The following is a 56,635-nucleotide window of genomic DNA, read 5'->3' as shown; positions in this document are numbered from 1 at the left end:
GTGCCATGGACTTTGGCAGGTCCTCGAACCGGCACTCACCGGTAATCAGCGCATCCAGGGCATCCTCACTGAGTAGTTCCAACGCCAGCGCCAGGCGCTTGCGATAGTCCCACCTGGGAACCCGGGAGGGCACAATCTGCCCGACCTGACTGGATTTCAGGGTCAGACGACGCGGATGAAATGCAGCACCCAATGGTGCGGAGACCAACTGATCCCCGTACCAGCTCATTTCAATCAGTGTCGCCTCCTGCCCCGCCAGCCCCAGAGCGGTTTCAAGGCCCGATGGGTGGCCGCTGGCATGTATCACAAGGTCGTGATCGTCGGCGGTAGGTTCGGCACTAAAGGTCAGCCCCAGTTGTTCGGCAACGGTCTGTCTCTCCGGGTTTGTGTCGATAGCGGTAACCCGGGTGCCCGGAATGCGACTGGCCAGCCAGGCGACAAGCAGACCAACCACTCCAAGACCAACCACCGCGATTCGATCGCCGACCGCTGGCGATCCATCCCAGAGACCGTTGACGGCGGTTTCCATATTGGCAGCAAGAATCGCTCGCTCGGCGGGCAGGTCTTTCGGTAAGGGTGTGACGGCCGACGCCGGCACCCGATAATAATCCTGGTGCGGGTACAGGCAAAACACCGTTTGACCGACCAGTTCCACGGGCCCTTCAATCACCTTTCCTACGTTGGCATAGCCGTACTTCACCGGCCAGGGGAATTCACCGGCCTGGAAGGGTGCCCGCATCGCGGTGTATTCGCTTCTGGGAACACGACCGTGAAAGACCAGTGATTCGGTGCCCCGACTTATCCCCGAATAGAGGGCCTGGACCGTGACAGTCTCTCCTGCCTCCCCATCACCCGCCGGCTCCAGAGGCGTTTCCAGAATTTCGCCCTTTCCAGCGCCGGTTACCCACCAGGCCCGGGCGACGGTCTCTGTATTGGAATTCTCTGGATCACGTTGCAAAGGGAGCTCCTTTCCTGGCGTTGTTTTGCGCGGCATTGGAAACGGCCTTTCCTGCCTGAACCATCAGGTCTGAACGCGGTCAATGCTCGTAAGCACACTCATACATATCAACTATAGTCAGTGTACAGTGCGCCCGGGGTGTTTGATGCCTGCAAACCTATACGCTGGAGTTCAGTGATGGATTCTAACGGCCGTTCAGCTTCACATTGGGTCGCCCTCCCGCTGGACCTCGCCTGGGGTTTTGTCCTTGTAACCCTCTTATGTCTCGCTACAGGCTGGCTAGCCGGGCCTCCCGTTCTTTTCTATCTGCTGGCAGTCGCACTCTACCTTTGCGTCTGCGGCCTGGTTTCCCGGGCCTGGCCCGAAAACCGCGACTTCGGCTGGGCGAACCGGGCAACCCTGTTGAGGGGTTGCCTCGTGATTGTCCTCTTCGCCTTGGCTCCCTTTGCCGAACATCTGACTGACAACCTCTGGTTGTATGGCTGGATGGCACTGTTGGCACTCATTCTGGATGGCGTGGACGGAAAAGTTGCCAGGGCAACCGGCTCCGAGAGCGACTTTGGCGCCAGATTCGATATGGAGCTGGATGCCCTGTTCATCCTCGGGCTCAGTATTGCCGTGCTGGCGTTGGGAAAGGCAGGCATCTGGGTGCTTGCCCTCGGCCTGATTCGCTACGCTTTCGTTGCCGCTGGCCACTTTGCGGATTGGCTGAATGCGCCACTGCCAGACAGTTTCCGACGGAAGACGGTTTGCGTTTGGCAGATCGTTACCCTGCTCGTGGCGGTACTTCCGCCAATCAATTCGCTGTTTGCCAGCACCACCCTGGCAACCGCCCTTGCTCTGCTGGTGTGGTCGTTTTTCGTGGATATTCACTGGCTTTATCAGAGGAGACATCACCATGATGTTCAATAACCGGAAAACCATTACCCGTTCTGCCCTTGCCTTGCCTGCGGTCCTCGCATTGAGCCCTGCAGCCTCGGCCGAGCCGCAAGATTTTATCGTCGACGACGAACACTTCTCTATGTTCTTCGAGATCATGCACATTGGTTACGCCCCGGTCATGGGCATGTTCCGAGAAGTGGAGGGCCAGTTCGTTTACGACGAGGAAACCATGGAGCTGAAGTCGGGCCAACTGGTATTCCAGAGCGACAGTGTGTTCACCAATCACAAGAAGCGTGATGAACACGTTCGCAACGAGGACTTTCTCGACTCTGACGAATACCCCGAGATCACTTTCACGGTTACCGACTTTGAAACAACCGGCGAAAACACTGGCAAAGTAACGGGAGATCTGGAGCTACTTGGCCAGACACGGCCCGTGGTACTGGATGTAACTCTGAACAAATCCGACGTTTACCCCTTTGGCCACGAGGAATACACGCTCGGGATCAGCGCTTCCACCACACTGAAACGCAGTGAATGGGGTATGACCTATGGCCTGGATGGTGAAATGGTCGGCGATGAAGTCAAATTGCACTTCGGTTTCGAGGCTATTCGTGAGTCCGGCATGTTCTGATTTGTCAGTGGCGATAATGTGATTCGCTGCACAACGCGGACACATTCTGTTACAGGATCGGGCCGGATTTTTGGGCTGCGGCGCAAATCCCGTTATGTTTAGAACTACAACAATAATCAAGGGACCTGCCGCATGCCCGGTAAGGTAATTGTTCTTCTCACAATCATAACCGCCGCTGTGGTTGGCACGGGGTATCTGCTTTCCGCCGACAACCACACCCGATTCAGTTGGTCCACGAATCCGGCCAGCGACATCGGGACCGATTCTTTTCAGAGCCCAATTGAAGCAGTCCAGCCGTCGCCCGATCCCGAGCAGCAACCCGAGCCACCAACGGATAACGCCCTTGGCTTTATGCTGGCCAGTGTTGCCGATCAGTACGCTGAAGCCACACGATATCCAGCCTGGTCGGTGCCTTTAAGCCCGGAACAGGCCCGCGCCTACCGTGGCAATCACTACGAGCCGGTCAGCCTGCCTCTGGAGGGTAACGGGCAATTCACAGTCACGCTTGAAAAATACCGGTTTACAGAAGGCGAACAAATTCTTGTTGCTGCGGCCATCCAAGGCCCTCAGGTAGTTGACCGCTCTCTTTCCGCAACCCTGGAGAGACCCGAAAGCCGTGATGCCGTCGCCAGCACCACACTGGAGCAAGCCGGTTCGCCGGGTTACTTCGAGGGCGTTCTGTCCGCCAATGAGTCACCGGGGGAATACCGCCTGATCGTCGAAGCCCGGCTCGACGGCAAACCGGTTCGCCACGCCTCAACGCTGACCATCGAGCCCTACCTGGGGGACTTTGAGGGGCTGGGCGATGCCCGCGTCAGTGGCAACAACCTGATTATCCCCGTTCGGTTCTCTCCGGAAGATCCCGGCTTTTATGCGCTCTCGGCCCAGCTTTACGTCGGCCAGCGTCCGGTTGCCCAGCTGCAGGTGGAGAAACGGCTGGACAGCACTTCGGACACCATCAACCTCAGGGCCCACGGCACGGTGTTGGCGAACCAGACCGTGGACGGTCAACTTCAGCTGAAGAACCTGCAGATTCGCCAGCTCCCAGCCAGGCCAGGTGACAGAACCAACTACGCTTTCGGCCCCGACGAGGGCTACTCATTCACACCGCCGGACCTCGAGAGCCTGACCGATACCCCGGCGGTGGACCCCGAATCGGAACAACGGGCGGCGCTGCTCAGGCAGCTTGCCGACAAGTTCTGATGGCAGAGCGTGAGCTTTGCGCCGGCTGACGCCGGGCTGTACCGCCACAGAGTGGCGGAGAAACGTCTTGTGACAACAATAACTCAGCAAAGACGGAGCAACTATGAAAACAACAAAGATCGGAAGTGCCTGTAAGGCCGCCCTGGCGGTCGCCATCACCGGCAGCCTCTTTGCCGGAACCGCCCAGGCCCAACTGGCCGGGCACAATGTGATCCTGGTGCACGGCTTCCAACAGGAAGACCTGGCCAACCCTCCCGCCAACCTTCAGGAAGTGAAGAGCGCCGGTGAGGACTACTGGCGCACCTTCTGGCTCTCCCGTGCGGAGGCCCGCATCGACTGGGGCAGTGACGGGCGCGTTGAAGGTGGCATTGCCCAGCAGGCCTATGAACAGATGCGGCAGATCAGTCAGCAAGGGCTGTGCAATGACTACTGCATTGTCGTTTCCCACTCCACCGGTGATCTGGTTACGCGCTATCTGCTGGAAAACCAGGCTCGCTGGCTTCAGTCTGAGGGCCTTCAACCGCTGAAAATCCTGGCGTCCCTCGACTACTCCGGCGCAGGCGGGGGCACAGAACTGGCCAACCTGGCCTTGAGCCTTGCCTACAACGACAGCTGGTACAATTGGCCCCTCAGGGCGGCGGTCGAAGCGTTCACAGGCATTGAGCCGGAACCAGGAAAACTGGGCGTGGTAAACGACCTTCAGACCAATGCAGCGCGCAACCTGGCGGTGAGCCCGAATTCGATCCCCAGGTTGCGCTTTGTGGCCGGTGGATCGTCCTACGGCGGAATCACCAAGCCGTTCATTGCTGGTACCGACGATGGCGTGGTCCCCACCCATTCTGCCTGCGGTGCAACCTCCGCATCGGGAATTGATTCCTGCTCCTCAAGTATCAGCCTCGCGGGGAAGGTAACCAGCCAGAATGGCCCAAGTGCTCTGTACTTCAATCACTACCCGGTACTGATGAACGAGGGTGTCACCCACAGCGGTGTGCTCGGTTCCGAGACAGGCAACATCTCCGTGCCGGTGGTCAACAACACCACCCTTGGCGGCCTGCAGGTTGATTTCGCCAGCCGCACCTATAACAAGCGTGCATGGTGGCAGTGGTGGGGTTCCGGTGACCGATACATCGAAGTGCCGGGTTCGGACCAGACGGATATGTCCAATCTGGTTTACACCACCCTGAACAACTGACTGCTCCTGGACAGATCAAACCAAAGGCTCAGGGAAGAGCCTTATCCCGCCTCGGTAATTCTACCCATCTTTCCTTTTTAGTTCGCAAACTATACATTGGTTCGCTTTCCCCGTTTGATTCACTCATTGCCGGCAAGCCATAACCGATGTCTGACACCCACAAATCCGATCTTCTTCTGGTTGTTGTCACCCTGTTTGCAGCCATTAGCTGGATGTTCTCCAAAGAAGCCGTGCTGCTCATGCCCCCGTTGATGTTCATGGCCGCCAGATTTCTGATTGCTGGCACGGTCCTGGCTTTTTTCGCCCGGCGCGCGCTAATGAAGCTGAGCCTGGATCAACTCCGACGAAGCGTGGGGGTCGGCCTTGTGTTTGGCACGGCCATGACCTGCTGGGTGATGGGACTGGTTCATATTACCAGCCTGGGCGAAGGAGCTTTTCTGACCAGTCTGGGGGTTGTCATTGTTCCCATCATCGCCCGTTTGGTGTTCAAGGAGGCCCAGCCTCCGAGTACCTGGCTGGCCATTCCTATTGCCGTTGCCGGGCTTGCATTTCTATCCCTCGAAAACGGATTTCGCCCCGAAGCGGGCCAGATCTTCTTTGTTATAGCCGCGACGATCTTCGCTCTGTATTTCAATCTCAATACCCGGGCGGCCAATCAGAGAACGGTTATCAACCGGCAGGGCAAGACTGTAGAGAAACATCGAGTGCCAGCCCTGCCCCTGACAGCCATTGCCCTGCTCACCGTAGGTATGCTGACGCTGATCGAATCCATGATTATGGAACCCTGGCGGCCTACCCTGAATAACCTCTCACCAATGCTGGTATGGTGGGTGGTGGCCAGTGCCGTGATTGGAACGGCCGGCCGCTTCCTGCTTCAGACACTGGCCCAGAGCCTGTCGGCAAACAGCCATGGCGTCGTGATTCTGGTGCTGGAACCAGTGTGGGTTGCCCTTTTCGCGGCAGGTTGGTTTGGCGAGACCATGACCAGCATTCAACTGGCCGGCTGTGGCCTGATCTTCGCCGCATTGATCGTCAACCGCTGGGCAGTTTTGAGCAAACTGATCAAAGAGAAACTACGGAATCGGAAAACCGCATAAAAGAGGTTGACCGGCATCGGCTGAATCAGTATATTTCGTCCCCGTTGCAGGACACAGGACCATAGCTCAGTTGGTTAGAGCGCTACCTTGACATGGTAGAGGTCCCCAGTTCGAATCTGGGTGGTCCTACCAATCCTGCGAAGAAAGTCAGCTACTTACATCTGCTGTAAGAACTGGCTTTTTTTGTGCCTGAAACAAAATTCGGCGCCAGAAACACCAGCTATTCGGTTGCACTCCTCAACCCTGAGAACATCACCCCCGTTCTCAAAAGCTCCCTGAATGTTGTTTCACCGCTCTCGACCTTCGCCATTCCATCATCCAGCATCATCTGTTGGCCCCGATCATTCAGGGCTTGACGCAGGCTATGCTCATCTTCGTGCTTGAGAATCCTTGCATAATCTTCCTCTGTCAGTTGCCAGACGTCGAATATGCCCATCCGCCCCTTGTAACCAAGGTTGTTACAGCTGGGGCACCCTGTGGGCAGCCAGGTGGCTTCGGGTACCTCACGGCCCGCATCCAAAAGCCATTGCTTGGTTATTTCGTCAGGCTGACCCTTGGTGCGGCATTCCTTGCAAAGCCTGCGAACAAGTCTCTGTGAAGCCACGATGCCGAGGTTGGCCGCAATCTCGTAGTCGTCGAGCCCGAGGTTCCGCAGTGAAGTGACAGTGCCAACGGCATCACGACTGTGCAGCGTGGCCATCATGGATCGGCCGCTGGTTGCAACGCTAATGGCGGCTTGGGCTGAGGGAACGTCGCGAATCTCACCTATCAAGACATAGTCCGGGTCGAGGCGAAGCATTGCCTGGGTGCCACGGGTAAAGTCGAGTTCGTGGGAGCTATCAACCTGCACCTGATTAATGCCCGGAACTTCGTATTCAACGGGGTCTTCCAACGTCACTACATGACTGTCGCTTAGTTTGAGTTCATGCAACAGGGCATAGAGCGTTGTGGTCTTGCCGCTTCCGGTTGGACCAGACACCAGGAACATGCCTCCTGTTGCATCCATCCAACGCTGGATCCATCCAATACCCTCGGACGGTATGCCAAGTTCCTGGATATTCTGGACTGAAGCTGGCGGCGTCAGTACCCTGATTGCCAGCTTGTCCCCCGACACACAAGGGATGGACGTGACCCTGAGATCAAGATCGATTTCATCGAGGGTGTAGACAAAGCTTCCCTCATTACAGCGGACGGAGGGAATAGGATCGAGGCTGGCCATAGCCTTGAACTGGTTGACCAGGCGACGCCCCTGATCGTATGACACTTCTACCGCGTCAACGATGATACCGTCGATACGCAGCCTCACCCTGTAGTGATCTGGAAAGGGATCGAGATGAAGGTCCGTTGCCCTCGCTGAGACAGCGTCCGAGAGAAGCGCATCGGCTTCCAGTGTTTCCGGAGCCTCGTCATCATCCGCTATCAATTGGCAGAACTCGACCAGGAGGTGGTCTCTGAGGTGACGCTCAAATCGACGGTGGGCACTGCTTTTTTCACTCATGGAGGGCTCCTTGGGAGGATTTGTTCCCTGAGTGTAGCAAACGGGTTTACAGGCCCTTATTGAGAGCGTGACTGGTCAACGAAAATCAACTCTTCCAGATCGAAGCCCTCTGCCCTGGCCCGATCCTTGAATGACTCTATCGCCTTTTCGCTGACTTCCGGCGTACGTGAGAGGAACCAGAGATAGCCCCTGTTGTGCCCGGTCACGTAGGCATGGGAATACGCTTCTTTATCAAGCTCAAACACAACGTAAGTTGCATAAAAGGGCCCGAAGAAGGATACCTTCAGGTGCCCAGTGTTTTCATCCTCGACAAACACCGCACGGCCATCGGCTTCTTCCCATTTCCCTTCCTCCGCGTTATAGCCACGGTTAATGACTTTTATGCTGCCATCTTCGTTACGGCTGTATTCCGCGCGAACATTGGTGAGACCGCGCTCAAAGGAATGGTCCAGGCGGGCAATTTCGTACCAGGTACCCAGGTAGCGGTCACTCTCGAAACCGGTGACCGGCTCAATGTCCTCGGGAAGACCGGTACAGCCAGCGACAGCAATAAGCCCGACTAGCAAGGACCATCTTTTGACAACGGCTATCATCTCGAACGCTCCGTTTTCGAATATCAGAAACGACAAGGGCCAGCAGTTGCTGGCCCTTGTTTCATACTTTGTAGAAGTCCCGATACCAGTCTACAAACCTGGCAATGCCTTCCTCTACGGGCGTGGCCGGTTTATAGCCGACGTCTTCGATCAGATCATCGACATTGGCGTAGGTGGCGGGTACGTCCCCGGGCTGCAGTGGCAGCAGGTTTTTCTCGGCTTTCTTGCCAACCCGCTCCTCGATAATCTCGATAAACCGAGAAAGCTCCACCGGGTTGTTACTGCCGATGTTGTACAAGCGATAAGGGGCCTTACTGGTACCTGGATCGGGGGTTGAACCACTCCACTGATCGTTCGGTTCGGCAACGTGATCCAGGGTCCGGATCACGCCTTCAACGATGTCGTCGATGTAGGTGAAATCCCGGCGGTGATGGCCATGGTTAAAGACGTCGATGGGTTCTCCGGCGAGGATCTTCTTGGTGAAGATAAACAACGCCATATCCGGCCGGCCCCAGGGACCATAGACCGTGAAGAATCTGAGGCCTGTGGTGGGCAGGTTATACAGGTGGCTGTATGTGTGGGCCATGAGCTCATTCGCCTTCTTGGAGGCGGCATAGAGGCTCAGAGGGTGATCCACGTTGTCGTGAATCGAGAAAGGCATGGTCTCGTTGGCACCATACACCGAGCTGCTGGATGCATATACGAGGTGTTTCACCTTGTTGTGCCGGCAACCCTCAAGGATATTCATGAAGCCAACAAGGTTGGCATCAACGTAAGCGTGAGGATTCTCAATGGAATATCGCACACCCGCCTGGGCCGCCAGGTGCACTACCCGCTCAGGCTTGTGCTCGGCGAAAAGGGCTTCCATGGCGGCGCGGTCAGCCACATCCTGACGGACTTCGGTAAAACCAGCTTTGTCGGTCAGGCGTTTCAGCCGCGCTTCCTTCAGGTTCACATCGTAGTAGTCGTTGACGTTATCAACCCCAATAACTTCATCGCCCCGGTCAAGCAGGCGATGAGCCAGGTGTGAACCGATAAAGCCGGCCGTGCCGGTAACAAGAATCTTCACGTGTCTCTCCCTGAAATGAATGCCGGACTCAGAAGGATACGCCTGCGCTCACGAACGGCCCGCCAATCTCAACATTCAGGCGGTCGCTGTCGTCCTCGTAATCAATGGACATCTGACGATAGCCCGCTCGGAACTGGATCAATGAGATCTCGTACTGACCGTAGGCGTTGAAATCGTGCAGCGAATCGCCGTCGAAGCTGATGAAGTTTCCCTCGGCTCCCACGGACAGGCCAGTCAGCGGCAGATCAAATCGTGCTGCCAGATAGCCCATCGGGATAACTGCGTCGACGCTGGTCTCGCTTGATGCCAACCCATTCGCTTGCTGCACGATCAGATCGCCGGAAAAATCGCGAGCGGTCAGACCAAGATCGAGATTTACCCAGTTATCCAGAACTTCGTAATAAAGGGTCAGATCCAGCTGTTCCAGATCCAGATCGGACTGCACCTCGCCCGAGACGCCGTCGAAGCCGGCGAGACCAACATCGCCACGGCCACTCTGTTCAACCAACGTGTAATTGAGTCGAACATTAGGCAATAGCGGCACGGGATGCTCCAGATACAACGAAGCATTGGCGTTCGAGTCGCTGTCGAGATTCAGATCGTTCTCAACGTCCACAACGTCATTGTTGGTGGCAGCCTTCCCGGAAAGATCAGAATCCCAGTAACTCACACTGGCACCCAGACCAACCACATCTGCCTGTGACAGAGGCGCCACCAGGATCAGTGAACCACCTACAGCAAGCATCAGTTTACGCATGACACACCTTCTATCTGTTGTTTGTTTCTATCAGTCGAACTGGATTCCCAAACGGCGACCGACTTCCTCATAGGTTTCAATAACCTCGCCCAGACCTTGCCTGAAGCGATCCTTATCCATTTTCTTGCGGGTTTCCTTGTCCCAGATCCGGCAACCGTCCGGGCTGAATTCATCGCCCAACACGATCTTCCCTTCGCTGCGCCCGAACTCAAGTTTATAGTCCACGAGCAGCATACCAGCATCATTGAACAGGGCCTTGAGCACGTCATTTACCCGGTAGGTAAGTGCTTTCATCTGCTCCAGTTCGTCGGCTGACGCCCAACCAAAACTGACGGCCAGGGATTCGTTGACCATGGGGTCGTGGAGCGCGTCGTTCTTCAAAAACAGTTCGTAGGTGGGCGGATTCAGTTCCTGCCCTTCTTCGACGCCAAGCCGACGGCAGAGACTGCCAGCGGAGACGTTGCGAACCACGCATTCAACCGGGATCATGTCCAGTTTCTTCACGAGCGATTCGGTCGACGACAAGAGTCCCTCGAAATGGGTCGGTACGCCCGCCGCCTCGAGTTTTTCCATAATGAACGCATTGAACTTGTTGTTCACCATGCCCTTGCGATTAAGCTGTTCCTTTTTCTCGCCGTCGAAGGCGGATGTGTCGTCACGGAACACCAGCACGAACCGCTCGGGGTCGTCGGTACGGTAGACGGATTTAGCCTTGCCGGCGTAGAGTTCTTCGCGTTTTTCCATTGGGGGTCTCCGAAAAGCGGCCGCCCTGAGCGGCCTCTTCCTGAATCAGTATAGGTAATCGAATAGTTGCGCGAGCAGATCCGCCGTCGTGCGGCTGCCAGTGTAGTCCGGAACCTCGTCGGCAGAGATGACAATGGCGTCGCTCTGCTGGCTGAGGTTTACAGTGTGGGTATGCTGCGGCGCCTCTTTATCACTGAACCAGCTGAACCAACCCGGATCCCGCTCGTCTTCGGTCCGGAAATCGACATGGAACCAACCCTCACTGCGGTTCAGATCAACAACAGGAATGCCCGAGTCTGTCAGCGCCCGGCTTACTTCAGCCCAGGAACGACCATAATCAAGCTCCATGCGGATCGAGACCGCCTCATCGTTTTCCGAGATCAGGCGAACAAGCGGATCGCTAACCATGCCGGATGCTGCTCGGGAAAAGGACTTGGTTTCCTCCCGGGCCCTGAGAAAATCTCCCAGGTCTGACAACAGGCGTCGCTGAAGCTCCAACGCCTGCTCCGAAGGGTCGGACACACCGCTCCAGGGGATCAGTTCGTCTGGCTGATCCGCCACTTCCAGTTTGCGCACCTGCACTTCGGTGGTCTTACGACGAACGCCGGGAGCCATACGCAGCTGGAGGACGACTTTCTGTTCGCCAGCAGACGGATTATCGGAAAGCTCCACCAGTTCCCTGGCGCGCTTGCTGAAGTTGGCAAGCTCAGTCTGCAGGAGGCCGAGCTGGGGGCTGTCAAAACCAACGCCCAGGCCACGCTCCGACAGGTAGCTGTTCACCGCGGGCCAGATTCGTCCGGGCACATCGTTCACCAATAGCCAAAGCCGGCCATCGAGCTCTTCAATCACATAGTTTTCATCCAGGATGTCCGAGGTCATGTCCGGCGGACGCGGTATATCGGACGGGTACATCTTGCTGGCATCGGCCGGCTGGACATCACGGATTGGCATGGTCTGGCTGAAACGGGAATCGTCGGCGGTTGGAGGCAGTTCCAGCGGCTTCCCTTCCGTCGCATTTACGTAGCGCTCGGAACGATCTTCAACAAAGCTGCATCCTGAAGCTGCTGCGAGAAGCAGCAGCCCGGATACCATAACAGCGGGTTTCAACATCAGGTTACTACCGGTTCCTTTTAGAACCTGCATCAGGTTACTCCGGGGCTGGGATGATTTAAGCAAACTCAGAGTACACCTGAGGCCTTGAGGGCATCTTCCACTTCGCTATGGAACTTTTCGCTGAGCGGTGTCAGCGGCAGGCGGATGCCCTCCCCGATCATTCCCATTCGGTGAAGCGCCCATTTAACCGGAATCGGGTTCGCCTCAAGGAACAGCTTCCGGTTGAGCGGCATGAGCAGTTCGTTCAGACGCTCGGTCTCTTCGCGGTTTCCTGCTACGGCCGCTTCGCAGAGCTGGGCCATGGCTTTCGGAGCTACGTTGGCAGTCACAGAGACGTTGCCTTTGGCACCCGCGAGCATCAACTCAGCCGCGGTGGCGTCATCACCGGAGTAAACCGCAAGACGGCCATTCAAGGCTTCGATCAGTTCAGCACCGCGGGGAATATTGCCCGTGGCGTCCTTGATACCCACGATGTTCGGGATATCAGCAAGCCGCAGCACGGTCTCGTTCAGCATGTCGCAGGCAGTCCGGCCGGGCACGTTGTACAGCATCTGGTTCATGCCGGGGACGGCTTCGGCGATGGCTTTGAAATGCTGGTACAGGCCTTCCTGGGTCGGCTTGTTGTAGTAGGGAACAACGAGCAGACAGGCATCGGCGCCAAGCTTATGGGCTTCGGCCGTCAGTTCAATGGCCTCACGGGTACTGTTACCGCCCGTGCCCGCAATAACCGGGATGCGACCATTAACGCGTTTGATGATGTGGCCAATGGTCTGGCAATGCTCTTCCGGGTCGAGCGTTGCGGATTCGCCAGTGGTGCCCACAGCCACAATGCCGTGCGTGCCGTTTTCAATATGAAAGTCTACCAGCTTGTCCAGATCCTCCCAGTGAATATCACCGTTTGGATGCATGGGCGTGACCAGTGCGACAAGGCTACCCGTAATCATAAAAGCTCCGTCCGAATAAAACCGATATGGTAATGTTGGGCACGAACTGACACAAGGGAATTAAAGGAGATGTCATGCCATCCGTTGAGTTAAACAAACCCGTTCCGGATTTTGAAGCGCCGGCTACCGGAGATCAGACCATAAGGCTGGACAATCTGAAGGGTCAGAATGTGGTGATTTACTTCTATCCGAAGGACAACACCCCTGGCTGCACCACCGAGGGCCAGGACTTCCGGGATCGGATGAAACAGTTCGAAGAGCTGGACACGGTTATTCTTGGAGTATCCAGGGACGGCCTGAAAGCCCACGAGAACTTCCGGGCCAAGCATGAGTTTCCCTTCCACCTGATTTCAGACAAGGACGAAGCCCTCTGCAACCTCTTTAACGTGATCAAGCTGAAAAAGCTCTACGGCAAGGAGTACATGGGCGTCGACCGCAGCACCTTCCTGATTGATAAGGACGGCGTGTTGAGAGCGGAATGGCGTGGCGTGAAGGTCAAAGGCCACGCGGACGAGGTTCTGGAGGCCGTACAGGCGCTTTAAGCGCCTGTCAGGTGTCGCTGGTTTCGGCCAGGGGCGCAGACTCCTTCACCGGCCAGGCGGCAAATACGGCCTTGAGCATGGTTGCCAGCGGAATAGCAAAGAAAACACCCCACAAGCCCCAGATGCCTCCGAAGAACAATACTGCAACGATAATGGCGACCGGGTGCAGATTGTTAACTTCCGAGAAGAGAATCGGAACCAGGACGTTACCATCCAGCGCCTGAATAACACCGTACACCACCATCACCCAGATAAATTGGCTGCCCCAGCCGAAGGCAAACAGTGCAATCACCGCAACAGGGATGGTGACAACAGCGGCACCAATGTAGGGAATAACAACGCTCAGCCCCACCAGCAGGGAAAGCAACGCAGCGTAGGGCATGCCCAGTAACTTGAAGGCAATGTAGGTGGCGCCCCCCACGATCAGGATCTCAACCGCCTTGCCGCGCACGTAATTGGCACACTGGAGGTTCACCTCGTGCCAAATCTGCAGCATCATCGGACGCTGGGGTGGCAAAAGCCGGGCAATGGAATTCAGCAGCACTGCCCTGTCCTTCAAGAAGAAGAACACCAGAATCGGTACCAGCACCATGTAAATCAGTAACGCCACAAGGTCCGGAATGCTGGACAGCGAGAACGACACCAGCCATTGGGTCATGTGCCCCACTTCGGTACTCACCTGGCTGTAGACGGTGCTGACAGCCTCTCCAGAGATCAGGTGGGGATATTGTTCCGGCAGCAGCTCAAGATAGGATTGGAGCTCCCGGATGATACGCGGTGCTTCACCTGCCAGGTTACTCAGCTGCGTCCAGATCAGCGGAAGCAGGCCAAACAGGAAGCCGACCAGTACGCCGAGGAAAACCAGGAACACGCCAATGATCGAAACCGTCTCAGGCACGCCGAGCTTGTTGAGCTTGGTAACCAGGCCCTGCAGAATAAAGGCGACAATGAGCGAGGCAATGGCCGGCGCAAGCATGGCACCGAACCAGATAACAAAGACGGTTCCTGTCACCAGAATCAAGAACAGGATGACCGCTTCTTCATCCGAGAAGTATTTGTGCGCGAGACCGCGTAATGTCCTGATCATTTACAGCTCCGAATTCTTAACCGCCGCACTTTATCACAAACCGGTACTGCCCGGCGGTTTCGGAACTGCTCATTAGCTTGTGATCAGACAGTTGCAGAAAGGCCGGAATATCCCGTGCGGAACCCGCGTCTGTTGCGATCACCTCGAGTTCTTCACCGGGCGCCATGCTGTTAAGCTCCAGTTTTGTTTTCAGCAAAGGCATCGGGCAGCGCAACCCGGAGGCGTCAAGCGTTCGATCAACCATACTAGCGATACACTCTCGCGAAAATTATAAGCGGATTTAACAAGCGGGCATTATGCCGACAGTGATAATGTATTGCATCACAATCCTCTTCAAGCAGGGGATCAGAACTTTTTATCGTAAACCGCTGTCAAACCGGCGACTCAGACCACAGGCACCCGGCACTACATGATTGTTAATCAACCCCGACCCCGAACGCTAGCGGGACTGGCGGTAACCGCCTTTCTGGCACTGTTGTTTGCTGCATTACCGGGCCATGCCCAGGAAAGCAGACTACCTAGCATAGGTGGCAGTGGCGGAGGCCTGATTGCAGGCCAGCAGGAATCGGATATCGGCCAGCAGGTCATGGTGTCTATCCGCCGATCAGCACCCCGGATAAGCGACCCCCTGGTTTATGACTACCTCAGCGCTATCACCTATCGCCTGGTTCCCTCGGCGCCCCTGCAGAATCGGGACCTGACCCTGGCGCTGATAGACAGCCCGGCAATCAACGCCTTCGCCGTGCCCGGCGGCATTGTTGGGGTCAACGGGGGTTTGTTCCTGAATGCCGCTACCGAGCAACAGTTTGCCTCGGTACTGGCGCACGAGCTCGCCCATCTTAGCCAGCGGCACTTTGCCCGGCGCATGGAACAGCAGGAAACCAGTGCGCCGCTCACACTGGCAGGCATGATTGCCGGCATTGTGTTGTCGGCGGTCACCCAGTCGGATATCGGTTTTGCGGCCATTGCAGGAACCCAGGCTCTGGCGGCCCAGAACATGCTGGCTTATAGCCGGGCCCATGAGCAGGAAGCCGACCGGGTCGGCCTCGACATTCTGGCCAGTGCCGGCATGGATCCCCGCGGCATGCCGGAAATGTTCGAAATCATGATGCGGCAGAACCGGATGCAGGGAAATCGCCTACCTGAATATCTGTCTACGCACCCGTTGACCCAGAGCCGTGTGGCCGACACCCGCAGCCGAGCCGAACAGTATCCGGACGAAAAGATCCGTGATGGCCAGGAATATCACCTGATGCGCAGTCGACTCCAGGTGCACTACGCACCCTCGGCCGATGTCGCGGTGGAAACCTTCGAAGCCTACCTGGATAGAACGGATGTTCAGAGGAATGACGCTATCCGGTACGGCTTGTCCGTGGCCTATCTTGAGAACAGGCAGTACGACAAGGCGGTGTATATACTGGAAGACCTTCTGGCCAGGAATCCCGGCCGGATCACCTTCCAGGTGACTCTGGCAGAAGTAAGGCTGGCGCAGAATCGTTTGGACGATGCGCGGGCTCTACTGAAAGACGCGCTGGCAAGAAATCCGGGTAACTACCCGATCACCCATACCCTGGCACGCACCGAAATAGCTGACAGCAATGGTGCCGCAGCGGCTGAGTACCTCAAACAGCTGACTCGCCAATTCCCGGCGCAGGAACATCTGTGGCTTAAACTGGCCGAGGCCGAGGGTATGGCAAGAAACATCGTCGGAGTGCATCGCGCACGGGCGGAGTACGATGTCTTGATGGGTGATCTGGAGTCTGCCCAGCGTCAGCTCCGGCAGGCACAGGAGAAGTTGCCAGCAGGGGCACCTCAGCGACAGGTTGTGACTGAGCGGCTGGCCGAAATCACCAGCCGCCTGCACGCCCGGGCCAACAGCTGATCAGGCGTTACCAGCCGCCTTGAGATTCATGTTGGCGGTAAAATCCAGCATACGCTGAAGCGGCTGCAGCGCTTTTTCCCGCAAGCCAGGGTCAACAAGCACTTCCTGATCACCCTGCTCCAGTACGTGCAGCAGATTCTGCAGGCCATTCATGGCCATCCAGGGGCAATGGGCGCAGCTTCGACAGGTAGCGCCATTGCCTGCGGTAGGCGCTTCAATCAGCGTTTTGTTCGGAGCAAGCTGCTGCATCTTGTAGAAGATGCCGTTGTCTGTGGCAACAATGAACTTTTCATTGGGTAACGTCTGCACTGCGTGAATCAGCTGCGAGGTTGATCCTACGACATCCGCCATCTCAACGACGGCATCCGGGGATTCCGGGTGGACCAGCACCGCTGCATCGGGATACAGGGCCTTAAGATCCTCAAGCCCGCGATACTTGAACTCTTCATGGACGATGCAGGAACCATCCCAGAGCAGCATATCAGCGCCCGTGGTTTTCTGAACATAGTGCCCCAGATGCTTGTCCGGCGCCCAGAGAATTTTCTCGCCGCGGGTATCGAGGTCTTCAACAATTGCCTGGGCACAGCTTGAAGTAACTACCCAGTCTGCCCTCGCCTTCACCGCCGCCGATGTGTTGGCGTAGACCACAACCGTACGGTCCGGGTGCTGATCGCAAAACTCGGCGAATTCATCGGCAGGACAACCCACGTCCAGCGAGCAGGTAGCCTCAAGGGTTGGCATCAGAACACGCTTCTCGGGGTTCAGTATTTTCGCTGTCTCACCCATGAAACGTACGCCGGCAACCACGATGGTCGAAGCTGGGTGCTGATTGCCAAACCGGGCCATTTCGAGGGAATCCGCAACACAGCCACCGGTTTCCTCGGCAAGACGCTGGATATCGGGATCGGTGTAGTAATGGGCTACGAGCACCGCATCCTGCTCCCGCAGGGCCGACTTGATACGAGCTTCCAGTTCGGACTTTTCGTCCTCGCTGAGCGGCTTCGGCTCGGCGGCATGGGCCAAGTGTTCTTGAACGAGGATACGGTCTTCGGCGTATGTCATTACTGCGTCTCTGTGTTGCGTTAACCGGGGCATTATAGCATTCGAACCCGGCCTTAATATTTCTGAAACAGGGCTATCACAAAGTTGTGATTTCGTTTTCTGTCACCTGTTTACCTAGGTAGGAACGTATACGCAAAAAAAAAGAGCCCGGAGGCTCTTTTTTCACAAAAACCCGCAGGTTTCTGTTATGTGGTGGGTCGTGAAGGATTCGAACCTTCGACCAATTGGTTAAAAGCCAACTGCTCTACCAACTGAGCTAACGACCCTGAACTGCGACTGAAGCCTGAGCTCCAATCCATACCGAATGACTCAGCCCACCCGGTATTTCGTATTTGGTGGGTCGTGAAGGATTCGAACCTTCGACCAATTGGTTAAAAGCCAACTGCTCTACCAACTGAGCTAACGACCCAAACGAGGCGCATATAGTAATGATTTTTGGCCGTTGATCAACCCCTTTTTCTCAGGTTTCTCAACATTTTTGCCACACTCGGCAATCAGCTGTTCTGGGACTCCAGAAACTTCCGGGCCAGGTCTGCAGCGCTACTGGACGGGTAATCCTCGATCACAGTTTGCATGCTGCGCCGTGCCTGCTCTTTTTCCCCCAGACGATCGTGAGTCACGCCCAGCTTGTATACGGCATCCGGTGCCTTGCGGTGATCAGCGAAACGGGTGGCAACAATGGTGAACGCCTGTTTTGCCTGCTCGAGTTGAGGCTTGACCAGATATACCTCACCCAGCCAGTAATAGGCGTTTACCGTGAGATCGCCCTCCGGATACTCATCGATAAACTCGTATATCCGGCTGATGGCCTCATCGTATTTCTTCTGGTTTCGGATCAGGTCCTGAATCTGTTCGTAGGCCTTTCGCTCCTCAGCGCTCGGCTGACGATAATTTCTGGCCTCCGGAGCAGACGCTGTCGAACCAGGACTGGTGCTGGCTTCCGGCGCCGGCTGCGATGCAATCTTTTCCGACAGGTCCAGAATACGCTGGTCCAGATCAATGTAACGATCTCGCCCCTGCTGCTGCAGGCGTTCGATCTGGTGTCTCTGCTCCTCCACTTCACCCTGAAGCCGCCTGACTTCGCCCTGAAGCTGCTGGATCATGTAGAAGAGCTCAGCCGTCGCCTGACTGTTATTGGCGTTTCGCTGAGCGTCCTGAGCTGATTGCGCCAGAGCAACCCCCGCCTGCCCAATGGCAAGCGGGAGAACCACTGTCGCCATGAGGAATTTTCTCATGGTCCTTCCTGTGTGATTACTCAAATACGAGTTCCACACGACGGTTCTGGGCCCACGCGCTCTCGCTGGAACCCATCACTGCCGGCTTCTCTTCACCATAGCTTACGGTTTCGAGCTGGCCACGTGAAGCGCCATTGACGATCAGGAAGCGCTGTACCGCGTTGGCACGACGCTCGCCCAGAGCCAGGTTGTATTCCTTGGTGCCGCGCTCATCGGCGTGACCCTCGATACGCACATTCTGACCCGGGTTATTGGCGAGGAAGCGGGCATGGGCTACCAGCACGTCACGGGCTTCTTGTTTGATTTCAGCAGTGTCGAAATCAAAGTAAAACACGGTTATTTCGCGAAGCGCCTGCTGCTCCGCCTGTTCACGGGCGGCCATGCGCTCTTCCTCGGTCATGGCTGAAGAGGAAACACCACCCTGGTCATCACCACCATAAACCGTGGAACCACCTTCCTGATCAACAGCAGCGACATCGGAACCATACTCACCGCCTTCCTCAGAGGTGCCACCGGTGGAGCTACAGCCAGCTACCAGGCCAACGGACAACAACAGTGCAAATGCTTTTGATTGAGCCGAGAAATTCATAGTTTCTTCCTTTCAGTTAGGTCATGTGATCAGTTTGAAAATTGCCAACGCCGATAAAGCCCGGCGATCAGCGAACTAAAGGTCCCCAGGCCGGCTCACGGACATCGCCTTCGGATGCCGGCAGGCTGTAGGCTGCCCCGCCATCTGCAGATATAACCGTGAGCACATTGCTTCCATTCTGCCGCGTGGCATAGATCAGCATCCTTCCGTTGGGTGCAACGCTGCTGGGCGACTCATCAGATTCCGTACGGGTGAGGATCGTTTCCTCCCCGGTTTTCAGTTCGGTACGGGCAATGTGAAACGCCCGATCCCGCTGGTGCACGTAATAGACGTATTTGCCTTCGTTATCGGGCCTGGGCCGGGCATTGTAGCGGCTACCGAAGGTGATACGACGAGGCTCTGCTCCCGGTGTTTCCATATGGTAAATCTGGGGCCCGCCTGAGCGGTCCGAGGTGAAGAAAACACCCTTGCCGCTGGCGTCGTAGCTCGGTTCGGTATCAATGGCCCAATGGTTGGTCAATTTGGTCAGTTGCCGGCTATCGAGATTCATCCGGTAGATTTCGGCGTTACCGTCCTTCGAAAGGGTCATCAGCAGCGACCTGCCCTCCTCGGACCAGGCTGGGGCCGAATTCAGGCCCGGAAAATCAGCCACCTTGGTGCGCTGGCCGGTTGCAAGTTCATGCACGAAGATTACCGGCTTTCCGGTTTCAAAAGAGACATAAGCCAATTTTTTACCGTCCGGGGACCAGGCGGGGGACAGAATGGGCTCCTGGCTTTCAAGGCGTATCCGGGCACGTTTTCCATCAACATCGCTCACCTGCAGCCGGTACCGGGGCTTGCCGTTAGCGGTATCCAGCGTCACGTAAGCAAGCTTTGTGGAAAAGGCACCGGGTACACCGGTGATCGCCTCATACACTTTGTCGGCGATGTAATGGGCCAGAGAACGAGTATTGGACGCAGGCGCCGCCGCCGTCTCCCCGAGAATCCGCTCCTCGCGGTTCACATCGAACAGTTCATACCGCGCCTCCACACGGTCGCCGCTTCGGGTGAGCGAGCCGACCAGTACATAGCGCTGACCGAGCAGACGCCAATCCCGGAAATACACTTCTTCCCGCCGGGACGGCAGGCTCAGCATCTTTTCTGGAGGCAGAGTACGGAACTCGCCCGTCATGGTCAGATCGGCCTGGACGATGCTGCCAACCTTGTCTCCAGCGGGCATCTGTCCGGACTCGGCGAAGGGCACCACTGCCACGGGAATGGCGGAATCCGCACCCTCGGTAATCCGGATCAACAGCTCGGCACGGGCTCCTGAAACCGCGACAAAGATCAGGGCGAAGGCCGCGAGTAGCATTCTGGACGGTTTGTGCCAAATCCGATGTGTCATGGTGTTATCCATATCGTTATCTATTCATCCGGCGTGGATTGAACTCAATCGTAAACTGTCGGAAATATCGATCAAAGGTATCCCGATCATTAGGGATTGGATACCGTTGCAAAGCACGGACAGCCTGCAGTGCCGAGTTATCAAATGCCCTGTTTCCACTGCTACCAACCAACTCCGCTCGCGCAAGCTCCCCTGTAGGCAGCAACCTGATCTGAATTCGCGCAGTCATGTCCTCTGTGGCAGAAGATGGCGGATACCAGGCATTGCTTAACTGTTCTCTGATTAGAGCCTGATATTTTTCACTCTCCGAAAGCATCTGAGCTTCCCGGGCTTTGGCGGCAGCCGCCTCCTGCTGGCGACGTGCCTCTTCTTCCCGAGCTCTTTGGGCCGCCTGCGCCTGGGCCTCCAACTGCTGTTCGCGAAGCTTGCGCTCCGCCTCAAGACGTTTGCGCTCGGCTTCCTGGCGTGCCAGTTCTTCCTGGCGCTTGCGCTCAGCCTCTTCGCGTTTCCGTTGCTCTTCCAGCCGCCGCTTCTCTTCTTCCGCTTTTCGCTGGGCCTCTTCCTGACGACGCTTCTCTTCCTCGGCTTTCTGTCGCGCCCGTTCCTTGGCTTCCGCCTCTGCCTTTTTCCGCGCCGCTTCCTCTTCACGCGCTTTCCGGGCTTCCCGTTCCCTCGCCTCGGCTTCCTGGCGTTCCTGCTCCTTCTGCTGCTGCAGTCGCTTCTGCTCTTCCTGGCGCTTCTGCTCGGCGATACGACGGGCTTCTTCCTCTTGCCTCTGCCGCTCAGCCTCTTCCCGACGTCGCTGTTCCTCGGCCCGACGCTCCTCGTCGCGCTTCTGTTGATCGTCTGGTTCAACAACCGGGCTGGGCTCCGGCTCCTGTTGGGTAATCAAACGTGCCGATATGCTTCGGGGTGGCGGCTCGTGGTCGGTACTGGTCCACGACCAACCCGCCAGCGCAATACCCAGAATCAACGCATGCAGCGTGACCGAGAGCGCCACCGGTGATTTCCACGGTGCCATGCCGGTTGTGGTTACGTCCCGCTCGTGATCTCTCACAACACTCCTGCCCGCACCACTGTCAGTTGTCGTCCCGAGGTGATTCGGTGATCAGGCCGATACTGCTCGCCCCGGCACCCTGTAATTCCGCCATCAATCTGACAACGGTGCCATAGGGAACGTTTTCATCACCGCGAACCAGAATCTCACTTGAAGCACGCTGCGAAAGAATCTTGGAGATCTGTTCCCGTAAATCCCCCAGTGTCATGGGGTCGCTGCCCTCATCACCGATTTCGACGTAATAGGCACCGTTTGCATCCACGGAAACAATGATGGACTCAACATCCTTATCTGCCTGGATCGGGTCCGAGGTTGTCTGGGGCAGATCGACCTTGACCCCCTGGGTCAGCATCGGGGCGGTGACCATGAAAATAATCAACAGCACCAGCATTACGTCAATGTACGGAACCACGTTGATCTCCGACATTGGTTTGCGCTTGTTTTCCGGCATCATTCCCATGCCTTTCATAAAGCAGCGCTCCTAAGCTGATCTACGCCCATGGATTTCCGTGCCATCATGCGGCGCCCTTTTCGCTCTGGTGCACCCGACGATGAAGAATGCTGGAAAATTCATCGGCGAAGGTTTCATAGTTTTTCAACAGGGCATCGGACATTGCCGAGAAACGGTTGTAGGCGATAACCGCCGGTATTGCGGCAAACAGGCCCATGGCAGTCGCAATCAGGGCCTCGGAAATACCGGGCGCTACCGTGGCCAGCGTTGCCTGCTGAACCTGAGCAAGGCCACGGAAAGAATTCATGATGCCCCAAACAGTACCAAACAGACCGACGTACGGGCTGGTGGAGCCCACCGTAGCCAGAAACGGCAGGCTTGTCTCAAGCCGCTCGTGCTCCCGCGAGAACGCTACACGCATCGCCCGCTGGGTGCCCTCCATAACCGCATCGGCGTCCCGGCTCTGCTGACGCAACCGGGAAAACTCCTTGAAACCGGCCCTGAACAGGGATTCCATGCCGGAAAACGGCGTCGGGTCGGCATTCACCTCCCGATAAAGCTGCCCCAGATCCATACCGGACCAGAAACGCTCTTCAAACGCCAGTTGCGCCCGTTTGGCCTTGCGGAATACCTGCAAGCGCTGGAATATGAGTGCCCAGGACATGATCGACGCCAGGGCCAGCAAAAGCATGACCAGCTGTACCAAGACACCGGCATTCGCAATGAGGTACCAGACTGAAAGTTCTGAATCCACTTCTTACTCCTGGCTCGTTCTGTTTATCGTTTCATTAGGCTGGACATTCCTGGCCAGCAATTCCTGCATGTTTTCGGGCAAACGCCGCGGGCGTCCGGTATCCAGCGCAACGCAGGCGACCCGGACATTACTGTCACTCAAAAGCTTGCGGTCGGTGGCCCGCATGACCCGCTGCCGAAAGTCCATCCATACCCGGCCGAAAGCCACCGGTTCGGCGGTGACAAGCAACTCGTCATCAAGCTTGGCAGCAACAGCATAGTGAATATCCAGCCGCTGGACGACGTAACTGATATTGTCTGCCAGACCCGCCCTGAGACCTACCCCACAGCTTCGTACCCACTCGGTGCGGGCCCGTTCCATGTAATGGAGATATTTGGCGTGAAATACGATGCCGCCCGCGTCGGTGTCCTCGATGTAGACCCGGATCGGCAGCTCGAATCCTGCCTCTGGCGCCTGCTCAACCAAAAAGATCGTCCTCCCTGCCCGACTTCGGCGGAATGACACCAAAATGCTGATAGGCGTTGGAGGTTACCATCCTGCCCCTGGGCGTCCGGACCATGTAGCCCTGCTGGATCAGGAAAGGTTCAAGCACATCCTCGATGGTGCCACGCTCCTCGCTGATAGCTGCAGCAAGGCTCTCGACACCTACCGGGCCACCATCGAACTTTTCAATCATGGCCAACAGCAGCCGGCGGTCCATGTGGTCGAAGCCCTGATTATCCACTTTAAGCATGTTCAGGGCCTGATCGGCAATGTCAGAAGTAATACGACCGTCGGAGCGAACCTCCGCAAAATCGCGGACTCGACGCAACAGACGGTTGGCGATACGCGGAGTTCCCCGGGACCGTCGCGCAATTTCAAACGCGCCTGCTTCATCAACGGCTACCGACGACAGACGCGCGGAACGCAGAATGATGCTGGTGAGATCTTCTGTGTTGTAAAACTCAAGCCGCTGGACAATGCCGAAGCGGTCGCGCAGCGGCGACGTCAGCAAGCCAGCCCGGGTCGTAGCCCCAACAAGGGTGAACGGAGGCAGATCCAGCTTGATGGATCGGGCAGCCGGGCCCTCACCAATCATGATGTCGAGCTGGTAATCTTCCATGGCCGGATAAAGGACTTCTTCGACGGCGGCGCTCAGACGGTGGATCTCATCGATGAAGAGAACGTCACCTTCTTCAAGGTTGGTCAGCATGGCCGCCAGGTCACCGGCTTTTTCGAGCACCGGACCAGAGGTTGTCTTGATGGACACGCCCATTTCGTTGGCGATGATATTGGCCAGCGTGGTCTTACCCAGACCAGGGGGCCCAAAAATCAGTACGTGGTCCAGGGCTTCCTGGCGGCCACGGGCGGCGGATATGAAAATATCCATCTGTTCACGGACCGTGGGCTGGCCAACGTATTCAGCCAGCAGGGTCGGGCGAATGGCCCTGTCCTGTACTTCCTCGTATTCACCGGCCCGGGCCGAGATCAACCGGTCGGATTCGATCATGGCATCACCCATAGTGTGGGAATCAACATCGTGCCTCACGTTTGCCCGCTATTCCAGCGCAGCCCCAATTGTACAAAGGGGTTTGCAGGTGTCACGTTACGCTCTCTACAGGTTCACGACAGGTTTTCGCGATCAGGCCGGTATCATGTTTCGTAGGGCCAGTCTGATGAGGGTTTCGCTGCTCATGCCCTCTTCGGCGACTTTGCTGATGGCCTTTGCGGCCTCCTGTGGCTTGTAACCCAGAGCAATCAATGCGGCTTCCGCTTCCTCGGTGGCCGCCGGGCCGCCAACCGGACCCTGTCCGTCCACTTGCCCCAATCCTGTCGTCTCAGGCGACGTTGGCACAAATTGCCCTTCAAGTTGCCCTATCCGGTCCGCCATTTCAATAAGAAGCCGTTCTGCGGTTTTTTTGCCAACACCCGGCAGCTTGACCAGTGAGGCGGAATCGCGATTTTCGACGCATCGTATAAACTGCTGGGCGTCCAGACCGGAAAGAATGCCAACCGCCAGTTTCGGGCCAACCCCGTTAACCTTGATCAGGAGGCGGAACAGGTCCCGATCCAGGCTTGAGGCAAAGCCATAAAGACTCTGGGCGTCTTCCCGGACGGCAAAATGGGTGTGGAGGGTCACTTCATCGCCGGTTTCCGGCAGATGAAAGAAGGTGGTGTAGGGAATGTCGACTTCGTAGCCCAGACCCGCGCATTCAACCAGCGCCTGGCCCGGAGACTTTTCAACCAGAATACCTCGGATACGACCAATCAAGCTGAATCTCCTGTCGCTCCTGGGAGCGGTTTATTGTTGTCGCACGCGACCGCTTCGGACCTTTCCGGCGCCACTGGCGACCCGCAGAATACTCTGGTTCATGTGGGCATGGCACAGGGCAATGGCCAGTGCATCGGCCGCGTCCGCCTGGGGTTTGCGTGAGAGCGAGAGTAACACCTGAACCATGTGCTGAACCTGGGATTTGTCAGCGCCACCCTTGCCGACCACCGCCTGTTTGACCTGCCTCGCCGAGTATTCGTGAACCGCCAACCCGCTGTTGGCGGCACTGACGATGGCTGCGCCACGGGCCTGGCCGAGTTTCAGTGCAGAGTCCGGGTTGCGGGCCATGAACACCTGCTCGATGGCGAATTCTTCCGGCCGATACTCACCGATCAGAGTGGCAAGGCTCTGGAAGATGGTCTGGAGGCGCTCAGCCATCGGCTTTTCCCCCACCCGGATACACCCGCTATCGATGTACTCGATATGGCGACCATCCGCCCGAATGACGCCGTAACCGGTAATTCGTGACCCCGGATCAACGCCCAGAATTATCGCCACATCAATGCCCCTGACTGGTCAAAGCGATTCCATGATCTCGCCGGAAATATCCGCGTTGTGGTAGACATTCTGAACATCGTCCAGATCTTCGAGCATATCAATGAGCTTCAGGATGGTTTCTGCCCCCTCCCGATCCAGCTCAACGCGCGTGGAAGGAACCATGGTTACTTCGGCATTGTCCGGTACCAGCCCGGCATTGACCAGCGATTCCTTGACGTCCAGAAACTGCTCGGGTGTGGTGACAATTTCCCAGGATCCGTCGTCCTGGCCTGCAAGGTCTTCGGCGCCAGCATTGAGAACGGCTTCCACCAGCCTGTCCTCTTCCCACTCCGGACCGTAGCTGATGATGCCCTGTTTGGTGAACAGGTAGGCTACCGATCCGTCGGTCCCGAGGTTGCCACCCATCTTGTTGAACGCGTGGCGTATCTCGGCAACAGACCGGTTTTTATTATCCGTCATGACTTCCACGAATATCGCCACACCACCCGGGCCATAGCCTTCGTAGGTCAGCTCTTCGTAGTTGTCATCATCGCCACCACCGGCGCCACGTTCCACCGCGCGCTCGATGGTGTCTTTTTTCATATTGGCGGTGAGCGCCTTGTCGATGACCGCGCGCAGACGGGGGTTATCATCAGGATTACCCCCGCCCTGGCGCGCAGCTACGGTCAGCTCACGAATGATTTTGGTGAAGATCTTGCCCCGCTTGGCATCCTGTGCCGCCTTGCGGTGCTTGATGTTGGCCCACTTACTGTGACCCGCCATACAGCTCCTCTCTTAAATCATTGACTTACTGATTGCCCTCGCCGGCTTCCGCCTTATTGCCTTCAACCGGCTTTGACGGCTTGCGCAGACGGATATGCAACTCACGCAGCTGCTTCTCGTCCACCTCGCCCGGCGCCTGAGTCATCAGGCAGGTGGCGCTCTGGGTTTTCGGGAATGCGATGACGTCACGGATGGACGTAGCGCCGGTCATCAACATGACCAGACGGTCCAGGCCGAACGCCAGACCACCGTGGGGCGGGCAGCCGAACTTAAGGGCATCCAACAGGAAACCGAACTTGGCGCGGGCTTCTTCTTCACCGATTCCCAGGATCCGGAACACCGCTTCCTGCATTTTCTCATCGTGAATACGGATGGAACCGCCACCCAATTCGGTGCCGTTCATAACCATATCATAGGCACGTGAGAGCGCGTTGGCCGGATCTGCAGCCAGCTCTTCCGGGCTGCAGGAAGGCGCGGTGAACGGGTGGTGAATCGCGGTGAGGCCGCCGTCCGGAGTCTCCTCGAACATCGGGAAATCCACAACCCAGAGCGGTGCCCATTCGGACGTCAGCATGTCCAGATCGTGACCGATCTTGATGCGCAGTGCGCCCAGGGCCTCGTTGACCACATTGGTCTTGTCCGCGCCGAAGAACACGATGTCACCGTCTTCGGCACCCACGCGCTCCATGATGGCGAGCGCAACGTCATCACCCAGGAACTTGATGATCGGGGATTGCAGGCCTTCTACGCCCTTGGAGAGGTCATTGACCTTGATGTAAGCCAGCCCTTTGGCACCGTAGATACCTACAAACTTGGTGTAGTCGTCAATCTGCTTGCGAGTCAGCTCGCCACCTTTAGGTACGCGCAAAGCGGCTACACGGCCTTTCGGATCTTTGGCGGGGCCGGCGAATACCTTGAAGTCCACGCCTTCAACCAGATCGTTCACATCCAGCAACTCAAGCGGGATCCGCAGATCCGGCTTGTCGCTGCCATAACGCTGCATGGCTTCGGCATAAGGCATCTGCGGGAAGGACGGAAGCTCTACATCCAGAACATCCTTGAACAGCGAACGGATCATGTCCTCGTTCAACTTCATCAGGGTCTCTTCGTCAATAAAAGAGGCCTCAATGTCTACCTGGGTAAACTCCGGCTGACGATCCGCACGCAGGTCTTCATCCCGGAAACACTTGGCAATCTGGTAGTAACGGTCGACACCAGACACCATCAGCAGCTGCTTGAACAGCTGCGGCGACTGCGGCAGTGCGAAAAAAGAACCCTCATGGGTACGGCTCGGCACCAGGTAATCCCGCGCACCTTCCGGCGTAGCACGGGTCAGGATGGGCGTTTCCACATCCATGAAGCCGTTGCTGTCCAGATAGTTACGGATGTAGCTGGTTACCCGGGAACGGAAACGCAGGCGGTTGATCATTTCCGGGCGACGCAGGTCTACAAACCGGTAGCGCAGACGCACGTCCTCGCCAACGTCGACATGCTCATCCAGCGGGAACGGCGGGGTCGCTGCGGCGTTCAGAATGCTCAGTTCCTTGCCGAGAAGCTCAACCTGCCCGGTCGGCATGTTGTTGTTCTCTGTGCCGGCAGGACGGCGGCGCACCCGGCCGGTTACCTTGATCACGAACTCGCTACGGACTTTTTCCGCAAGCGCAAAGCTCTCAGGGGTATCAGGATCAACAACCACCTGAGACATACCATCCCGATCCCGCAGATCCAGGAAGATAACCCCACCGTGGTCACGGCGACGGTGGACCCATCCGCAAAGTGTGACTTCCTGATCGATGTGGGATTCGTTAATCCCACCGCAATAATGACTGCGCATACCGGTTCCCGTTACGTTTAATGTGTTCGTTTATCACAGATGTCTGGGCAAGCTGGTGGCGATGGCTTTCCGAAACCGTGCGGAGCCATGGATGGCGGAGCCGAGCGTACATGGATGTATTCACAGCGTGTTTCGGAAAGCCATCGCCACCAGCTTGCTTGCAGCATGTCTGGATCGCAAAAATTAACTCGCGACCTTACTCGAAAAGCCGCCCATTATAAACACAATGACGCTGAAAATCAGGCGCCCCTGGAGCGTAAATTGGAAGGCAGGATGACTGCCGGGTTTTAGAGGGCTAGAATGCTGATTTTTAACGGCATAGGGATGGAGTCTCACCTTGGCAACCAGAGCGGAGCAAAAACTGAAAACCCGGCGGGCACTGATGGATGCGGCGCTTTCGCAACTGAGTGCCGATCGGGGATTTGGGAGCCTGAGCTTGCGGGAAGTTGCCCGGGAGGCGGGCATCGCTCCGACGTCCTTCTACCGGCACTTTGCGGAGCTTGATGAACTTGGGCTGGCGTTGGTGGATGAGGGCGGTGTAGCGCTCAGGCAACTGATGCGTCAGGCCCGCAAGCGGATTGCCCGGGACGGTGGCAGCGCCATTTCGACCTCCGTGGAAACCTTCATGGAGTATCTGGGCAACAACGCGAACCTGTTCCGGCTGATGCTCCGGGAGAGAACCGGGGTATCCAAGCCGTTCCGGACGGCGGTGAAGGCCGAGATCGATCATTTTGTCACGGAACTGGCGGATGACCTCCGGCGGATCGCCGATGAGCAGAACAGACCGCTTTCCGAGGCAAGGCTGGTGGCCGAGGCCATGGTGACACTGGTGTTCAACCAGGGTGCCGAGGCACTGGACGCGACGTCGAAAGAACGCGAAGAGCTTAAGGCCAAGCTGAAAACCGAGCTCAGGATGATTCTGGTCGGCTCCCAGACTCTGGCAAAGCGCCCGTAATCTGAGCGGGCTTTAAACGCCCGATTTCAGTTCCGCCAGCACCGGCGCCAGCCGTTGCCGAACCTGCTCCAGCTCCTCATCGGTATAAGGTACCGGCGCCTGCTTGCCCCAGATCGGACCCGGCCAGGCCGGATCGCCCTCGAATCGCACGATGTGATGAAGATGAAGCTGGGGCACCATGTTGCCGAGGGCCGCAACGTTCATCTTGTCACCGCCAAAGACCTCCATCATCGCTTCACTGAGCGCCGAGGACTCGCGGACCAGCTGGTGCTGCTGATCCGCCGATAACTGGTAAATCTCCCGGATCCCGGCAACCGCCGGAACCAACAGAACCCACGGCCAGGTACTGTCGTTCATCAACCGGATTTCACACAGCGAGGTGCTTCCAAGGCCCATCGTGTCGGCCTCCAGTCGCTCATGTAACCGGAAAACCGCCGGTTCACTCATGATTCCCTCCCCATTATCTGGATTTACTCCGAGTGGAACTGCGTGCGGCCACGGCCGATGGCGTAGTAGATAAGGCCGTAACGTTCCAGCATCTCTGGCTCGTACAGATTGCGGCCGTCAAAGACCACAGGCTCGCGAATGGTCGCAGCAATGGATTCAAAGTCCGGCGAACGGAATTCCTTCCACTCGGTGCAAATCGCCAGCACGTCTGCGCCCTTGAGCGCCTGCTCTTTGGTGCCGCAAAGAGTCAGGCCATCCTGGTCACCATAGATTCGCTGGGTTTCTTCCATCGCCTCGGGATCAAAGGCCTGCACCCTGGCACCAGCTTTCCAGAGATCTTCCATCAAGGTGCGGGAGGAAGCTTCACGCATATCATCGGTATTGGGCTTGAACGCGAGTCCCCAGAGCGCAACGACCTTGCCATTCAGATCGCCGCCAAAGTAATGGCTGATCTTGTCGAACAGGACGTGTTTCTGGGCATAGTTCACCGATTCAACAGCATTCAGCAGGCGGGCTTCATAACCACAGTCACTGGCGGTTCGGGCCAGGGCCTGAACATCCTTCGGGAAACAGGAGCCGCCGTAGCCACACCCCGGGTAGATGAAGTGGTAACCGATCCGCGGGTCGGAACCAATACCCCGGCGTACGGCTTCGATATCGGCACCCAACCGCTCTGCCAGATTGGCTATTTCGTTCATGAAGCTGATCTTGGTGGCCAGCATCGAGTTGGCCGCGTATTTGGTGAGTTCCGCAGACCGCAGATCCATAAAAATCATGCGATCATGATTGCGGTTAAACGGGTAGTAGACCTCCCGCAGGAGCTCCGCCGCCCTTTCGCTGTCGGTACCAACAACAATACGATCAGGCTTCATGAAATCGTTTATGGCAGCTCCTTCCTTGAGGAACTCGGGGTTGGACACCACATCAAAATCCAGCTCCAGACCACGCCGATCAAGCTGGGCGCGCACCGCAGCCCGAACCTTGTCGCCGGTGCCAACAGGTACGGTCGACTTGTCAACCACCACCTTGTAGTCGTCCATATGCTCGCCAATGGAGCGCGCAACCGCGGTCACGTACTGGAGGTCCGCAGAGCCATCTTCGTCTGGAGGAGTACCCACGGCAATAAACTGCAAGGTTCCGTGGCGAACCGCTTCTTCTGTATCGGTTGTGAAGGACAGTCGACCCGCTTCCACCGTATGTTTGACGATGTTGTCCAGGCCTGGCTCATAGATGGGAATCTGGCCATTCTTGAGCTTTTCGATCTTGCCCTGGTCCACGTCCATACAAAGAACGTTATGACCAACATCCGCCAGGCATGCACCAGTTACGAGGCCCACATACCCTGTTCCAAAAATCGTTATTTTCATCCTTTAAATCCCGATACAAGTACTGAAAGGTTATTCGGTGTCGTCGGCTTTTTTCTTCTGCCAGATCGCTTCCCACGCCAAAGCGGTGCCGACAATGGTATCCAGATTGTCGTAGTCTGGCTGCCAGCCCAGGGTCTGGCGAATCAGGCTGTTGTCCGCCATGAGCCCTGCCGGATCGCCGGCTCGCCGGTCGGTTTCGGTAACCGGGAAGTCAATGCCGGATTGCGCCTTGACCACATCAATCACTTCCCGAACCGTAAAGCCGCGACCATAACCGCAGTTCATGACCTTCGAATGACCACCATCTGCCATATAGTCCAGCGCCATCACGTGGGCCTTGGCCAGATCCTCCACATGGATGTAGTCGCGAATGCAGGTGCCATCCCGGGTATCGTAGTCGGTACCGAAAATACTCATTCCGTCACGCTGGCCGGTCACGCACTCACAGGCCACCTTGATCAGATGCGTGGCTTCAGGTGTCGCCTGCCCCAGCAGCCCTTCCGGATTGGCGCCCGCAACATTGAAGTAACGGAGAATCACGTAGTTCAGAACGGAGGCTGCAGCCAGATCCATAATCATCCGCTCGCTCATCATCTTGGACGCGCCGTAGGGGTTGATCGGAGCCAGCGGCAGGTCCTCGGTGAGCACCGTTTTCTCAGGCATGCCATAGACGGCCGCAGTAGAAGAAAACACCATGTACGGTACGTCGTGTTTGTCGACCGCTTTCAGGAGGTTCAGGGTATTGCGGGTGTTGTTGCTATAGTACTTCAATGGGTTGGCAACAGACTCGGGCACCACAATATTGGCCGCGAAATGCAGAACCGCTTCAAACCGGTGACGGGAAAACAGATCCTCCACTGCCGCTTCATCGGCCAGATCACCAACCACCAGTTCGCCGGCGGTGACCGCCCAGCGGTAGCCTGTGGAGAGGTTATCGAAAACGACTATGTCGTGACCGGCCTGGCCCAGCTGGCGAACCACATGACTGCCAATATACCCGGCTCCGCCGGTAACGAGGACTTTCATAGGCGAGAACTACTCCTTCCCTGAATTCTGTTTGCGCAGACGCCGGATCTCTGCCCGCCGCCGGCTGAAAAACTCACTGATCACCCGGCTGCACTGATCCGATTGCACACCGCCAACGGCAGTCACGTCCCAGTTCAGATGGGGCTCTTCAAGCGTTCGGCGTGCGGACTCTATCGCTCCGGCCTTGGGCTCGGCTGCGCCATAGACAAGCCGACTTATGCGGCCATGAACGATGGCGCCCACGCACATAGTACAGGGCTCCAGAGTAACGTAAAGCGTGGCATTGGGCAGCCGGTAATTGCCGACGCGGGCAGCCGCGTCGCGCAGGGCCCGGATTTCCGCGTGGGCAGTGGGATCGCATCCGGAAATCGGCGCATTGAATCCGGCACCGATTTCCTTGCCATCCAGAACCACCACTGCGCCAACAGGCACTTCGCCTTTTGCTGAGGCCTCACCTGCCAGCTGCAGAGCGCGATTCATCCAGTATTCGTCTTCCGCTGCCACCTCAGACATCGGACCCAGTCATCTGACGCTTATTCCCACTCAATCGTCGCCGGCGGCTTGGACGAAACATCGTACGTCACTCGTGAAACGCCAGTGATCTCATTGATAATCCGGTTGGAAACGGTTTCCAGAAGATCGTAAGGCAGGTGCGCCCAGCGGGCGGTCATGAAATCGATGGTTTCAACGGCACGCAATGCCACCACGTATTCATAGCGGCGGGCATCCCCGACCACGCCCACCGACTTGACCGGCAGAAATACTGCAAAAGCCTGGCTGGTCTTGTGGTAAAAATCCGCCCGGTGCAGCTCTTCCAGGAAAATGGCATCCGCCCGGCGCAGGATATCGGCGTATTCCTTTTTCACTTCACCCAGGATGCGAACACCCAGGCCCGGCCCCGGGAACGGATGACGGTACACCATGTCATACGGCAAGCCGAGCTCCAGACCGATCCGGCGCACCTCGTCCTTGAACAACTCCCGCAAGGGCTCAACCAGCTTCATTTTCATGGTTTCCGGCAGGCCGCCCACATTGTGGTGAGACTTGATCACATGGGCCTTGCCGGTCTTGGAAGCGGCAGATTCGATCACATCCGGATAAATCGTGCCCTGGGCCAGCCAGTTCACGTCCTTGATATTGGCAGCCTCGTCGTCGAACACATCAATGAAGGTGTTTCCGATGATCTTGCGCTTCTGCTCCGGATCACTGACGCCCTTGAGCTTTGAAAGGAACAGGTCTTCGGCATCAACCCGAATCACTTTCACGCCCATGTTGCTGGCGAACATGTCCATCACCTGATCGCCCTCGTGAAGACGCAGGAGGCCATTGTCCACGAACACGCAGGTCAGCTGATCACCGATTGCCCTATGCAGCAGCGCAGCTGTTACCGATGAGTCGACGCCACCGGACAAGCCAAGCAGCACCTTGTCACTGCCGACCTGCTCACGAATCTGCTGAACCGCATCATCCACGATCTTGGCCGGTGTCCAAAGAGCCTCACAGTGACAGATATTGAGGACGAAGTGCTCGAGGATCCGCTTGCCCTGAAGAGTGTGGGTTACTTCGGGGTGGAACTGAACACCGTACAGATTCCGGCTGAGGTCCTGCATCGCAGAAATTGGCGCGCTCTCGGTGGAGGCCAGAAGCTCAAAGCCTTCCGGCATCGCCACAACCTTGTCGCCATGGCTCATCCACACGTCCAGCAGGGACTCGCCAGCAGGCGTCAGATGATCGGTAATATCCGCCAACAGCGGGCCCTTGGCGCGCACCTTCACCTGGGCATAACCAAACTCACGCTTCTCGGAGCTGGCCACGCGACCTCCGAGCTGCTCTGCCATTGTCTGCATGCCGTAGCAGATGCCGAGAATCGGAATGCCCCGATCAAACAGCCCTTCCGGGGCACGGGGACCGCCCAGCTGGGTTACCGACTCCGGACCACCCGCAAGAATAATCCCTTTGGGATTGAACTCATTGAGCTCTTCATCGGTGATATCAAACGCCTTGATCTCACAGTAAACGCCGATCTCCCGCACACGGCGGGCAATCAACTGGGTGTACTGGGAACCGAAATCGAGAATCAGGATGCGGTGGTCGTGAATGTTCTGGGCCATGGAGTCCTCGGAGCTGAATAAACAACGCGGCCCTCTGGGGGCCGCGTCTGGTAAGGCAATGATTAACCGATACGGTAGTTTGGCGCTTCTTTGGTAATGGTTACGTCATGGACGTGGCTCTCGCGCATGCCGGCATTGGTGATCCGCACAAATTCCGGCTTGGTGCGCATTTCTTCCATGGTGGCACTACCGGTGTAGCCCATGGAGGCCCGAAGACCACCAATCAGTTGGTGCACGATGTTGCGCATCGGCCCCTTGCAGGCAACGCGACCTTCGATGCCTTCCGGTACCAGCTTCTCGATGCCTTTGCTGGCATCCTGGAAGTAACGGTCGCTGGAACCCTGCCCCATGGCTCCGATCGAGCCCATGCCCCGATAGGCCTTGTAGCTCCGGCCCTGGAACAGCTCAACTTCGCCCGGCGCTTCATCCGTACCAGCCAACAGGCTGCCAATCATAACGCTGTGGGCGCCAGCGGCAATCGCCTTGGCGATATCACCAGAGAACCGGATGCCACCATCGGCGATCAGTGGCACGCCACGGTCTTTAAGAGCTGCGGCGACGTTGGAAACCGCAGAAATCTGGGGAACACCAATACCGGCAACAATCCGTGTGGTGCAGATGGAACCAGGACCGATTCCCACCTTTACAGCATCTGCGCCGGCATCTGCCAGGGCGATGGCTGCGTGAGACGTGGCAATGTTACCGCCGATTACCTGCACATCCGGGAAATTCTTCTTGATCCAGCGAACACGCTCGATAACGCCACGGGAATGCCCGTGAGCCGTGTCCACCACGATCACATCAACGCCGGCCTCGGCCAGTGCCGTAATTCGCGCTTCGGTGTCGCCACCGGTACTGACGGCAGCACCTACCCGCAGACGACCCTGGTCGTCCTTGCAAGCCAGCGGATAGTCTTTCGCCTTCTGGATATCCTTGACGGTGATCAGCCCGCGCAGCTCAAAGTTGTCGTTAACAACCAGAACCTTTTCGATCCGGTGACGATGAAGCAGCTCTTTAACATCATCCAGACTGGCCCCTTCCTTGACCGTTACCAGTTTGTCCTTGGGTGTCATGATGTCCCGAACCAGCGTATCCATGCGGCTTTCGAACCGTATATCGCGGCCAGTCACAATACCGATCAGGTCGTGGCCGTCCACCACCGGAAGTCCGGAAATACTGTTCGCCATGGTGATATCGACCAACTCGCGAACGGTGGTCTCTGGCGATACGGTGATCGGATCCTTCACAACACCGCTTTCAAATTTCTTGACCTTGCGGACTGCCGCCGCCTGTTGCTCAACGGTCATGTTCTTGTGCATGATGCCGATACCGCCTTCCTGGGCCATGGCGATAGCCAACTCCGCCTCAGTAACGGTATCCATTGCGGATGACAGAAGAGGAATGTTGAGGGTGATACCCTTGGTCAGCTGGGTCTGCAGGCTGACCTCGTGGGGCAGAACTTCTGAATATCCGGGAACCAGCAGAACGTCATCAAATGTGAGGGCTTCTTCGGCAATTCGCAGCATTGGGATCCGCCTTTTGATCGTGCTAAGTTGGGAATTTCCGTGCTGTACCCGCGGCGGTACAGCAAAGCAAAATCCTTAATCGATCCATTATAATGGCGCTCTCGGGGACAGTAAACCGGCCCGTTTTTAAGGTTCGATTGCATCTTTTTGAAATTTCGCTATTTTTACCCTCCCCTTTTTCGGCTATTGCGTATGTATAAAGACGGATCAGCACCGGCAACGCCGCACCTGCAGGACACCCGCCCCCGGGCACTGAGCGTCAGTGAACTGAACCACCAGGCCAGACACTTGCTGGAATCCAGCTTCATGCAGGTTTGGGTGGAAGGCGAACTGTCAGGATTTTCACGCCCTTCATCCGGTCACTGGTATTTTTCCCTGAAAGACCGGAAATGCCAGGTTCGCTGCGCCATGTTCCGGGGAATGAACCAGCGTATCCGGACATTGCCGAAGGAGGGAGATCAGGTACGAATCCGCGGCAAGGTTACACTCTATGAGAACCGCGGTGATTTCCAGATTATCGTAGAGCACATCGAGCCGGCAGGCCTCGGTGCCCTGCAACAAGCCTTCGAGGAGTTGAAACGCAAGCTGTTGGCCGAGGGCCTGTTTGACCAGGCCCGCAAAAAACCGCTGCCCTCATTGCCGAGACACATCGGGGTGGTCACCTCACCCACCGGCGCCGCTATACACGACATACTGACTGTTCTTGCCCGTCGCTGCCCCGCCATTCCGATCACGCTTTACCCGACGGCCGTACAAGGCAAAGCGGCCACGGCCGACATTGTCCGCGCCATTGAGGCCGCCCAGAGCCACGGCGTTGCCGACGTGCTGATCATCGGTCGCGGCGGCGGTTCTCTGGAAGATCTCTGGTGCTTCAACGAAGAATCGGTAGCCCGCGCCATTGCCGCCTGCCAGATTCCTACCGTCAGCGCTGTCGGCCACGAAGTGGATGTCACCATTGCGGATTTCGTGGCGGATCTGCGAGCGCCAACGCCCTCGGCGGCAGCTGAAAAGATCTCACCGGATCAGTCTGACTGGCTCAGACAGCTTGGGGAGCGTGAATCCCGGCTATCCAACGCCATCGGCCTCGCTCTCAAGCGCCTGAGCACCCAGCTCGGGCATCTGGGAAAGCGGTTGCGGGACCCAAGAAGGGAGCTTCTGGAAAAGGCCCAGCGCATGGACGAACTGGAGTTGCGGCTGAAGAAGGTCATTCAGCAACGCCTGTCGACCGTTAGCGTTCGCAATGACCACCTGCGCCAGAGACTGGCTATGCAATCACCCCGCCGCCAGCTCACGGAGGGCAAGGAAGTCCTGCAGCGCGTGAACGAGCGATTGACCTCCGTTATTCAGCAAAATCTGAAGCAGAGCCGCGCCAACCTGGAACATGCGGCCCAGACCCTGAATGTTGTCAGCCCCCTCGCTACGCTGGGCCGGGGCTATGCCATCGTGCGCGACAACAACGGAAACATTCTTCGGGATGCCTCAAACGTTAATCCGGGCGACACCATCTCAGCCCGAGTTTCACGCGGCGAAATGACCGCGAAGGTGACTTCGGTCAAATCTTCAGAAGAAACTGGCCCCTAGCGCCCCCAGACTAAGCCAATGGTCTACTAGTCCATGATTTCAAACGGCCTAAAGTTGTCAGGAAACATACTAAAACAACAACAGGCACGATGAGGTGGAATGTATGGACTACCACTCGGAGTTCCGGCGGTCGATCGACAAACCGGACGACTTCTGGCGTGAGCAGGCGGACAAAATTGACTGGATTGAGCCGCCGAAAACCATCTGGCAGCCAACCGACAATGGCCACGGGCAATGGTTTCCCGACGGCACCCTGAACACCTGCAATGTCGCGCTGGATGCCAACATCCGCGCGGGGCGCGGCGAGCAGAAAGCACTGATCTACGATTCTCCGGTTACCGATACCCAGCGCTCCTACACGTACAACGAACTGACCGATGAAGTGGCCCGGTTTGCTGGTGCCCTGAAAGATCGCGGCATCACCAAGGGCGACCGGGTCATCATTTACATGCCAATGATTCCAGAAGCTGTCATTGCCATGCTGGGCTGCGCGCGGATTGGCGCCATTCATTCGGTGGTCTTTGGCGGATTTGCAGCCCACGAACTTGCGGTTCGCATTGACGACGCCAAACCCAAGGCAGTCATTACCGCCTCCTGCGGCATCGAAGTTGCCCGGGTGATCGAGTACAAGCCTCTGGTCAACAAGGCCATCGACCAGGCCAGCCACAAACCCGAAACCTGCATTGTTTACCAGCGCCCTCAGGTGCAGGCAGATCTTCAGGATGGCCGTGACCACGACTGGAACGAGCTGATGAAAACGGCCAAGGCGGCCGACCCTGTGCCCGTCAAGTCAACCGACCCCCTCTATATCCTTTACACATCCGGCACCACCGGTAAGCCTAAGGGTGTGGTGCGCGACAATGGTGGTCACGCGGTCGCGCTGAACTACAGCATGAAGCTGGTCTACGACGCGAAACCCGGTGACGTTTACTGGGCCGCCTCTGACGTTGGCTGGGTGGTCGGCCATAGCTACATTGTGTACGCCCCCCTGTTTGCCGGCTGCACAACCATCCTGTACGAGGGTAAGCCGGTGAAAACGCCGGATGCCGGTGCCTTCTGGCGGGTGGTTCAGGACCACAAAGTGAATATGCTGTTTACCGCGCCCACCGCATTCCGAGCCGTCCGGAAGGAAGACCCGGAAGCGGATCAGTTGTCACGCTATGACATCAGCTCGCTAAAACGCCTGTTCCTGGCCGGCGAACGCCTGGATCCGGCCACCTATGAATGGCTTAAGGAACATACCGGCCTGCCAGTGCTTGACCACTGGTGGCAGACCGAAACCGGCTGGGCCATCTGCTGCAACCCGGTGGGTATCGAATTAATGGCCACTAAACCCGGATCGGCGACTGTGCCCTCCCCGGGCTACAACGTCCAGGTCGTGGATATGAACGGCAGCCAGATGCCTGCAGGAGAGCAGGGGCAGATTGCTGTGAAACTGCCGCTGCCGCCAGGCTGCATGATGACGGTCTGGGGCGATGACGAGCGGTTTCGGAAGACCTATCTTGAGCCGATTCCAGGGTTCTACAGTTCCGGCGACGGTGGTTTTATTGACGATGACGGCTATGTGTTCGTGATGGGCCGTACCGATGATGTGATCAATGTGGCCGGCCACCGTCTTTCCACCGGTGAGATGGAAGAAGTGGTTGCCTCCCATCCGGCCATAGCGGAGTGCTGCGTGGTCGGTGCGCACGACGATATGAAAGGACAGATCCCCATCGGACTGGTTCTGATCAAGGACGGAGCAACCATCGACCACGACGAACTCGAAGACGAACTGGTGGAGATGGTTCGCGACAAGATTGGCGCCATAGCCTGTTTCCGCCGCGCTCTGGTAGTGGATCGCCTGCCAAAGACTCGTTCCGGCAAGATTCTGAGACGGGTTATCCGTCAAATCGCCGATGGTGAGGAGTACACAGTGCCAAGCACCATTGATGATCCCGCCATTCTGGAAGAAATCAGCCAGCAGTTCCGCCACTGACAAAGGCGTTCATCACCTGCCCGCCCCCGCTTTAAGGGGAGCGGGCATTTTTTGTTCAATCAAATCCCAAGCCATTGTTTTTGCCGACAATAAAACCTGCATGAAAGCTGCAAAATTTCGTTGACGCCCCATAAAGTCGGTCTATACTGAAATTGCTGTGAAAATACAGCGGTATTTGGTGAATGCGTTTCAACGTCCTGCCGAAGTGCTCTTCGTTGCCCCTTCCTCAGTACTCTCTGGATTTCTCAGCACCGATTCCATGTGGAATTTTGAAGGTCCCGTGAGGGCAAATTACAGGAAGACAGGAAAGATCAATGTCCGATACTAAAACCGGCCACGTTAAGTGGTTTAACGAGTCCAAAGGCTTTGGCTTCATCGCTCAGGACGGTGGCAGCGACGTGTTTGTTCACTACAGCGCAATCAACGCAAGCGGTTTCCGCACCCTGACCGAAGGCCAGCAGGTGCAGTTCACCGTAACACAGGGCCCCAAGGGCCCGCAGGCGGAAAACGTAACCCCGGTCTGAGGGACTACGCTCCGTCCTTTGCCCCTCACGGGCATCGGAAAACCAACAAGCCGGCATTCGTGCCGGCTTGTGTCGTCAGGGCACCGGGTTATCAGGCGCCCGCCGTTTCAACTTCAACGTCTTTCTTGGGCATATCAACACCCACGGCCTGGGCCACCGCCGAAAACAAAGCCTGCAGGGTGGCGGATGTCGTGTCTTCCGCAAGAGCCGCCGCGCTGCAATGCCTGCCGCTTGCGGTCAAGCGAATACAGGCCAGCGCATTGGCATTGGTGCCCTCACCCAACGCAAACTCGTCGTAAGCCTCGACAGCAATGGAGATACCAAAACGCTTCTCCAGCGCCTCCGATACGGCTTCCACCGCGCCCAGCCCATGGCCATCCAGACGAACCGGCGACGCATCGCGACCCACCGACACCTCGGCATGCACACCCTCTTCATCCCGATGCAGGTCGTAGGACCGCAGCGCCCAGTCGGCATGGACCTTCAGATAACGATCCTCGAACAGGCGATGGATGGTCAGGGAGTCGATCTCTCCGCCGTTGGTTTCCGCTTCTCTCTGGACCACCTTGCTGAACTCTATCTGCAGCCAGCGCGGCAGGCTGATGTTGTAATCCCGCTCCAGCACATAAGCCACGCCGCCCTTACCAGACTGACTGTTGATGCGGACCACTTCTTCATAGCGGCGGCCAACATCAAACGGGTCAATAGGCAGGTAAGCGACGTTCCAGATCTCGCCGTCCTTGCGCCGGGCCAGACACTTGCGAATAGCGTCCTGATGGCTGCCTGAGAAAGCGGTGAACACCAGTTCGCCGGCATAAGGGTGCCGCGGATGGGTGGAAATCTCGGTGCAGGCCTCAACCACCTCGGTGATCTCCGCCATGCCCGACAGATCCAGCGTGGGATCAATGCCCTGGGAATAGAGGTTCATGGCCATGGTCACCAGATCCATGTTGCCGGTGCGCTCGCCGTTGCCCATCAGGGTACCTTCGACCCGGTCGGCTCCCGCCATCACAGCAAGTTCGGCAGCGGCCACGGCACAGCCACGATCGTTGTGGGTGTGCACACTGATGCTGATGTGCTCGCGGCGCTTGATGTTGTCGCAAATCCACTCGATCTGGTCGGCGAACACATTCGGTGTCGCCATTTCAACGGTGGCAGGCAGGTTGATGATCATCGGCTGCCCCTCTTCCGGACGCCACACCTCGCTCACGGCATCAATCACTTCCGCAGCGAAATCCAGCTCGGTACCGGTAAAGCTTTCTGGCGAATACTGGAAGGTCCACTCGGTCTCCGGGTGACGCGCGGCGATGTCGCGAACCAGTTTGGCACCATTGACGGCAATATCCCTGATGCCATCCCTATCCAGGCCAAACACCTGCTCCCGCTGAACTGTGGAGGTAGAGTTGTAGACATGCACGATTGCTTTACGGGCACCAGCCAAGGCTTCATATGTGCGTTCGATCAACTCAGGGCGGGCCTGGGTCAGCACCTGTATCTTCACATCCTCGGGGATGCGATCTTCTTCAATCAGCTTGCGGCAGAAATCGAAATCCGGCTGGCTGGCAGCGGGAAAACCGATCTCGATTTCCTTGAAGCCCAGCTTGACAAGCAACTCGAACATCCGCGTTTTCTGGGCGACAGACATGGGCTTCACGAGCGCCTGGTTGCCATCCCGGAGATCCACGGCACACCAGGTGGGCGCCTTCTCGATGACCCTGTCCGGCCAGCGACGGTCGGTTTTGGCAACAGGTTTGAACGCAACGTATTTGCGATGATCGAAAGCCATGCGTGTGATTCCTTGCGGGTTCGGGAATGGATTCTTCAATGTGCACAGGTTAACGCGATAAAGCTGGAATTTGATTGCGAACTTCGGTGCGAATGGGTACTTTATAACTTATATATTGCTCGCCAAACATAATTTGTAGAATTTTATGGCTGAAAACCAGAAAACCCTCGTCAAAATTGACAAGATGGACCGTCGAATCCTCGAACACATCCAGCAGGATGGCTCCCTGACCAACCAGGAACTGGCAGAAAAAGTCGGGTTGTCTCCGTCACCCTGCCTGCGTCGTGTGAGAGCCCTTGAGGATGCCGGCATTATTGTCAGAACCGTCACAATACTCGACCACAAGAAACTCGGCCTCTCGCTGACGGCAATCATCCTGATCGGGATGGATCGACACACCCCCGAACGTTTTGCCGCGTTTGAAGAGCAGGTGGCCGAATACCCGGAAGTGCAGGAGTGCTACCTGATCACCGGCCAGGACGCCGATTACATGCTCAAGGTGGTGGTACCGGACATGGACCACTACCACCATTTCCTGCTGAACCGCATCACCCGCATTCAGGGGGTCAGCGGCGTGCATTCGAGCTTTGTGCTCCGAAGGGTGATCGACAGTACCGCCCTGCCCCTGGGTTATCTCTCCTGATTCAGGCTAAAAGCTCGCGAACATACGCCCGGGCCATGCACTTGAGCTCTTCCACCAATTGCCGGCCCTGCGCCTCCGGCAGGGTCACGGCCAGCCGAAGCACAGTGCCCGCAGACCTTGGCAGTAGCAGGCTCGCAGTCCAGCGCCGGTCTTCCGGAATCTGGGGGCATTCCGCTCGGAGCTTCTCATCCAGGTCGCGGGCGTTGGTGTAAAGCTCTCTGAGGTCCAGCTCCCTGAGTTCCGGCATCGCCTCAACACCACTCCAGATAGCTGAATAGGCGGGCTCATGACGGTAGAACTCGTAGAACTGATCAATGAGAACGTCTACCGCTTCAACCAGACTCAGTTCCTGCAGACGCTCTCTCAGGGCACGCTCCATCTTCTCCACATGCTGTTCGGCAATGGCATGAACGATGGCCGCCTTGTTGGGAAAATACCGGTACAGTGAGGCCAGGGACATTCCGGACTGCCGGGCAATGGCGGACATACTGACTGCGTCAACGCCGGTCTCGTGAAAAATCATGGCGGCATGGCGAAGGATGGCGTTGACGCGCTCCCGGCTGCGCGCCTGTACCGGCCGGCGCCGCGGGGCCACATCAATAGATTCGTCGGTCATCATCTGTACCTTGTGCAACAGGCTCCGTACAATAATGGCCACTTTACGACAAATAAAGGCTCCGGCGGGCCAACCGCCGCCTGTCCATTAGTCTAACACTTCAGATTTTTTACAAACGGAAGACACGATGCGAGCAAGCCGTTACCTGATTGCCACCCAGAAAGAGACCCCCGCTGACGCCGAGATCATCAGTCACCAGTTGATGTTGCGCGCCGGCATGATCCGAAAACTGGCCGCCGGGCTGTACACCTGGTTGCCCATGGGCCTGCGTACTCTGCGTAAGGTTGAGCGGATTGTTCGTGAAGAAATGGACAAGAGTGGTGCCCAGGAAGTGTTGATGCCGGCGGTCCAACCGGCAGAGCTCTGGGAGGAATCCGGGCGCTGGACCCAGTACGGCGGCGAACTGCTGCGGATGAAAGATCGTCATGGCCGGGATTTCTGCTTCGGGCCGACCCACGAAGAGGTAATTACTGACCTGATCCGGAATGAGATCAGCAGCTACAAAGAGTTGCCGGCCAACTTCTACCAGGTCCAGACCAAGTTCCGGGACGAGCGGCGCCCCCGGTTCGGCGTGATGCGGGCCAGGGAATTCCTGATGAAGGATGCTTACTCGTTCCACCTTAACCCAGAATCGCTGAACGAAACCTATCAGCTGATGCATCACACCTACTGCGCCATCTTCGACCGTTTCGGTCTGGATTACCGTGCGGTTCAGGCGGACTCTGGCGCCATTGGCGGCAGTGCGTCGCACGAGTTCCATGTGCTCGCGTCTTCCGGCGAAGATGACATCGTGTTCAGCACAGACAGTGATTACGCGGCCAACATCGAGAAAGCCGAGGCGGTAGCTCCGAGCGGTACCCGCCCTGCGCCGGCCGAAGAGATGAAGGAAGTTGCCACGCCGGACCAGAAAACCATCGAGGCGGTGTCAGCGTTGCTGGGCATTGATCCCACTCGCACGGTCAAGACTCTGCTGGTGAAGGCCGAGGCGGACGAAGACGGCAATTCCGGCCTGGTTGCACTGGTTCTCCGCGGGGATCACACCCTCAACGAAATCAAGGCCGAAAACCTGGCCGGCGTCGCCGAGCCTCTGACCATGGCCACCGATGAGGAAATCGAACAGGCCGTGGGCTGCAAGGCCGGGTCTATCGGCCCGGTAAAGCTCAACTTACCGGTCATTGTTGACCGCAGTGCGGCCCACCTGGCCGACTTTGCCTGCGGCGCCAACCGTGAAGGTTTCCATCTGACTGGCGTGAACTGGGAGCGAGACGTGGCACTTGATCGCGTGGAGGACCTGCGCAATGTGGTTGAGGGCGACCCCAGCCCGGATGGCAAGGGCACTCTGGAGATCCGGCGCGGGATTGAGGTCGGGCATATCTTCAAACTCGGCAACAAATACAGTACCGCCATGAACGCCACGGTTCTGGATGAGAACGGCAAGACCGTGACCATGGAGATGGGTTGCTACGGCCTCGGCGTTTCCCGGGTTGTTGCCGCAGCCATTGAACAGAACCACGACGAAAACGGCATCATCTGGCCGGACGCCATTGCGCCTTTCCAGGTGGCCATCGTCACACTGAACGCCCACAAATCACCCACGGTTGCCGAAGCCGGCGAAAAGCTTTACGAGCAGCTGCGCCAGGCCGGCTACGACGTGCTTCTGGATGACCGAAAAGAGCGTCCGGGTGTGAAGTTTGCCGATATGGAACTCATCGGTATCCCGCACCGGTTCGTGGTGTCCGAACGCGGTCTGGCTGCCGGTACGCTTGAGTACAAAGGCCGGAGGGATGCGGAGAAACAGGATGTGCCGGTGGCTGAAGCGTTGCCCTTCCTGGTAAACGCCTCGCCTCGCAAAGGGCTTTAACCACAGGCCCGCCGCCGGCGGGCGAACCTCTGACGGCACCCGGCTGCAAGGGTGCTGTCAGGGGTTTTCTTTTCCCGTACCACCCACGATTCCCGGTTCAATTTCCAAAGTGACTCCGAACCGCCCCGCCACGGATTGACGAATTTTCTCAGCAAGCTTGAGTATGTCGGCCCCAGTGCCGCCCGAATGGTTAATCAAAACCAGAGCCTGCCGGTTATGCACGCCCACCCGGGCATTCCGGAAACCCTTCCAGCCACTTTGATCAATGAGCCAGGCCGCCGCCAGTTTGACGCCCTGCTCCTGAGGATAAGCCACAATACCGGGGTTACGTTCCCTGAGAGATTCAAACGTTGCGCTATCCACCACCGGGTTTTTGAAGAAACTTCCGGCGTTAGGAATAATGTCTGGATCCGGCAGCTTGCGGCGACGGATTGCCATCACAGCCTCCGCCACGTGCAACGGGCCAAGAGCGGTTTCCGCCGTATCAGCAAGGTATTCCTCCAGATCCCGATACTCGAGCACAAGGGGCCGCGTGCGCGACAGAGCCAGACGAATTTCAGTGATGACGTAACGGCCCGGAGTCTGTTTGAACAGGCTGTCGCGGTAAGCGAACCGGCACTCCGCGTTCTCGAGAACGACCAGCTCACCAGTCTTGCGGTCCAGGGCTGTAACCGATTCAAGACAATCGCAGAGTTCGACCCCGTAAGCACCAATATTCTGGACCGGAGCGGCACCCGCCGTTCCGGGAATCAGCGCAAGATTTTCAATGCCGCGATAACCGGCACGGGTGGCATATAGGACCGCCTCATGCCAGTTCTCACCTGCGCCGAGAACCAGGGTAGCCTTGTGATCTTCAATGTGCTCCCAGCGGCGGCCACGAATGGCCAGGCGAACCACCAGCCCCGAAAAATCACCCGCGAATACCAGGTTGCTTCCACCACCGAGAATCAGCACTTCCAGGTCTTCCGAGGCAGCCCAGTTTAGAGACTGGACCAGCTCATCGGCGGTGTGAACCTTCACATAAAAACGAGCCCTGGCGGGCACATGTAGGGTGTTCAGTGCCTCCAGCTCGACGTTTTCCTGGATTTCCGGCCGCTGCTTCAAGCCAGGCGCCCCCGAATATCCGCCAGCAGGCCTTCGCCAGCCTCGTTTATCAGGTCCAACACGGTTTCGAACCCTTCCTCACCGCCGTAATAGGGATCTGGCACTTCGTGATGGGCCGAGCGGCCATACTCCAGAAATAGCGCTGGCCGGGTGCCGCCGTTCTGGTGCCAGACATCCTTGATGTCGGCAAGATTCTGGCGATCCATGACCAGTACGTAGTCAAAGGTATCGAGATCTTCCGGACTGAACTGACGTGCCCGCAATCCGCTGATATCGATACCCCGGCGCAGGGCAGCCCCCTGGGCGCGGGTATCCGGGCTCTTGCCAATATGCCAGTGTCCGGTGCCACACGAGTCGATGTATATCTGATCCGCGAGGCCGGCTTGCGCGACCAGGGAACGAAATACACCCTCGGCAGTGGGCGAGCGACAGATGTTCCCCAGACAAACAAAAAGCACCTTTACCGGTTCAGCCATGGTCGATCTCTCTCCTTTCCAGCCAGTGGCGCACCCTTTGCAGATCAGCCTCTGTATCAATGCCACCCTGCGGGTTCACGGCGGCCACATCCACATGGATCCTGGCGCCATTGTATAGCGCCCGCAACTGTTCCAGTGATTCGGTAACCTCTGTAGGGGCTGGCGCCCAGCTCACAAACTCACCAAGAACCGACGCGCGATAGCCGTAAATGCCAATGTGTCGGAAATACCCGATGTTGTCTGGCAGAGACCTGTCGACGCCCGTCAACGGTGTTCCTTCCTGCCACTGGTCCCGGGCCCACGGAATCGGCGCGCGGCTGAAATAGTGCGCCATCCCCTGGTGATCAAACACCACCTTTACAATGTTGGGATTGAAGACCTGCTCCGGGTCATGGATTCGTTCACACAGGGTTGCAATTGCGGCTTCCGGATGAAACTCAAGGTTGTCTGCCACCTGATTAATCAGTTCCGGTGGAATCAGTGGCTCGTCGCCCTGAACGTTGACTACCCGGTGGTCGGCCGCAAACCCGAGTTCCCGAGCGACTTCTTCGAGGCGGTCAGTGCCACTGGCGTGATGGGGGGATGTCATGACCACCTCGGCACCGAAGCCTTCGCAAGCGGAGCGGATTCGTTCATCGTCGGTGGCCACAACCACCCGGTCTGCCCGGCTTTCCGCAGCACGCTCACAAACGTGCTGGATCATGGGCTTTCCGGCAATTTCCGCCAGCGGCTTTCCTGGCAGACGACTGGAAGCATAGCGAGCCGGAATCACAACGGTAAAAGGCATGACGTAACTACCCCGGTGGACTTGGGTTTAGCGCTTGTGCAGACGCTCATCGGTGGACAGGGTCCGGGCCTCTGTGGCCAGCATTACAGGAATTCCCTCACGGATCGGGAATGCCATGGCGTCCTGGTAACAGACCAGCTCGGTTCTGTCCTCGTTGAGCTTCAGATCGCCCTTGCACACCGGACAGGCCAGCATTGCCAACAGTTTCTTATCCATCTTGCTTACTCACTTGATATCACGAAGTTATAGGCTCGGAACACTGACGAACCCGGGCCAGAAACGCATCCCGGAACGGCCCCGGCAACCTGGCCTCGACCACCAGGCTCCACGCATTCTCGGGCGCGAACTCCCGGCATTTCACCGCATCCTTTGCCGTCATGACAATCCATTCATCGGTCTCGGTTGTCAGATCCTCCGGGCGGAACCGGTGATGATCCGGAAAAGCCGACTCGGTCACCGAAGCACCCAGCGCCCTGAGCGTATCGAAAAACCGGGCCGGATTGCCGATGCCCGCAACCGCCTTAACCGTTTTTCCCTTCAGGTCGCCCACAGCTCTGGACGCCCCCGATTTGAGGTGGACCAAGGTCGTCGGCTCCAGAACCATGGAATAGATGGCCGGATGGTCAACGCCGGCAAAGCTCTCCAGAGCCTGCTCCGGGAGCTGCTTGTCATTTACGATAACAAAATCCACGGAAGCGAGCCGGGAAACCGGCTCTCGCAGGGGACCAACCGGGATCAGGGCGCCGTTGCCGATGCCACGCTGCCCATCAAATACCGATAGCTCAAGATCCCTGGGCAGTTTGTAATGCTGGAGCCCATCGTCGCAGATCAGCACATCACCGAGGTTGTTCTCGAGAGCGTAATCGGCTGCGCGTCGCCGTCGAGGATCAACCACGACCGGGCAACCTGTGCTGAGCGACAGCATGACCGGCTCGTCACCGGCTTTGATGGGGCTGGTATCTGCCGAGACTTCCAGCGGGTATTGGCCCGCATCACCGCCATACCCCCTACTGAGGATCACCGGCCGCCAGCCAGCAGATGCCAGTTCAGAGACCAGCCAGGCGGTGAGCGGCGACTTCCCGGTTCCGCCTGCAGTGATATTGCCAACTACAATCACTGGAACGGGCAACGACGCATCCCGTGCTTCCCAGGCCGCGCGGCGACGAGCCTCGGCGATGCTTCTGTACAACCAGGACAAGGGCGCCAGAAAAAACAGGGGCCGTTTGCTGCCATACCAGAGACGTTCAACCAACGAACTCAGGGCGGATTTCACCCCACTCATGCCTGCTCGCTGAACTGCATCTGGTGAAGTTGCGCGTAAGCGCCGCCAGCCGCAAGGAGCTCGTCATGGCGCCCGGACTCTGCAATGCGTCCGTTATCCATCACCAGAATCCTGTCGGCTTTCTCGATAGTGGAAAGGCGATGGGCGATGACCAGTGTGGTACGGCCCTGCATCACCGTTTCCAGCGCCTCCTGGATATGGCGTTCAGATTCGGTATCCAGCGCCGAAGTGGCCTCGTCAAGGATCAGAATCGGCGCATTCTTCAGCAGTGCCCGGGCGATGGCCAGCCTCTGCCGCTGCCCACCCGAGAGCATTACACCGTTATCGCCGATCATGGTGTCCAGGCCTTCGGGCATGCGGTCGATGAACTCGAGAGCATGGGCCTTGGCGGCGGCTTCCCGAATTTCCTCGGGGCTGCAATCTCTCAAGGCACCATAGGCGATGTTGGCAGCGATGGTGTCGTTGAACAGAACAACGTTCTGGGTGACCAGCGCGATCTGTTTCCGCAGGGCTTTCAGGGAAAAATCACGGAGCGAATGGCCGTCGATCCGGATGTCGCCGCCGGTATACTCATAGAACCTCGGCAACAGGCTCACCAGCGTGGACTTTCCGCTCCCGGAGCGACCGACCAGAGCCACGCTCTGTCCTGCCGGAATGCTCAATGAGATGCCTTCCAGAACATTGTCTAACTGATCACGGTAACTGAACGCGACGTTGTCAAACTCGATATCGCCATCAACGCGATCCGGTGAGTAAGTGCCCGGATCCTGCTCCGGGGATTCATCGATGGTTTCGAAGACATCGTAGGCCGCAGCAACACCTTTCTGAATCTTTGCGTGGACCGAGGTCACCTGCCGGATGGGCTTTGCCATGGTGGTCGCAGCCGTAATAAAAGCAACCAGTTGCCCCGTGGTCATTTCGCCACGGATTTCCGGCGCCAGCATCATCCAGACCAGACCGGCAATGGCAATGGCCACCAGCACCTGAATCACCGGAACACTGATCGCCTGAGTCGATGCCATCTTCAGACTTTGCTTGAGGTTCTTTTCATTAACCTCCTGAAAACGCTGACGTTCGTAATCCTCGCCACCAAAAGTCCGAACAACCCGGTAGCCAGTAATCGATTCCGAGGCCACGTGGGTGATGTCGCCCATGGACCCCTGGATGCGCTTGCTGATCTTGCGAAAACGCTTGCTGGCATAGCTGACAACGGCGGCAATAAGTGGCCCTACTGCCAGGAAAATCAGCGTGAGTTTCCAGTTGGTGTAGAACATGTAGCCCAGCAGACCAACGATGGTCAGGCCTTCGCGAAGCGTGATGGTCACAGCGTTGGTCGTGGCCTCCGCCACCTGCTCCACGTTGAAGGTAAGCTTGGAGACCAGGCGCCCGGCTGCATTGTCGTCAAAGTAGCGGGAGGGCAAGGTCATCAGGCGATCAAATACATCGTTGCGTAGTGCATTAATGACCTGGCGACCGACATAGCTGATGAAATACTGGCTCAGGAAGGTGCCCAGGCCCCGGAATGCAAACACCCCTACTATGACCAGGGTGAGCATCAGGCGGTTCTGGTCGGTGGGGTTCTCGATGGCGGCAATGACGTATTCCATCGCAGCCGCCATGCCGGTTGAGGCGGCGGCATAGATGATGTTGCCGAGTACCGCCAGGGAGAACGCCAGGAGGAACGGCTTAACATAGGCAAGCAGGCGCTTGTAGGTTTCCCAACTACCTGCCGGTAACCCGGCCGAGGGGTCGGGCAGAGGCTCGGTTACCTTCACGGGCTCTCAGCCTCCCGCTCAGTGGTAATGCTGAGCTTGGCGAATCCCAGCCGCCCGGCGACATCCATGGCCCGAACCACAAACTCGTGGGGAGTGCGGGCATCGGCGGTGATAATGAACGGGAGCGAATTGTTGCCCTCAGCCAGCTCACGCACACCCCGCTCAAGGGTCTCGCGCCGATTGTTGACCAGCGTCCGGTCATTCAGGATGTATTGCCCCTCGGCATTGATCACCACGTCAATCTGCTGGACTTCCGACGCCGGCGCGGGCTCGCCACTGGCCTCGGGAAGCTCCACCTGCAAATGGCTTTCCCGGGTAAAGGTTGTGGAAACCATGAAGAAAATCAGCAGCAGGAACACCACGTCAATCAATGGTGTCAGGTCTACCCCGACTTCCTGGCTTCTCTGGCGCTTGAACTTCACGGCGTTCAGGCTCCTTCCACGTCGATTTCGCGGTCTCCGTGTACTACCTCAACCAGCTTGATGGCTTCCTGCTCCATACCGACAACCAGCTCATCCACCCGGCGGATGAAATAGCGATGGCAGATCAGCGCCGGAATGGCCACGCTCAGACCGGCAGCCGTGGTGATCAGCGCCTCGGAGATACCGCCCGCCAGGTTACCCGCGTTGCCGACCCCGGCCAGCTGGATCTCGGCAAACACCTTGATCATGCCAATAACGGTGCCCAGAAGACCCAGCAGAGGGGTAATGGTTGCCACAGTACCCAGAGGATTCAGGAAGCGCTCGAGATCATGGATGACCTGGCTGGCCTCGTGCTCGATGCTCTCTTTCATGATTTCGCGGCCATGCTTTGCGTTGAGCAGGCCACCGGCCAGAATCCGACCCAGGGGCGAGGAACCCTGCAGGGCTTTCAGCTTCCGGCCATTGAGTTCTTTTTTCTTGATCCAGCGCCATAACTCGTTAATGGTCTGGGGAGGCGCTACCCTGGAAGCGCGAAGAGTCCAGATACGCTCCAGAATGATGGCCAGCGCCAGAATGGAACAGGCAACAATTGGCACCATCAGAATGCCACCGGCTTTCAACAGCTCGAACACGCTTGGTCTCCCTCATTGTTTGCAAGCCGCGCTACTTTAGCATAGCTACCGGTGGAGGCCACACCTGCAATGTCACGGTATTTTACATTGGTCCCGGGCGAGTCCCGGGCCGCCAATCCAGAATGGCGTCCCATGGCGCATTTCCTTCAACACCAACCGGTTATCCTCGATGGTCATCACCATGCTGCCAGAACAGGCTGTATTGAACGAAACGGCTCCGATCGCGGCATAGCGAGCGGTTACCGTCGGGTGAGGATGGCCGTACCGGTGGCGATACCCGGCAGTGTAGATAACCTGATCCGGCTTCAACGCCCGAACCCAGGCTTCTGAGGATGACGTTTTGCTGCCATGGTGTGGCGCCACAAGCACCCGGGTAACCGGTGCCTGAAGATCCTCTCGGTCAGCAAGATAAGCCAGATACCTGGCTTCCATCTGGTCGGTAATATCCCCCGGCAGGAGCCATTCGGTGCCTGATTCGGGATGGTAAATACGCAGCACACAGGACGCATCGTTACCTTCTGTCGCACCTTTGCCCTGCCAGAACTCCAGAATCAGGCCGCCCAGCTTCTGGTTTGAGCGCTTGCAGCCCGAAACAGGCAGATCGGCGACCTGCTGTCTGACGGCCACCGGCTCGCCAGCAATAACTTGCCCGACTTCAATCTTCTGGGTGAGTTCGGCTACCCCGCCGGCATGATCACTGTCTGCGTGGCTGATTACGAGGGTGTTGATCCGACGTATGCCTTCGGCCGCCAGATTCGGTAGCAGGGTTGATTCAACAGCCGAAAACACACCCGGAACGGCAGGACCGGTGTCGTACACCAGGGCTTCATCGCCATGACGGATCAGAACCGACAGGCCCTGACCCACATCCCAGACCCGTATTTCCGGTGTGCGCAGATAGGGGGTCTTCATCAAGGCTTGGCCCGGAACCATTAACCAGAACACCGCCAACAGAGCGGCAACCAACCGGAATCCGGTAAACGGCACGAATACCAGCGTAACGGCCAGCAACCCCCAGCCAACTACCTCGGCAAGGCTGGCCTCAATGTCCGGCGACTGCCACTCCGAGAACCATTTCAGAACGTGCCAGAGCACGCCCAGTGCCCAATCGAACATTGGCACAAACACCTGGGCAGCGCCCGGGACCACGGCAGTAACCAGCCCTCCGGTCACCAGCACCGGCATGACCGCAAGAGATACCCACGGAATGGCCACCAGATTGGTCAGCAGACCAACCAGAGGCTGACCCTGGCCGAATACTTCGAGGATTGGCCATAAACCGCCGAAGACGGCGAGCTGCGCAATAACGAGCCCGGACGCCGGTCCCGTCCCCGCCAGCCGGGCCGAGAACACAGCTATCAACACGGCGACAGCGGTGAATGACAACCAGAACCCTTGATCCAGGGGCGCAAAGGGATCCAGTACAAGAACGGCTGTAAGAGCAGCCAGAAACGCCTGCCACACCGGCGCCTGACGACTGAGCAGAATCAGCCACCCACCTGCGATAACCATGATGAGGGCGCGTCGGGTGGGCACGGTAAAGCCGGCGGCCAGCGCATAAACCAGACAACAAAGCACAATCGAGGTAAATACGATCCCGCGTCTGGCCTCATCGCTGACCCATCGCGCCGGCCATAACAGTAACAGCCGCCTACATACAACGCCGGCACCCAGGGCCACCAGACCGAGGTGTAGGCCCGAAATCGCCACCAGGTGAATGGTGCCGGTCGCCTTGAGCACATCCCAGTGGTTCTGTTCCATGTGCCCGCGGTGGCCAATCAACAGCGAGGCAACCAACGGAAAGTGCCTGGCGCTGCCAAACTGCTCCCTCGTCCAGCGTTCAAGCGAAAGATGCAGGCGCCGGTACTGGCAGTGCAGCGAACAGTCTACCGTCGTGTCCAACCGAACATTACGGACGCTCCCCGTGGCACGATACCCTTTCCGGAAGAGCCAGTCTTCATAGCGGAAACCGGCAGGATTCAGCGTGCCGTGGGGACGCTTGAGAGCAACATCCAACCGCAGCCGGGCGCCGGGAAGGTATTGGCTGCCGCGACCATACCAGGCCAGCCTGAGCAGGCCCGGCATCCTTGCTTCCTGCCCGGCTTCGATGGGAAGGTTGTGCCAGTGGGTGACACAAAGACTAAAACGTAAACTGTTAAAGCTTCCGGGAGAAGGAATGTCGCACAGGTATCCCGAAACCGAGAGGCGCTCCCCTTCCAGGCTGGCCGGGAGGACGGTCGAAAGACGGTCTCCGGCATGCCAGGAGGCCCAGAACAGCCCCAGGAAAAGACCAAGGGCGAACACTGTTAGCCGAGAGGCAAGTGTCGAAAGAGAACAGGACAGGGCAACGGCGAGCAGAAATATCGCGGCGAGCAACCACTCGGAAGGTGGCAGTATCGACAACCAATACAGTAAGATAACGCCACAAGAGAAGGCGACAACGCCCACTACTGCGGAACCGGACTTGCCATACGAGCATACCGGTCGGTTGAGACTTCCGGACAATCCTTGTCCTCCTGTTTGTCATAAACACCGGCGACATCCGATGTGCCGGTATACTAACTCCGTTTAAAGGCAGAACTTCCAATGCCAAAGAAGTTCATGAAACGCTATCTGCCCTCACCAGAGAAGGTGCAAGCGATGCAGTCGCTGAGCTTTCTGGGCGATATTCTTCATGAACCGAACCTCTGGCACATCAACCGACACAGTGTTGCCAGGGCGTTTCTGGTCGGCATCTGGTTCTGCTTTATTCCCATGCCCTTCCAGATGCTCGCCGCAGCCTTCTTCGCTATCTGGTTCAATGCCAATCTGCCACTGTCGGTGGTTCTGGTCTGGATCAGCAACCCGGTGACCATGCCGCCGATGTTCTATTTCAACTACAAAATCGGCGCCTGGGCCCTGGACCGACCTGTACTCAGCTTTGAGTTTGAACTGTCCTGGTCCTGGATCAGCGAGCGGCTGCTGGATATCGGCATTCCGCTCTACCTCGGTTCACTGGTGGTCGCAACCATATCAGCCTGCCTTGCCTATTTGATCATCCAGTATCTCTGGCGCAGGAAAATCCGCTCGGACTGGCAAGTGCGCCGAACCGCAAGATTGCGACGCCGCCGGGCTGCTGATCAAACTTCCTGAATCAGCCGGCCCTGCTCCAGGCGCATGACCCGCCCCAGAGTCCGGGCCATTTTCATGTCATGGGTTACCATGACAAAGGCAATGCCCAGCTGATCCCTCAGGGATTCGATCAGGGCCTGGACCCCCTCGCCGGTATGCTCATCAAGGTTTCCCGTTGGCTCATCCATCAACACGCAGTCCGGCTCATTTACCAGTGCCCGGGCAATGGCCACCCGTTGGCGTTCGCCACCGGAGAGCTCGCCGGGTTTGTGATCCAGCCGTTCTGCAAGACCCACCCGTTCCAGCAAACTGCTTGCCTTGTCCCGAGATTTCGAGACGGCCATGCCACCCAATGCGCACGGCATCATGACGTTTTCAAGCGCGGTAAATTCCGGCAACAGGTGATGAAACTGATAGACAAATCCCAGATGGGCGTTGCGGAACCTTGCCCGCCGAGCTTCAGATAGCCGATGGATGTCCTCACCGCAGATAGCAATCTGGCCGGACGACGGCTTGTCGAGCCCGCCCAGGAGATTCAGCAAGGTTGTCTTACCCGCACCGCTACTGCCAACGATGGCTACGGTCTCGCCCTGGGCAACTTCCAGCGAAATATCTGAAAAAATGGTCAGTTTTCCGAGGCCCTCGTTATAGGTCCGCGTTACCTGACAATCAATCACCGGTGCAGAATGCGCCATAGCGGCATGTTCCTTACTCATAGCGAAGCGCCTCCGCCGGATCCACCCTCGAGGCCCGCCAGGCCGGGTATATGGTTGCCAAAAGGCTCATGGCAAGTCCGGCGCCGCTGATTATGAAAACATCCTGCCATTGCAACTGGGATGGCAGGTAGCTGATGAAGTAAACGTCCGCACTCAGGAACTGGTGGCCCAGCGCGCCCTCCAGCCAGGAGATAAAGGCACTGATATTAAGTGCACCAAAAACGCCAAGCGCTGTGCCAACGATGGTTCCGAAGATACCGATGACCGCCCCCTGGACGATAAAAATGCGCATGATCCGACCCGGCGTTGCTCCCATGGTCCTGAGGATCGCGATGTCTCCGGTTTTGTCAGTGACCACCATGACCAATGTGGAGACGATATTGAAGGCCGCTACGGCAACGATAAACATCAGCAGCAGACCGATCATGGTTTTCTCCATGCGGATGGCCTGGAAAAGATTGCCGTGGGTGCGGGTCCAGTCAGATACGTAATAGCGGCCGCCCAACGCCTCAGCCGCCTGCTGCGAAACCTTGGGCGCTGCGAACAGATCATCCACCAGCAGACGAACGCCCTCCGCCTTGCCCCCGGTTCGCATAAGCTTGGCTGCGTCATCCATATGAATCAGCGTGTAGTTGCCATCCAGTTCAGCACCGACACTGAAAATGCCCTTCACCGTAAATCGCTTGAGCCGTGGCAGCACTCCCGCGGGGGTCACCGAGGCTTCCGGCAGCACGACAGTCACCTTGTCACCCACCTGCAGGCGCAGGCTGGCCGCCATCAAGCGACCGATGATGATGCCAAACTCGCCGGAGACCAGATCGTCCAGCCCTCCCTCGATCATATGGTTCTCAATGATGGACACCGTGCGTTCTTCTTCTGGAAGAACACCATTGAGCATAACGCCACGAACATTACCGCCACCGGTCACCATCCCCTGCCCCTGGATAAAAGGGGCCGCAGCCAGCACCCGGGGATGCTGCTGAACCCGGGCATCCACCGACTGCCAATCATCCAGAGGACCGGCGCCCTGTATGGTGGCGTGGGGCACCATCCCGAGAATTCTCTGCTTGAGCTCCCGGTCGAAGCCATTCATGACGGACAGCACAATGATCAGCACTGCCACTCCAAGCATCAGCCCGATCATCGAAGTCAGTGAAATAAAGGATATGAAGTGATTGCGGCGCTTGGCGGCCGTGTATCGCAAGCCAATGTAAAATGATAAGGGTCTGAACATGAAGAGGTGCCTGTTGCTACCTTCCGGTCTGTCGTGGTCTGGTTTTCCCAAGTACCTTCTACCTTCCAGCACGGAGGGAAACTGCTAAACTGTTCTGTACCAATAAAAATTCAGCCTTCCGGAGCCGCGATGCAGTCGTCCGACATCCCCAACGAGCCGGCGGATTATTCACCCGAACGCCGGGACTTTTTCCGCATTGAAGACCGGATCGGCCTGGAGATCCGCAAGCTGGCTTCCGACACCCCACTGGACGGGAATGCCTTCGATGGCGACCACCTTGAAAGCCTGAAAGCTGAATTCAGGCGGTTGGACCAGGACGTAAAATCCCAGCTTGCCAGCCTTGCCGAGAGAGACCGGCTGCTAACCGGGCTGATCAAGTCCCTTAACGGCAAGCTGGACACGCTTGCGCGCATTATGGCCTTTGAGCAAAATCCGTTGCAACCTGAGGACTGGCAGGATGTAACCCTGAGCGAAGGCGGCCTGTCATTCTTCAGCAGCACCCCTGCCTGGCATCCCGGAGACCGGCTTGCTGTCCGGATGACC

General features: G+C 57.5%; 57 protein-coding genes and 3 tRNA genes (2 of these 60 cut by a window edge). 16 read left to right on the top strand and 44 right to left on the bottom strand.

Translation table 11 applies throughout. The annotated features are described in order from the left end of the window. Positions 1-958, bottom strand: partial view of a zinc-binding alcohol dehydrogenase gene (locus ABNF92_RS19230; protein ID WP_349343032.1) — the 5' portion only. The gene continues 50 nt to the left of window position 1, outside the view; only the first 958 of its 1,008 coding nucleotides appear in the window; it begins with the start codon at positions 956-958; the stop codon falls past the left edge of the window. A 177-nt stretch (positions 959-1,135) separates the two neighbouring features. Here ABNF92_RS19230 and ABNF92_RS19225 point away from each other — a divergent pair, with 177 nt between their 5' ends. From ABNF92_RS19225 to ABNF92_RS19200, 6 genes are all read left to right on the top strand, one after another. After that, positions 1,136-1,870 (top strand): CDP-alcohol phosphatidyltransferase family protein, encoded by a 735-nt coding sequence (locus tag ABNF92_RS19225; protein WP_349343031.1) that lies wholly within the window; start codon positions 1,136-1,138, stop codon positions 1,868-1,870. Next, positions 1,857-2,474 carry a YceI family protein gene (locus tag ABNF92_RS19220; RefSeq protein ID WP_153633517.1) on the top strand — a complete coding sequence of 206 codons (618 nt, stop codon included), beginning with the start codon at positions 1,857-1,859 and terminating at the stop codon, positions 2,472-2,474. Before ABNF92_RS19225 ends, ABNF92_RS19220 begins: the two co-directional genes overlap by 14 nt. Positions 2,475-2,606: 132 nt before the next feature. Then, a complete protein-coding gene (locus tag ABNF92_RS19215; RefSeq protein WP_349343030.1) occupies positions 2,607-3,677 on the top strand; it encodes a hypothetical protein in 1,071 nt (356 codons plus the stop codon). A gap of 103 nt (positions 3,678-3,780) precedes the next feature. Next, positions 3,781-4,869, top strand: a complete 1,089-nt coding sequence (locus tag ABNF92_RS19210; protein ID WP_349343029.1) for a hypothetical protein — start codon at positions 3,781-3,783, stop codon at positions 4,867-4,869. A 146-nt stretch (positions 4,870-5,015) separates the two neighbouring features. After that, positions 5,016-5,966 carry an EamA family transporter gene (locus ABNF92_RS19205; RefSeq protein ID WP_349343028.1) on the top strand — a complete coding sequence of 317 codons (951 nt, stop codon included), beginning with the start codon at positions 5,016-5,018 and terminating at the stop codon, positions 5,964-5,966. Positions 5,967-6,021: 55 nt separating this feature from the next. Then, positions 6,022-6,098, top strand: a tRNA-Val gene (locus tag ABNF92_RS19200). 88 nt (positions 6,099-6,186) lie between these two features. Here the strand turns inward: ABNF92_RS19200 and ABNF92_RS19195 are convergent. The 7 genes from ABNF92_RS19195 to dapA all read right to left on the bottom strand — a co-directional run bounded on the left by ABNF92_RS19195 (position 6,187) and on the right by dapA (position 12,684). Continuing rightward, complete coding sequence (locus ABNF92_RS19195) at positions 6,187-7,464, bottom strand: GspE/PulE family protein (protein WP_349343027.1); 1,278 nt, start codon at positions 7,462-7,464, stop codon at positions 6,187-6,189. A gap of 56 nt (positions 7,465-7,520) precedes the next feature. Beyond that, a complete protein-coding gene (locus ABNF92_RS19190) occupies positions 7,521-8,057 on the bottom strand; it encodes a lipocalin family protein (RefSeq protein ID WP_349343026.1) in 537 nt (178 codons plus the stop codon). Between the two features lie 61 nt (positions 8,058-8,118). After that, entirely contained in the window at positions 8,119-9,126 is a 1,008-nt protein-coding gene (locus ABNF92_RS19185) for an NAD-dependent epimerase (protein ID WP_349343025.1), read from the bottom strand. 28 nt (positions 9,127-9,154) lie between these two features. Continuing rightward, positions 9,155-9,883: a TIGR04219 family outer membrane beta-barrel protein gene (locus ABNF92_RS19180; protein ID WP_349343024.1), complete on the bottom strand. Its 729-nt coding sequence runs from the start codon at positions 9,881-9,883 to the stop codon at positions 9,155-9,157. A gap of 30 nt (positions 9,884-9,913) precedes the next feature. Then, a complete protein-coding gene (gene purC / locus ABNF92_RS19175; protein ID WP_349343023.1) occupies positions 9,914-10,627 on the bottom strand; it encodes a phosphoribosylaminoimidazolesuccinocarboxamide synthase in 714 nt (237 codons plus the stop codon). A 45-nt stretch (positions 10,628-10,672) separates the two neighbouring features. Beyond that, on the bottom strand, positions 10,673-11,770 hold the full coding sequence (bamC, locus tag ABNF92_RS19170; RefSeq protein WP_349343022.1) for an outer membrane protein assembly factor BamC: 1,098 nt from the start codon (positions 11,768-11,770) through the stop codon (positions 10,673-10,675). Between the two features lie 35 nt (positions 11,771-11,805). Next, positions 11,806-12,684 carry a 4-hydroxy-tetrahydrodipicolinate synthase gene (gene dapA, locus ABNF92_RS19165; RefSeq protein ID WP_136631902.1) on the bottom strand — a complete coding sequence of 293 codons (879 nt, stop codon included), beginning with the start codon at positions 12,682-12,684 and terminating at the stop codon, positions 11,806-11,808. Between the two features lie 74 nt (positions 12,685-12,758). Between dapA and ABNF92_RS19160 the strand changes: the two genes are divergently transcribed. Then, entirely contained in the window at positions 12,759-13,226 is a 468-nt protein-coding gene (locus tag ABNF92_RS19160; protein WP_069183430.1) for a peroxiredoxin, read from the top strand. Between the two features lie 7 nt (positions 13,227-13,233). Here the strand turns inward: ABNF92_RS19160 and ABNF92_RS19155 are convergent, their stop codons facing one another. Next, the gene (locus ABNF92_RS19155; protein WP_069183429.1) at positions 13,234-14,313 is read right to left on the bottom strand and encodes an AI-2E family transporter; all 1,080 of its coding nucleotides are present in this window, start codon (positions 14,311-14,313) and stop codon (positions 13,234-13,236) included. A 16-nt stretch (positions 14,314-14,329) separates the two neighbouring features. Then, positions 14,330-14,557, bottom strand: a complete 228-nt coding sequence (locus ABNF92_RS19150) for a sulfurtransferase TusA family protein (RefSeq protein WP_069183428.1) — start codon at positions 14,555-14,557, stop codon at positions 14,330-14,332. Between the two features lie 165 nt (positions 14,558-14,722). On the opposite strand from ABNF92_RS19150, the gene ABNF92_RS19145 reads away from it, so the two are divergent. Continuing rightward, on the top strand, positions 14,723-16,195 hold the full coding sequence (locus tag ABNF92_RS19145; RefSeq protein ID WP_349343021.1) for a M48 family metalloprotease: 1,473 nt from the start codon (positions 14,723-14,725) through the stop codon (positions 16,193-16,195). Here ABNF92_RS19145 and nadA read toward each other — a convergent pair whose 3' ends face one another. The 15 genes from nadA to aspS form a co-directional block, all read right to left on the bottom strand. Then, positions 16,196-17,257, bottom strand: a complete 1,062-nt coding sequence (gene nadA / locus ABNF92_RS19140) for a quinolinate synthase NadA (RefSeq protein WP_153633519.1) — start codon at positions 17,255-17,257, stop codon at positions 16,196-16,198. Positions 17,258-17,447: 190 nt separating this feature from the next. Continuing rightward, a tRNA-Lys gene (locus ABNF92_RS19135) sits at positions 17,448-17,523 on the bottom strand. A 67-nt stretch (positions 17,524-17,590) separates the two neighbouring features. Next, positions 17,591-17,666: transfer RNA gene (locus ABNF92_RS19130), tRNA-Lys, on the bottom strand. Between the two features lie 85 nt (positions 17,667-17,751). After that, on the bottom strand, positions 17,752-18,492 hold the full coding sequence (ybgF, locus tag ABNF92_RS19125) for a tol-pal system protein YbgF (protein ID WP_349343020.1): 741 nt from the start codon (positions 18,490-18,492) through the stop codon (positions 17,752-17,754). Between the two features lie 16 nt (positions 18,493-18,508). Then, positions 18,509-19,081 (bottom strand): peptidoglycan-associated lipoprotein Pal, encoded by a 573-nt coding sequence (pal, locus tag ABNF92_RS19120; protein ID WP_069183424.1) that lies wholly within the window; start codon positions 19,079-19,081, stop codon positions 18,509-18,511. Between the two features lie 67 nt (positions 19,082-19,148). Further along, positions 19,149-20,432: a Tol-Pal system beta propeller repeat protein TolB gene (tolB, locus tag ABNF92_RS19115; RefSeq protein ID WP_349344116.1), complete on the bottom strand. Its 1,284-nt coding sequence runs from the start codon at positions 20,430-20,432 to the stop codon at positions 19,149-19,151. Between the two features lie 49 nt (positions 20,433-20,481). Then, positions 20,482-21,465, bottom strand: coding sequence for a cell envelope integrity protein TolA (gene tolA / locus ABNF92_RS19110; protein ID WP_349344115.1), 984 nt, complete (start codon positions 21,463-21,465; stop codon positions 20,482-20,484). A gap of 79 nt (positions 21,466-21,544) precedes the next feature. Further along, positions 21,545-21,991, bottom strand: coding sequence for a protein TolR (gene tolR / locus ABNF92_RS19105; protein ID WP_069183423.1), 447 nt, complete (start codon positions 21,989-21,991; stop codon positions 21,545-21,547). A 46-nt stretch (positions 21,992-22,037) separates the two neighbouring features. Further along, positions 22,038-22,727 carry a protein TolQ gene (gene tolQ / locus ABNF92_RS19100; RefSeq protein ID WP_209397040.1) on the bottom strand — a complete coding sequence of 230 codons (690 nt, stop codon included), beginning with the start codon at positions 22,725-22,727 and terminating at the stop codon, positions 22,038-22,040. Between the two features lie 3 nt (positions 22,728-22,730). Continuing rightward, positions 22,731-23,192, bottom strand: coding sequence for a YbgC/FadM family acyl-CoA thioesterase (locus ABNF92_RS19095; protein ID WP_209397038.1), 462 nt, complete (start codon positions 23,190-23,192; stop codon positions 22,731-22,733). Continuing rightward, positions 23,185-24,216 carry a Holliday junction branch migration DNA helicase RuvB gene (gene ruvB / locus ABNF92_RS19090; protein ID WP_008169131.1) on the bottom strand — a complete coding sequence of 344 codons (1,032 nt, stop codon included), beginning with the start codon at positions 24,214-24,216 and terminating at the stop codon, positions 23,185-23,187. Before ruvB ends, ABNF92_RS19095 begins: the two co-directional genes overlap by 8 nt. A gap of 132 nt (positions 24,217-24,348) precedes the next feature. After that, positions 24,349-24,978: a Holliday junction branch migration protein RuvA gene (gene ruvA, locus ABNF92_RS19085; RefSeq protein ID WP_136632178.1), complete on the bottom strand. Its 630-nt coding sequence runs from the start codon at positions 24,976-24,978 to the stop codon at positions 24,349-24,351. Between the two features lie 30 nt (positions 24,979-25,008). Then, positions 25,009-25,536 (bottom strand): crossover junction endodeoxyribonuclease RuvC, encoded by a 528-nt coding sequence (gene ruvC, locus ABNF92_RS19080; RefSeq protein WP_349343019.1) that lies wholly within the window; start codon positions 25,534-25,536, stop codon positions 25,009-25,011. A gap of 18 nt (positions 25,537-25,554) precedes the next feature. Further along, the gene (locus ABNF92_RS19075) at positions 25,555-26,298 is read right to left on the bottom strand and encodes a YebC/PmpR family DNA-binding transcriptional regulator (RefSeq protein WP_349343018.1); all 744 of its coding nucleotides are present in this window, start codon (positions 26,296-26,298) and stop codon (positions 25,555-25,557) included. Between the two features lie 25 nt (positions 26,299-26,323). Next, a complete protein-coding gene (gene aspS, locus ABNF92_RS19070) occupies positions 26,324-28,132 on the bottom strand; it encodes an aspartate--tRNA ligase (RefSeq protein ID WP_349343017.1) in 1,809 nt (602 codons plus the stop codon). A 337-nt stretch (positions 28,133-28,469) separates the two neighbouring features. On the opposite strand from aspS, the gene fabR reads away from it, so the two are divergent. Next, positions 28,470-29,087, top strand: a complete 618-nt coding sequence (fabR, locus tag ABNF92_RS19065) for an HTH-type transcriptional repressor FabR (RefSeq protein WP_069183416.1) — start codon at positions 28,470-28,472, stop codon at positions 29,085-29,087. A gap of 12 nt (positions 29,088-29,099) precedes the next feature. Here the strand turns inward: fabR and ABNF92_RS19060 are convergent, their stop codons facing one another. The 6 genes from ABNF92_RS19060 to guaB all read right to left on the bottom strand — a co-directional run bounded on the left by ABNF92_RS19060 (position 29,100) and on the right by guaB (position 35,564). Further along, positions 29,100-29,534, bottom strand: coding sequence for an HIT family protein (locus ABNF92_RS19060; RefSeq protein ID WP_136632182.1), 435 nt, complete (start codon positions 29,532-29,534; stop codon positions 29,100-29,102). Positions 29,535-29,557: 23 nt separating this feature from the next. Next, positions 29,558-30,901, bottom strand: coding sequence for a UDP-glucose/GDP-mannose dehydrogenase family protein (locus tag ABNF92_RS19055; RefSeq protein ID WP_349343016.1), 1,344 nt, complete (start codon positions 30,899-30,901; stop codon positions 29,558-29,560). A 30-nt stretch (positions 30,902-30,931) separates the two neighbouring features. Continuing rightward, on the bottom strand, positions 30,932-31,927 hold the full coding sequence (gene galE / locus ABNF92_RS19050; RefSeq protein ID WP_349343015.1) for a UDP-glucose 4-epimerase GalE: 996 nt from the start codon (positions 31,925-31,927) through the stop codon (positions 30,932-30,934). A gap of 9 nt (positions 31,928-31,936) precedes the next feature. Continuing rightward, positions 31,937-32,440: a tRNA adenosine(34) deaminase TadA gene (gene tadA, locus ABNF92_RS19045; RefSeq protein ID WP_349343014.1), complete on the bottom strand. Its 504-nt coding sequence runs from the start codon at positions 32,438-32,440 to the stop codon at positions 31,937-31,939. Between the two features lie 20 nt (positions 32,441-32,460). Further along, positions 32,461-34,038 carry a glutamine-hydrolyzing GMP synthase gene (gene guaA / locus ABNF92_RS19040; RefSeq protein WP_222464671.1) on the bottom strand — a complete coding sequence of 526 codons (1,578 nt, stop codon included), beginning with the start codon at positions 34,036-34,038 and terminating at the stop codon, positions 32,461-32,463. 62 nt (positions 34,039-34,100) lie between these two features. Next, positions 34,101-35,564 carry an IMP dehydrogenase gene (gene guaB, locus ABNF92_RS19035; RefSeq protein WP_069183410.1) on the bottom strand — a complete coding sequence of 488 codons (1,464 nt, stop codon included), beginning with the start codon at positions 35,562-35,564 and terminating at the stop codon, positions 34,101-34,103. A 192-nt stretch (positions 35,565-35,756) separates the two neighbouring features. Between guaB and xseA the strand changes: the two genes are divergently transcribed. From xseA to ABNF92_RS19020, 3 genes are all read left to right on the top strand, one after another. Beyond that, positions 35,757-37,145 carry an exodeoxyribonuclease VII large subunit gene (gene xseA / locus ABNF92_RS19030; protein ID WP_349343013.1) on the top strand — a complete coding sequence of 463 codons (1,389 nt, stop codon included), beginning with the start codon at positions 35,757-35,759 and terminating at the stop codon, positions 37,143-37,145. A 103-nt stretch (positions 37,146-37,248) separates the two neighbouring features. Then, on the top strand, positions 37,249-39,123 hold the full coding sequence (locus ABNF92_RS19025) for a propionyl-CoA synthetase (protein WP_349343012.1): 1,875 nt from the start codon (positions 37,249-37,251) through the stop codon (positions 39,121-39,123). 314 nt (positions 39,124-39,437) lie between these two features. Continuing rightward, the gene (locus ABNF92_RS19020; protein WP_008169155.1) at positions 39,438-39,647 is read left to right on the top strand and encodes a cold-shock protein; all 210 of its coding nucleotides are present in this window, start codon (positions 39,438-39,440) and stop codon (positions 39,645-39,647) included. A gap of 91 nt (positions 39,648-39,738) precedes the next feature. Here ABNF92_RS19020 and leuA read toward each other — a convergent pair whose 3' ends face one another. Next, positions 39,739-41,433: a 2-isopropylmalate synthase gene (gene leuA, locus ABNF92_RS19015; RefSeq protein WP_349343011.1), complete on the bottom strand. Its 1,695-nt coding sequence runs from the start codon at positions 41,431-41,433 to the stop codon at positions 39,739-39,741. A 145-nt stretch (positions 41,434-41,578) separates the two neighbouring features. Here leuA and ABNF92_RS19010 point away from each other — a divergent pair, with 145 nt between their 5' ends. Further along, positions 41,579-42,076: an Lrp/AsnC family transcriptional regulator gene (locus ABNF92_RS19010; protein WP_069183406.1), complete on the top strand. Its 498-nt coding sequence runs from the start codon at positions 41,579-41,581 to the stop codon at positions 42,074-42,076. Position 42,077: 1 nt separating this feature from the next. Here the strand turns inward: ABNF92_RS19010 and ABNF92_RS19005 are convergent, their stop codons facing one another. Next, positions 42,078-42,692: a TetR/AcrR family transcriptional regulator gene (locus tag ABNF92_RS19005; RefSeq protein WP_349343010.1), complete on the bottom strand. Its 615-nt coding sequence runs from the start codon at positions 42,690-42,692 to the stop codon at positions 42,078-42,080. 127 nt (positions 42,693-42,819) lie between these two features. Between ABNF92_RS19005 and ABNF92_RS19000 the strand changes: the two genes are divergently transcribed. Next, entirely contained in the window at positions 42,820-44,553 is a 1,734-nt protein-coding gene (locus ABNF92_RS19000; RefSeq protein ID WP_291907310.1) for a proline--tRNA ligase, read from the top strand. Between the two features lie 57 nt (positions 44,554-44,610). On the opposite strand, the gene murB is transcribed toward ABNF92_RS19000, so the two are convergent. From murB to ABNF92_RS18955, 9 genes are all read right to left on the bottom strand, one after another. Then, complete coding sequence (murB, locus tag ABNF92_RS18995; RefSeq protein WP_349343009.1) at positions 44,611-45,657, bottom strand: UDP-N-acetylmuramate dehydrogenase; 1,047 nt, start codon at positions 45,655-45,657, stop codon at positions 44,611-44,613. After that, entirely contained in the window at positions 45,654-46,133 is a 480-nt protein-coding gene (locus ABNF92_RS18990) for a low molecular weight protein-tyrosine-phosphatase (RefSeq protein WP_349343008.1), read from the bottom strand. Before ABNF92_RS18990 ends, murB begins: the two co-directional genes overlap by 4 nt. Then, positions 46,126-46,920: a 3-deoxy-manno-octulosonate cytidylyltransferase gene (kdsB, locus tag ABNF92_RS18985; RefSeq protein ID WP_349343007.1), complete on the bottom strand. Its 795-nt coding sequence runs from the start codon at positions 46,918-46,920 to the stop codon at positions 46,126-46,128. Before kdsB ends, ABNF92_RS18990 begins: the two co-directional genes overlap by 8 nt. A 27-nt stretch (positions 46,921-46,947) precedes the next feature. Then, the gene (locus ABNF92_RS18980; protein ID WP_064230163.1) at positions 46,948-47,136 is read right to left on the bottom strand and encodes a Trm112 family protein; all 189 of its coding nucleotides are present in this window, start codon (positions 47,134-47,136) and stop codon (positions 46,948-46,950) included. A gap of 19 nt (positions 47,137-47,155) precedes the next feature. Further along, positions 47,156-48,202 (bottom strand): tetraacyldisaccharide 4'-kinase, encoded by a 1,047-nt coding sequence (lpxK, locus tag ABNF92_RS18975; RefSeq protein ID WP_349343006.1) that lies wholly within the window; start codon positions 48,200-48,202, stop codon positions 47,156-47,158. Then, entirely contained in the window at positions 48,199-49,977 is a 1,779-nt protein-coding gene (gene msbA / locus ABNF92_RS18970) for a lipid A export permease/ATP-binding protein MsbA (protein WP_222464679.1), read from the bottom strand. The genes lpxK and msbA overlap by 4 nt, the downstream gene beginning before the upstream one ends. Further along, positions 49,974-50,399 (bottom strand): biopolymer transporter ExbD, encoded by a 426-nt coding sequence (locus tag ABNF92_RS18965; protein WP_069183400.1) that lies wholly within the window; start codon positions 50,397-50,399, stop codon positions 49,974-49,976. The genes msbA and ABNF92_RS18965 overlap by 4 nt, the downstream gene beginning before the upstream one ends. Positions 50,400-50,404: 5 nt before the next feature. Continuing rightward, entirely contained in the window at positions 50,405-51,031 is a 627-nt protein-coding gene (locus ABNF92_RS18960; protein WP_069183399.1) for a MotA/TolQ/ExbB proton channel family protein, read from the bottom strand. Between the two features lie 72 nt (positions 51,032-51,103). Beyond that, positions 51,104-53,536, bottom strand: coding sequence for a DNA internalization-related competence protein ComEC/Rec2 (locus ABNF92_RS18955; protein WP_349343005.1), 2,433 nt, complete (start codon positions 53,534-53,536; stop codon positions 51,104-51,106). Between the two features lie 81 nt (positions 53,537-53,617). Between ABNF92_RS18955 and ABNF92_RS18950 the strand changes: the two genes are divergently transcribed. After that, entirely contained in the window at positions 53,618-54,163 is a 546-nt protein-coding gene (locus ABNF92_RS18950) for a DUF2062 domain-containing protein (RefSeq protein ID WP_136631775.1), read from the top strand. Here ABNF92_RS18950 and ABNF92_RS18945 read toward each other — a convergent pair. After that, on the bottom strand, positions 54,151-54,837 hold the full coding sequence (locus ABNF92_RS18945) for an ABC transporter ATP-binding protein (RefSeq protein WP_349344114.1): 687 nt from the start codon (positions 54,835-54,837) through the stop codon (positions 54,151-54,153). The two genes, ABNF92_RS18950 and ABNF92_RS18945, sit on opposite strands and share 13 nt — an antisense overlap. A 13-nt stretch (positions 54,838-54,850) precedes the next feature. Next, positions 54,851-56,092: a lipoprotein-releasing ABC transporter permease subunit gene (locus ABNF92_RS18940; RefSeq protein ID WP_069183395.1), complete on the bottom strand. Its 1,242-nt coding sequence runs from the start codon at positions 56,090-56,092 to the stop codon at positions 54,851-54,853. A gap of 129 nt (positions 56,093-56,221) precedes the next feature. Between ABNF92_RS18940 and ABNF92_RS18935 the strand changes: the two genes are divergently transcribed. Continuing rightward, on the top strand, positions 56,222-56,635 hold the 5' portion of the coding sequence (locus ABNF92_RS18935; RefSeq protein WP_349343004.1) for a PilZ domain-containing protein. It continues 174 nt past the right edge of the window; only the first 414 of its 588 coding nucleotides appear in the window; the start codon lies at positions 56,222-56,224; the stop codon falls past the right edge of the window.

The organism is Marinobacter sp. MMG032, assembly GCF_040112695.1.
Classification (GTDB): domain Bacteria; phylum Pseudomonadota; class Gammaproteobacteria; order Pseudomonadales; family Oleiphilaceae; genus Marinobacter; species Marinobacter salsuginis.
Note: the sequence above shows the minus strand (reverse complement) of the source record. Positions and strands in the feature narration are given on the sequence as shown.

Bases quoted from the DNA above. Each gene is read 5' to 3' on its own strand.
- ABNF92_RS19225 (WP_349343031.1), top strand. From the start codon at position 1,136: ATGGATTCTAACGGCCGTTCAGCTTCACATTGGGTCGCCCTCCCGCTG.
- ABNF92_RS19220 (WP_153633517.1), top strand. From the start codon at position 1,857: ATGATGTTCAATAACCGGAAAACCATTACCCGTTCTGCCCTTGCCTTG.
- ABNF92_RS19215 (WP_349343030.1), top strand. From the start codon at position 2,607: ATGCCCGGTAAGGTAATTGTTCTTCTCACAATCATAACCGCCGCTGTG.
- ABNF92_RS19210 (WP_349343029.1), top strand. From the start codon at position 3,781: ATGAAAACAACAAAGATCGGAAGTGCCTGTAAGGCCGCCCTGGCGGTC.
- ABNF92_RS19205 (WP_349343028.1), top strand. From the start codon at position 5,016: ATGTCTGACACCCACAAATCCGATCTTCTTCTGGTTGTTGTCACCCTG.
- ABNF92_RS19195 (WP_349343027.1), bottom strand. From the start codon at position 7,464: ATGAGTGAAAAAAGCAGTGCCCACCGTCGATTTGAGCGTCACCTCAGA.
- ABNF92_RS19190 (WP_349343026.1), bottom strand. From the start codon at position 8,057: ATGATAGCCGTTGTCAAAAGATGGTCCTTGCTAGTCGGGCTTATTGCT.
- ABNF92_RS19180 (WP_349343024.1), bottom strand. From the start codon at position 9,883: ATGCGTAAACTGATGCTTGCTGTAGGTGGTTCACTGATCCTGGTGGCG.
- purC (WP_349343023.1), bottom strand. From the start codon at position 10,627: ATGGAAAAACGCGAAGAACTCTACGCCGGCAAGGCTAAATCCGTCTAC.
- bamC (WP_349343022.1), bottom strand. From the start codon at position 11,770: ATGCAGGTTCTAAAAGGAACCGGTAGTAACCTGATGTTGAAACCCGCT.
- dapA (WP_136631902.1), bottom strand. From the start codon at position 12,684: ATGATTACGGGTAGCCTTGTCGCACTGGTCACGCCCATGCATCCAAAC.
- ABNF92_RS19160 (WP_069183430.1), top strand. From the start codon at position 12,759: ATGCCATCCGTTGAGTTAAACAAACCCGTTCCGGATTTTGAAGCGCCG.
- ABNF92_RS19155 (WP_069183429.1), bottom strand. From the start codon at position 14,313: ATGATCAGGACATTACGCGGTCTCGCGCACAAATACTTCTCGGATGAA.
- ABNF92_RS19150 (WP_069183428.1), bottom strand. From the start codon at position 14,557: ATGGTTGATCGAACGCTTGACGCCTCCGGGTTGCGCTGCCCGATGCCT.
- ABNF92_RS19145 (WP_349343021.1), top strand. From the start codon at position 14,723: ATGATTGTTAATCAACCCCGACCCCGAACGCTAGCGGGACTGGCGGTA.
- nadA (WP_153633519.1), bottom strand. From the start codon at position 17,257: ATGACATACGCCGAAGACCGTATCCTCGTTCAAGAACACTTGGCCCAT.
- ybgF (WP_349343020.1), bottom strand. From the start codon at position 18,492: ATGAGAAAATTCCTCATGGCGACAGTGGTTCTCCCGCTTGCCATTGGG.
- pal (WP_069183424.1), bottom strand. From the start codon at position 19,081: ATGAATTTCTCGGCTCAATCAAAAGCATTTGCACTGTTGTTGTCCGTT.
- tolB (WP_349344116.1), bottom strand. From the start codon at position 20,432: ATGCTACTCGCGGCCTTCGCCCTGATCTTTGTCGCGGTTTCAGGAGCC.
- tolR (WP_069183423.1), bottom strand. From the start codon at position 21,991: ATGAAAGGCATGGGAATGATGCCGGAAAACAAGCGCAAACCAATGTCG.
- ruvB (WP_008169131.1), bottom strand. From the start codon at position 24,216: ATGATCGAATCCGACCGGTTGATCTCGGCCCGGGCCGGTGAATACGAG.
- ABNF92_RS19075 (WP_349343018.1), bottom strand. From the start codon at position 26,298: ATGGCGGGTCACAGTAAGTGGGCCAACATCAAGCACCGCAAGGCGGCA.
- aspS (WP_349343017.1), bottom strand. From the start codon at position 28,132: ATGCGCAGTCATTATTGCGGTGGGATTAACGAATCCCACATCGATCAG.
- ABNF92_RS19060 (WP_136632182.1), bottom strand. From the start codon at position 29,534: ATGAGTGAACCGGCGGTTTTCCGGTTACATGAGCGACTGGAGGCCGAC.
- ABNF92_RS19055 (WP_349343016.1), bottom strand. From the start codon at position 30,901: ATGAAAATAACGATTTTTGGAACAGGGTATGTGGGCCTCGTAACTGGT.
- galE (WP_349343015.1), bottom strand. From the start codon at position 31,927: ATGAAAGTCCTCGTTACCGGCGGAGCCGGGTATATTGGCAGTCATGTG.
- tadA (WP_349343014.1), bottom strand. From the start codon at position 32,440: ATGTCTGAGGTGGCAGCGGAAGACGAATACTGGATGAATCGCGCTCTG.
- guaA (WP_222464671.1), bottom strand. From the start codon at position 34,038: ATGGCCCAGAACATTCACGACCACCGCATCCTGATTCTCGATTTCGGT.
- guaB (WP_069183410.1), bottom strand. From the start codon at position 35,564: ATGCTGCGAATTGCCGAAGAAGCCCTCACATTTGATGACGTTCTGCTG.
- xseA (WP_349343013.1), top strand. From the start codon at position 35,757: ATGTATAAAGACGGATCAGCACCGGCAACGCCGCACCTGCAGGACACC.
- ABNF92_RS19025 (WP_349343012.1), top strand. From the start codon at position 37,249: ATGGACTACCACTCGGAGTTCCGGCGGTCGATCGACAAACCGGACGAC.
- ABNF92_RS19020 (WP_008169155.1), top strand. From the start codon at position 39,438: ATGTCCGATACTAAAACCGGCCACGTTAAGTGGTTTAACGAGTCCAAA.
- leuA (WP_349343011.1), bottom strand. From the start codon at position 41,433: ATGGCTTTCGATCATCGCAAATACGTTGCGTTCAAACCTGTTGCCAAA.
- ABNF92_RS19010 (WP_069183406.1), top strand. From the start codon at position 41,579: ATGGCTGAAAACCAGAAAACCCTCGTCAAAATTGACAAGATGGACCGT.
- ABNF92_RS19005 (WP_349343010.1), bottom strand. From the start codon at position 42,692: ATGACCGACGAATCTATTGATGTGGCCCCGCGGCGCCGGCCGGTACAG.
- ABNF92_RS19000 (WP_291907310.1), top strand. From the start codon at position 42,820: ATGCGAGCAAGCCGTTACCTGATTGCCACCCAGAAAGAGACCCCCGCT.
- ABNF92_RS18990 (WP_349343008.1), bottom strand. From the start codon at position 46,133: ATGGCTGAACCGGTAAAGGTGCTTTTTGTTTGTCTGGGGAACATCTGT.
- kdsB (WP_349343007.1), bottom strand. From the start codon at position 46,920: ATGCCTTTTACCGTTGTGATTCCGGCTCGCTATGCTTCCAGTCGTCTG.
- ABNF92_RS18980 (WP_064230163.1), bottom strand. From the start codon at position 47,136: ATGGATAAGAAACTGTTGGCAATGCTGGCCTGTCCGGTGTGCAAGGGC.
- lpxK (WP_349343006.1), bottom strand. From the start codon at position 48,202: ATGAGTGGGGTGAAATCCGCCCTGAGTTCGTTGGTTGAACGTCTCTGG.
- ABNF92_RS18950 (WP_136631775.1), top strand. From the start codon at position 53,618: ATGCCAAAGAAGTTCATGAAACGCTATCTGCCCTCACCAGAGAAGGTG.
- ABNF92_RS18945 (WP_349344114.1), bottom strand. From the start codon at position 54,837: ATGGCGCATTCTGCACCGGTGATTGATTGTCAGGTAACGCGGACCTAT.
- ABNF92_RS18940 (WP_069183395.1), bottom strand. From the start codon at position 56,092: ATGTTCAGACCCTTATCATTTTACATTGGCTTGCGATACACGGCCGCC.